Here is a 54,935-nt window from a genome sequence, read left to right on the forward strand (position 1 = left end):
TATCATTACGGTAAAGGCAGCTCATTATGAGCTGCCTTTTTTGTTTTTGAATAAAAACAAAACAAACACCGAAATACGGAAACGCCCATATACTAATTGCAAACTTCAAAAAGGTCCAAATTGTGTATACAATCAACAGCTTAAGGGAAGGCTATTCATACGGAGGTGGGCAAAATGAATGAAACGTCCAGCCATGAAGAAACATGTATTGTGTGTGAAACCAAAAAAAGCAGGGGAATCCATATTTATACGAAATTTATATGTTTAGAGTGTGAGAAGAAAGTAGTTTCCACTCCGACCTCTGATCCGAATTATGAATTTTTCGTTCGTAAACTGAAAAGCCTTCATACACCGACGTTATATTCTTAACCCTGAAAAGGGTCTTTTTTTTGCCTGAAATCAGAGGAGTTTTTACACTTTTTATAAAAGAACTGATACGATAAGAAGAGGAACTTGTTTAGACATGGAATGTAATAGATAATACTGATAAAAGTGAATAAATAGGAGTCGATCAAGTATGAAACCGTTTATTCAATATATGAAATGGACGCTTTGCGGCAGCACAGTTTTTGTATTAGCGGGGATAACCTTCTTTACGATAGGGCATCAGCCTTTTCTGTATTCGCTTTTATACGGGGCAGCCAGCGGAGCCGCAGTCAGTGCGGCCGGTCTGTGGAATGCGAAGCGTCTCTTTTTAAAAAAACACCGGCTGACAAGAAAAGAATATGCTTATATCAAGGAAAATCTTGAGGAAGCAAAGGGTAAAATCATCCGATTACGCAGGGCGCTTTTTCGCTCTAAAAGTATACAAATGCTGAAGCAGAATGCAGAGATACTGCGGATAACCCGACGAATATATCTGCTCACAAAGCAGGAGCCGAAGCGTTTTTATCAGGCAGAGCGTTTCTATTATCAAACGCTTGATTCTGTTGTGGAACTGACGGAAAAGTATGCTCTGCTCTCCTCACAGCCGCGAAAAAATAAAGATTTATCAATGTCCTTGAGTGAGACGAGGATGACTCTAGCAGAGCTTTCCAGAAGGCTGGAAGAGGATCTTCATGAACTGATGAAGGAGGACATCGACGACCTGCACTTTGAATTAGATATGGCAAAGCATTCACTGAGAAAATAAGAAAGGAAGAAGGAAATGGCCAAAGACCGTTCCGACGACAGCATGGGCGCCCAAAATGACCAGACTCATCTAAAGCTTGCAGATACGCTGCCGGAAGAAAAAAGAGAAGCGGCACTTCAGCTCGCTGAAAAACTGGACCCTGAGAACATGCAAAGCATTGTTCTGTTTGGTTCACAGGCGCAGGCGAACCTTCTGGAATTTTCCCACACGATGATAGAGCATGTGCAAAGAAAAGATGCAGGAGAGATGGGACAGATACTGGTTGATCTGATGCTGAAGCTTGACCAGGTAAACCCTGATGATCTGCAGATGAAGAACAAAGGGTTTTTCACCCGGCTGTTTAAAAGGGTGTCCGGTTCTGTGCAGGAAGTGCTTTCGAAATATCAAAAGACAAGTGTGCAGATTGACCGTATCAGCAGAAGGCTGGAACATTCTAAAAATGTGCTGTTGAGTGACAATAAATTGTTAGATCAGCTGTACGCCCAAAATAAACAATACTTTTCTGATTTAAATATGTATATAGCAGCGGGGGAATTAAAATTAGATGAGCTGAAAACAAAGCTGATACCCGAAGCGGCAAGAAAAGCCGAATTACAAGAACACAATCAAATGGCCGCGCAGGAAGTGAATGATCTTCGCCAGTTTGCCGACCGTCTGGATAAGAGGGTGCATGATCTGCTGCTGAGCAGGCAGATTACGCTTCAGAGTGCGCCGCAAATCCGCCTGATTCAAAACACAAATCAGGCACTGGCAGAGAAAATTCAGTCCTCCATTGTTACGGCTATTCCTTTATGGAAGAATCAAGTCGCTATCGCGCTGACGCTTATGAGGCAGCGGAGTGCGGCAGATGTGCAGCAGAAGGCGGCGGATACGACAAATCAATTGCTGCTGAAAAACGCCGAACTTCTGAAAACAAGTACAGTCGAGACCGCCAAAGCTAATGAGCGCGGGCTTGTTGAGGCAGAGACCCTCAAAAAAGTGCAGGAAAGCTTAGTCAGCACACTTGAAGAAATCATGTCTATTCAAGAAGAAGGCAGGATGAAACGCAGGCGTGCCGAGGAGGAGCTTGTTATCATGGAAGGCGATTTAAAAAAGAAGCTGCTTGATATGAGGCCCGGCCGGGATAACGGCTAGATGGCAAAAAGTCTTAGCTTTAAGTTGGCTCGCAGTCACGATATAATAAGAAAGACAGGCAAAGGATTTGTTTAAAAATGGACACACCTTTATATACAGCGCTGATGAAGCATGCGCACCGAAATACGTATTCTTTTCATGTTCCGGGACATCACAATGGAGATGTCTTTTTTGATGAAGCCAAATCTGTATATCAATCTCTTTTATCTATTGATATGACTGAGATCACGGGTCTTGATGACTTGCATCACCCGACGGGGGTCATTAAGGAAGCGCAGGATTTGGTGAGCAGATTTTACGGCTCTCAGGAAAGTTTCTTTCTCGTCAATGGAACGACCGCCGGCAATCTGGCGATGATTTTAGCTGTTTGTGAACCGGGAGAACCCATTCTGATCCAGCGTAATTGTCACAAGTCTGTTTTCCATGCGGCGGCATTGGCCGGAGCCAAGCCGGTTTATTTGTCGCCGGAAATCGATGAAAACATGCATGTGCCGGCACATGTATCCCTTTCAGTCATCGAAAAAGCGCTGGCGTCATATCCGAACGCGAAAGGACTTGTTCTGACCAATCCGACTTACTACGGACACGCCGCCGATTTGACTGCGGCAGTTAAAAAAGCCCATTCATACGGCGTTCCTGTACTGGTGGATGAGGCTCATGGGGCTCACTTTGTGTTAGGCCAGCCTTTCCCGCCTTCATCATTGGCTATGGGGGCGGATGCTGTTGTTCAATCGGCTCACAAAACGCTTCCGGCTATGACGATGGGGTCTTACTTTCATTTGAACAGCACCAGAATTGACAGAGACCGATTAACTTATTATATAAGCAGTCTGCAAAGCAGCAGCCCGTCATACCCGATTATGGCATCTTTAGATACGGCGCGCGCTTATGTGCAGGATATTGCTGAAAAAGGGACACTTCCCGTTCATATGGAGCACATTGAGAAAATCAAACGAAGGTTCGCATCAATTTCTTCTATTGAAATAATCGAGCCTTCCGGATATGGGCTGCGGGCGGACCCGTTAAAATTAATTCTTCGGTCAAAGCTCGGACATTCCGGCTATTCATTACAACGCATTTTGGAGAGTGAAGACATTGTTGCCGAGCTGGCTGACGAGTACCAAGTATTGCTCGTCCTGCCGATAGGCGGCCGGCGGATGATAGAACAGGAAACCGTAAGAAACATACAGCAGAAACTGGAGAATACACCGCCCGATAAATTGCCGGATGCCGTGAATTGGACATTTCCGTCCATTTCGACACTTGAATATCCGCAAAATGAGATGCGGAAGTTTACAAAAGAGCCTGCAGATATAAATAAGGCGGCCGGGCGCTTGCATGCGGGGAACATTATTCCTTATCCGCCGGGAATTCCGCTGATCATGGACGGAGAACGGATAACAGAAGAGATCGTACAAAAGCTTTCCCGTTTAATCGGCATGGACGCGCATATTCAAGGCTTATTAAACGGGGAACAATTACTTGTCTATATAGAAGAGGAGAAATCATGAGCGGTTTATTTATAACATTTGAAGGTCCTGAAGGTGCAGGGAAAACGACTGTGCTTCAGGAAATGAAAGAGATTCTGTCGGCAGAGGGGCTCCCGGTGACAGCGACAAGAGAACCGGGCGGCATCGATATTGCGGAACAGATCAGAGAAGTGATCTTAAATAAAAACAATACACTGATGGATGCAAAAACGGAGGCACTGCTTTACGCTGCGGCGAGAAGACAGCATTTAGCCGAAAAGGTGCAGCCTGCATTGAAAGAAGGGCGCATTGTGCTGTGCGATCGTTTCATCGACAGTTCGCTGGCTTATCAAGGCTATGCGAGAGGGCTAGGGATTGATGAAGTTCTTTCTATCAACCAGTTTGCAATCGGCGATACGATGCCTGATGTCACCATCTATTTTTCTATTGAGCCGGAAGAAGGGTTGAAACGGATTACGTCGAATGATTCAAGAGAAAAGAATCGTCTCGATCTTGAGGCCCTGCACTTTCACACGAAAGTACGGGAAGGATACCAAAAGGTAATGCAGCGTTTTCCGGAAAGATTCCATACAATAGACGCATCGAAAAAGAAGGAACTCGTCATTCAGGACGCACTTCAAGTGATAAATGAAGCATTGAAAAAAATTCAGTTGTGACCTGTTTCTCATAAGTTGCTATAATGAATGTAACGACAATGTTCTTTCCAACCTAAAGGGGGCCTAGAGAATGAAACTAATAGTGGCAGTGGTGCAGGATCAGGACAGCAACAGGCTTTTGAAAGTATTAACCGACCACAACTTCAGGGTGACGAAACTTGCGACAACAGGCGGATTCCTTAAATCAGGCAATACGACGTTTATGATCGGGGTGGAAGATATCCGTGTCGATAAAGCGCTCAGCCTCATTAAAGAGAATGGCTGTAAACGTGATCAGATGATTGCCCCGGTATCCCCGATGGGCGGGAATGCGGATTCCTACGTTCCATATCCCGTCGAAGTGGAAGTCGGCGGAGCGACGGTCTTTGTCCTCCCGGTCGATGAATTTCATCAATTTTAAGGATTTGACGACGTGAAAATAAATTCTGACTTACGTACATTTATTGAGAAAAAGCAGCAGCCTGCTTATAAAGCTTCAGAGCTTTCCGGAACGTTTAAAAGTTCAATGGACAGCCAAAGCAGCAAGCTGAAATTTGATCAGCTGAGCAGGTTCTTAACGGATATAGAAACGTTTGGGAAAAGGCTGACGAAGTCGAGAAACTTCAAAGACTTAGCGAAATTCAAAGGATTGGTAAAACGTTTTGTAAAAGAGGCCGTAGACAGCGGATTATCGCATGAGACGGAGAAAAGCTTTGACCTGTACGGCAGCAGCCGGACTCTGGGGCTTGTGAAAGAAATAGATGAAAAACTGCTTCAGCTTACGGAAGAAATGTTAGATCAGGAAAAACCGGCAATTGATTTGCTGGATCGAATCGGAGAAATAAAAGGTTTATTGATTAACCTTTACACATAGAGAGTGATACAATGGCAATATCATGGAAGGAAATGACCGGGCAGCAGCCCAGAGTGATGCGGCTTTTGCATAACAGCATTGAAAAGAAAAGGCTTTCTCACGCATATCTGTTTGAAGGCAAAAAAGGTACGGGCAAATTGGATGCCGCACTGCTTCTCGCAAAAAGCTTTTTTTGCCTTGAAGACGGGACTGAGCCTTGCGGGGAATGCCGGAACTGTAAGCGTATCGAATCCGGAAACCATCCCGACCTGCATGTGGTTCAGCCCGACGGATTATCCATTAAAAAGGCTCAGATCCAATCGCTTCAGGAAGAGTTTTCCAAAACAGGACTGGAATCGCATAAAAAGCTGTACATTATATCCCATGCGGATCAAATGACGACAAATGCGGCAAACAGTCTGCTGAAATTTTTAGAGGAGCCGAGTCAAGACACCATCGCAATTCTTATTACTGAGCAGCTCCACCGAATACTGGATACCATTGTTTCGAGATGTCAGGTTCTTCCGTTTCAGCCGCTTCAGCCGAAAGCCATAGAAGAAAGGCTGATTGAACAGGAAGTGAGCCCTCACATGGCCCGGCTCTTAGCAAATATGACAAATAATATTGCGGAAGCAGTCGAATTAAGTCGAAATGATGAGTTTGCAGAGTCCAGAGCGAAAGTGATAAAATTGTATGAAGTCTTACATCAGCGGAAAGGACATGCCTTTTTCTTCATTCAGGATCAGTGGGTGCCCTTTTTCAAAGAAAAAACCCATCAAGAAATGGGTCTTGATATGCTCTTATTGATATACCGTGATGTATTATCCATCCAAATTGGAAATGAAGATAAACTGATTTATCAAGACTTATTCCAATCAATAAAACAGCATGCGCTGCAATTTACACAACAAAGCGTTACGAACCAAATTCTCGCTGTTTTAGAAGCAAAAAAACGGCTTCATTCCAATGTGAATGTGCAGGGATTAATGGAGCACTTGGTGTTAACGTTGCAGGAGGGATAAGCTTGTACAACGTAATAGGCGTCCGCTTTAAAAAAGCGGGGAAAATTTATTATTTTGATCCGAACGGATTTGATATAGAACAAGACAGCTGCGTCATTGTTGAAACCGTAAGAGGTGTCGAATACGGGCAGGTTGTCATCGCAAATAAACAAGTGGACGAGCATGATGTTGTGCTTCCGCTTCGAAAGGTCATACGCGTTGCTGATGAACGCGATCTTCTCATTGTAGAAGAAAACAAACAGGAGGCCTTGTCCGCTTTTGAAGTCTGTCAGAAAAAAGTGGCTGACCACGGCTTAGATATGAAGCTGGTTGATGTTGAGTTTACATTTGACCGCAATAAAGTCATTTTTTACTTTACAGCAGACGGACGGGTAGATTTCAGGGAATTGGTCAAAGACTTGGCTTCTATCTTTAAAACGAGAATCGAATTGCGCCAAATCGGGGTGAGGGACGAGGCGAAAATGCTCGGCGGTATCGGGCCCTGCGGGAGAATGCTTTGCTGCTCCACGTTCCTCGGTGATTTTGAACCGGTGTCCATCAAAATGGCGAAGGATCAAAATTTATCGTTGAACCCAACGAAGATTTCCGGTCTGTGCGGCCGTTTGATGTGCTGTTTGAAGTACGAAAATGATGAGTATGAGACGGCAAAAGAACAGCTGCCGGATTTAGGCGAAATGATTACGACGGCAAACGGCCCCGCAAAGGTTGTCGGTCTTAATATTCTGGAACGGGTGCTTCAGGTGGAACTGAAGAATCGTGAAAAAGTGATAGAATATACTTGGGAAGAGCTCTTGGAAGAGGGCGTCGTATCCGCACAAACCACAGATTAACGAGGTGTGGAACCTTGGATAAAAAAGAGTTATTTGATACTGTCATAAACCTGGAGGAACAAATCGGTTCGCTGTACCGTCAGCTGGGTGACTTAAAGCAGCATATCGGCGAAATGATTGAAGAGAATCACCATCTTCAGCTTGAAAATAAGCATTTGCGTAAGCGGCTTGATGACACGACAGAGCAAATTGAGAAATTCAAAGCCGATCAGAAAGAAACAAAAACACAGAAGGCAGAGCAGAGTGATATAGGAGAAGGGTACGACAATCTGGCCCGGCTGTATCAAGAAGGCTTTCATATTTGCAACGTCCATTATGGGAGCGTCCGCAAGGGAGATTGCCTTTTTTGTCTGTCCTTCTTAAATAAAAAATAAGGAAAAGGCTTCCGCTGATGTCGGAAGCCTTTTTCAAAGAGTGCCGAAAGGAATAAGATTATGGTTTCATTACGTGATGATGAAAGATTGGATTACTTATTAGCAGAGGATATGAAAATAGTACAGAGTCCGACGGTTTTCGCTTTTTCATTAGATGCCGTGCTGCTGTCTAAGTTTGCATACGTTCCGATTCAAAAGGGGAACATCGTTGATTTATGCACGGGGAACGGCATTGTGCCGCTTTTGCTCAGCACAAGGTCAAAAGCCGATATCACCGGCGTTGAAATTCAGGAACGCTTGTATGATATGGCGCTCCGAAGCGTGGAATACAACGGGCTGGGCGGTCAGATCAGTCTCATTCATGATGATCTGAAAAATATGCCGGAAAGACTCGGACATAATAAATATGATGTTGTCACCTGCAATCCGCCTTATTTTAAAACACCGAAAGAAGCGGAGCAGAACCTGAACGAGCATCTCAGAATCGCAAGGCACGAAATCCTTTGCACGCTTGAAGATGTGATTTCCGTCAGCAGCAAACTGCTGAAGCAAGGCGGAAAAGCGGCTCTCGTTCATCGGCCGGGGAGGCTTTTGGAAATCTTTGAATTAATGAAAGCGTACCGAATAGAACCGAAACGGGTTCAGTTTATTTATCCGAAACAAGGTAAAGAAGCGAATACCATTTTGGTTGAAGGAATTAAAGGCGGCCGCCCTGATCTCAAAATTCTTCCCCCGCTGTTCGTATACAATGAACAAAATGAATATACGAAAGAGATCCGCACGATTTTATATGGAGACAAATAGTCATTTCTTTTATGTGCTGCTGTGCAATGACAACAGTCTGTATGCCGGTTATACAAATGATCTGCAAAAACGGCTGAAAACCCACAATGAGGGAAAGGGCGCGAAGTACACAAGAGCGCGGAGGCCGGTTTCGTTATGCCATGCGGAATCATTTGAAACAAAACGGGAAGCGATGCAGGCGGAATACCGTTTTAAACAGCTGACCCGAAAGAAAAAAGAGCAATATATAGAAGAAAAACGACGCAGCAAGGAGGCTGTATATGTTAAGACGCCAGATGAGTTTTAACGGAAAATCTGAAATGGGAACTCTGTACCTTGTTCCTACACCGATCGGCAATTTGGAGGACATGACCTTTCGTGCAGTAGAGACGCTGAAATCGGCCGATGTCATAGCTGCCGAAGATACGAGACAGACGAAAAAACTGTGCCATGTTTATGACATAGACACATCTCTCATCAGCTATCATGAACATAATAAAGAAAGCAGCGGCCATAAAATCATTGAATGGCTGAAAAGCGGAAAGAATGTGGCATTGGTCAGTGATGCCGGCATGCCGACAATTTCCGACCCGGGGGCTGAGATTGTGAGAGATTTCACCCAAATCGGCGGATATGTCGTTCCGCTTCCGGGTGCAAATGCGGCATTAACCGCGCTGACCGCATCAGGCATCACCCCGCAGCCGTTTTTCTTCTACGGATTTTTAAACAGACAGAAAAAAGAAAAGAAGAAAGAACTCGAACTCCTGAAAAAACGGCAGGAAACGATGATATTTTACGAAGCGCCGCACAGATTAAAAGAAACATTAACAGCAATGCATGACGTTTTGGGTAATCGAACCATCGCTGTCACGAGAGAATTAACGAAAAAGTACGAGGAATTCATCAGAGGAACCATCGCCGAGGTGATTGAATGGGCAAATGAAGATCAAATCCGCGGTGAGTTCTGTCTCGTTGTCGAAGGAAATCAAACCGCTGAACCGGATGAAGAGGAAAAGCCTTGGTGGACGGAGCTTTCTGAGAAAGAACATGTGGAGCATTACATAAATGAAGGATCTTCTTCCAAACAGGCCATAAAACAAACAGCGGTAGATCGGGACGTGCCGAAACGCGAGATTTATGACGCTTATCACATTCAATCATAAAAAAAACCGTTCTTGTGTCGTAACAAGAACGGTTTTTGTATGAAATAGCTTATTTTTGGTTTTGAAGCTGGTTTTGAATTTCAGAGATGATTTGCTCAGCGCCTTCTTTGCTGAGTACCAATTTGCCGCCGGCAAGTTTAAGGTTATCATCAGAAACTTCACCAGTTACTTGGCAAGTCATGTTTGGTTTATATTTTTTAAGGATGATTTTTTCATCATCAACATAAATTTCAAGAGCGTCTTTTTCTGCGATGCCCAGTGTACGGCGAAGTTCGATAGGGATAACTACGCGTCCAAGTTCATCAACTTTACGTACGATACCAGTAGATTTCATTAACAGTCTCCTCCCGAGAGATAATTATTTGTAGTTTATATTTTTCTTCGTCATTATTCGACAAAATTCCTTACATTCCTAGCATAACAAGGTTTCCAATAATCGTCAATCTTTTTGTTTGCTATTGTTTGTAAGAATTAGTTCTTATAGTAAGTAAAGCCTTGGAAATCCTGAAATAACAGGCTTTTTGACTGCTTTTTCGAACCTATTATCCTACTGAAAATCCTTTTAAATCAAGACTTTCGAACCAAGATGTTTTATATTAGTAGATTATATACGACAAATTTCGACATGTTAAGACTTTTTTTAATTTCAATAAAAATTTTTAATTTTATTTACTCTTTTACGCGCAGTACGTATATATCCTTGATCTTAAAGGCTAAGATGGTATCATAGATAGAGGACAAATATCAATATTGTATATCAAATAAAACCGCTCTCGTCCTTTGGGCGTGAGCTTTTCGACATTCTGAATGGGAGGTTGCAACATGCCGCAAGACAATAATACTTTTTATATTACAACCCCGATATATTATCCGAGCGGAAAATTACATATCGGCCATGCTTATACTACCGTGGCCGGCGATGCGATGGCGCGTTACAAAAGATTAAAAGGATTTGACGTACGCTACTTAACCGGAACGGATGAGCACGGACAGAAAATCCAGCAGAAAGCGGAGGAAGAGAATATCACGCCTCAAGCTTATGTGGATCGTGCAGTTGCTGAAATCCAAAAACTATGGAAGCAGCTCGACATTTCTCACGATGATTTCATCCGGACGACGGAAAGCCGGCACAAAGAAATTATCGAGAAAGTGTTTCAAAAACTTCTTGATAATGGTGACATTTACCTGGATGAGTATGAGGGCTGGTACAGCATCCCTGATGAAACATTCTATACGGAAACACAGCTGGTGGATGTGGAACGAAATGAGAAGGGTGAGGTTGTAGGCGGAAAAAGCCCTGACAGCGGACACCCGGTCGAATTAATCAAAGAGGAGTCATACTTCTTCCGCATGAGCAAATACGCAGACCGCCTGCTGAAGTTTTATGAGGAAAATCCTTCTTTCATTCAGCCTGAATCACGCAAAAATGAAATGATTAACAACTTCATTAAACCGGGGCTTGAAGATTTGGCCGTTTCCAGAACGACGTTCGACTGGGGCGTAAAAGTACCGGGAAATCCGAAGCATGTCGTGTATGTATGGATTGACGCACTGTTCAACTATATTACAGCGCTCGGTTACGATACGGAAAATGATGAGCTTTACAAAAAGTACTGGCCGGCTGACGTCCATCTTGTCGGTAAAGAAATTGTCCGTTTTCATACCATTTACTGGCCGATTATGCTGATGGCGCTTGATCTCCCGCTGCCTAAGCAAGTATTCGCGCATGGCTGGTTATTGATGAAAGACGGAAAAATGTCGAAATCAAAAGGAAATGTCGTTGATCCGGTAACGTTAATTGAACGCTACGGCTTGGATGAACTTCGCTATTACCTGCTTCGCGAAGTACCGTTCGGTTCAGACGGTGTCTTTACGCCGGAAGGTTTCGTAGAACGGATTAATTATGACTTGGCGAACGACTTAGGAAACCTTCTGAATCGTACAGTCGCAATGATCCAAAAATATTTTGACAGTGAGATTGGTTCATATGAAGGAAATGTGACAGATTTTGATTCGGAGCTTTCTTCTGTAGCCGGTGAAACGGTTAAAGCTTATGAAAAGGCAATGGAAAACATGGAGTTTTCAGTCGCTTTATCAACGCTATGGCAATTAATCAGCCGTACGAACAAATATATTGATGAAACTGCTCCGTGGGTGCTTGCTAAAGATCAGGAAAAAGAAAAAGAATTACGTTCTGTCATGTATCATTTAGCTGAATCATTACGTATCTCAGCCGTATTGCTCCAGCCTTTCTTGACACAAACGCCTGAAAAAATGTTTGCCCAGCTAGGAGTTGAGGATCAGTCTCTTAAAGCATGGGACAGCATTCAGACATTCGGCCAATTGAAGAACACGAAAGTGAAAAAAGGGGAACCGCTTTTCCCTCGTCTTGAAGCTGAAGAAGAAGTAGCTTACATCAAGCAAAAAATGCAAGGAACTGCTCCTGCTAAAGAAGAAAAGGCGGAAGAGCCGCAAGAGGCAGAGCGTCTTCCTGAAATTACGTTTGATCAATTTATGGATACAGAACTTCGCGTCGCAGAAGTCTTGTCCGCAGAGCCGGTGAAAAAAGCAGATCGGCTGTTGAAATTGCAAATTGATCTGGGCTTTGAACAGCGCCAAGTTGTATCAGGTATCGCGAAGCATTATACACCGGATCAGCTTGTGGGAATGAAGATCATTTGTGTAACGAATCTAAAACCGGTAAAACTGAGAGGCGAGCTTTCTCAAGGAATGATACTGGCAGGAGAATCGGACGGCGTTCTCAAAGTTGTAGCTGTCGACCAGTCATTACCGAAAGGCACTCGAATTAAATAAATAGATGCAAAAGGTGTTTCACGTGTAACATTCCGTCGAACACCTTTTGTTTTTCAACAAGAAAGGAGTTTTTATGATGCTTTTTGATACACATGCGCACTTAAATGCCGAGCAATTTGACACAGACTTAGAGGAAGTCATTGCGCGTGCAAAGGCTGAAAAAGTTGAACGAATCGTCGTTGTCGGATTCGACAAACCCACTATCACGCGTGCGATGGAGCTGATTGAGGAATATGACTTTATATACGCTGCGATCGGCTGGCATCCGGTAGATGCAATTGACATGACAGAGGAAGATTTATCATGGATTAAGGAATTGTCCTCTCACGAAAAAGTCGTGGCAATCGGAGAGATGGGCCTTGATTACCACTGGGATAAATCACCAAAAGACGTTCAGAAAGAAGTATTCCGGAAACAAATCGCTCTCGCCAAAGAAGTGAACCTTCCAATTATCATTCATAATCGTGATGCAACGGAAGATGTTGTCACGATTTTGAAAGAAGAGGGGGCGGAAGAAGTCGGCGGCATTATGCACTGCTTTACGGGGAGCGCGGAGGTTGCGCGGCAGTGTATGGATATGAATTTTTATATTTCATTCGGCGGACCGGTTACCTTCAAAAATGCGAAGAAACCAAAAGAAGTAGCAAAGGAAATTCCGAATGACCGTTTGCTGATTGAAACGGACTGTCCTTTCCTGACACCGCATCCTTTCCGCGGTAAACGAAATGAGCCAAGCTACGTAAAATATGTTGCTGAACAGCTCGCTGAATTAAAAGGGCTGACATATGAAGAAATTGCCTCAATTACAACCGAAAACGCAAAAAGACTTTTCCGCATGAACTGACAGAATGCGCTGTCGTAACGTGTAAAGGCTTGTCCGATTCAGTGGATATGTAAAACGGTTCTACAAGCTTCCTTCTCCTCATAAGATAGGTTGTCGATATGTCTCTCTTCCTTTTTTTGCTTTGTTTTTGCATAATGAGGGATACGCTGAAGGTTTTTCATCTTCGAGATGGGAGGGTTGACAGCATTTTAGATACTCTATATAATCTCTCCGAGGAGAAGGAGGCGTTTTTCATCACACAAAAAATGAAAAAACTGTTTTCCGTAAAGCTTGGTAAAAGCAAGGTTATTCTTATTGCAGCTATTATTCTGCTGGGCGGAACCGGGACTGCATACGGGGCACATGAGCTCTCAAAACAATCAGTTTCTGTTTCTATCAACGGCAAGAAAAAGCAAATACGCACTCATGCAAAAACGGTTGGGGAACTTCTGGAAGATTTACATATAGAGACGAGAAATGAAGACCGGATTACCCCGTCTAAGCAGACAGCATTGGCAGACAACATGAATGTCGTGTATGAAGCTGCAAAGCAGATCCGTGTGACAAGAGGCGGAGAAGAAAAGACTTTATGGTCAACGGCAAAAACAGTCGGCGCATTTCTGAACGAACAGCATACACCTGTGAATCAGCACGATAAAATAGATCCAGCAGCAGATACGAAAGTGACAAACGGCATGAAAGTCACGGTCGACCCGGCTTTTCAGGTCACTGTAAATGATGCGGGAAAGAAAAAGAAAATATGGACGACTTCGACTACGGTCGCTGACTTTTTAACGCAGCATAAGATGGACATGAAAGACGAAGATAAAGTAAAACCGGCATTACACGAAAAGCTCACAAAAAATCAGGCCGGCATACAAATCACTCGTATCGAAAAAGTCACCGATGTAGTTGAGGAAAAAATAGCGTATCAAGTGAAAGAAAAAGAAGATGCGTCTCTCGACAGCGGGAAAGAAAAGATCGTTCAAAAAGGAAAAGAAGGCAAACTTAAAAAGCATTTTCATGTTGTCAAAGAAAATGGAAAAGAAGTTTCAAGAAAGCTTGTTAAAGAAGAAACATCTGAAAAAAGCAAAGATCAAATCATTGCGGTCGGCACAAAGCGGCACAGTCCCAAGATTGAGCAGCTCAGTGCACCTGTGAAGGCATCTTCTGGCGAAACCGGATCTTCCGGTAAAGTGATTACCGTGTCTTCCACGGCTTATACCGCAAGCTGCAGCGGCTGTTCCGGCCATACGGCTACAGGCGTTAACCTGACAAGCAATCCGAATGCTAAAGTCATTGCGGTAGACCCAAGCGTCATTCCGCTCGGCACAAGAGTCCACGTAGACGGATACGGGGATGCCGTGGCCGCTGATACAGGCTCAGCCATTAAAGGAAGACGGATTGATGTCTTTTTCCCTGAAAAATCTTCGGCTTACCGCTGGGGAAAGAAACAGGTCAAAATAAAAATCTTAAATTAATTCCGATTCACTCAGAGGGTTTTGCGCCCTCTGTTTTTTTCGTTATAATAGGTAAAGTGTATTTTCAGTATATTAGACGTGACATGTAAGCAAAGGTTTCGTTTTGGATATAAAAAGTTTTTTTGGAGGAAGTAATGAAAATTAAAGAAATTATTGTAGTCGAGGGACGCGATGACACTGCGCGCATAAAACTTGCCGTTGATGCGGATACGATCGAGACAAACGGTTCCGCAATCGGAGACGAAGTCATCAGACAGATTCGGCTGGCGCAGGAAACGAGAGGGGTCATCGTGCTGACGGACCCGGATTTTCCGGGGGAAAAGATCCGGAAAACCATTTCTGAAGCAGTACCCGGCTGTAAACACGCATTTCTGCCCAAACATCTTGCCAAACCGAAAAACAAGCGCGGCATTGGCGTTGAGCACGCATCCATTGAAAGCATCAGAGCATGTCTGGAAAATGTGCATGAAGAGATGGAGGCAAAGCCGAGTGAGATTTCAGCTGAAGATGTCATACAGGCCGGTCTGATCGGCGGACCGGCTGCCAAAAGACGCCGCGAACGATTGGGCGACCTGCTGAAGATCGGCTATACAAACGGCAAGCAGCTTCAAAAACGGCTGCAAATGTTTCAAATCAAAAGAAGTGATTTTATTGATGCGCTCGATGCTATGAGGCAGGAGGAACAGGATGAACAATAAAGATATCGCGACACCTATCAGAACGAAGGAAATTCTGAAAAAGTACGGTTTCTCTTTTAAAAAGAGTCTGGGACAGAATTTCTTAATTGATACAAATATATTGGACAGAATTGTGGACCATGCGGAAATTACGGATCGGACCGGAGTCATTGAAATCGGGCCCGGAATCGGCGCGCTGACAGAGCAGCTTGCCAAACGGGCGAAAAAGGTCGTCGCGTTTGAAATTGATCAGCGCCTCCTGCCCATTCTCAATGATACGCTGTCTCCATATGACAATGTAACGATCATTCATCAAGATGTGCTGAAAGCAGACGTCAAATCCGTCATTGAAGAGCATTTTCAGGATTGTGATGAAATTATGGTGACGGCGAATCTCCCATATTATGTGACGACGCCGATCATCATGAAGCTCTTGGAAGAACATCTTCCGTTAAAAGGGATTGTCGTGATGCTGCAAAAAGAGGTCGCTGAGCGGATGGCCGCTGATCCTTCTTCTAAGGAGTACGGATCGCTTTCCATTGCGGTTCAATTCTATACGGAGGCCAAAACCGTCATGACCGTCCCGAAAACGGTGTTTGTGCCTCAGCCTAATGTTGATTCTGCCGTCATCCGTCTCTTGCTTCGTGACGGCCCGGCGGTTGACGTCGATAATGAACCGTTTTTCTTCCAGCTGATTAAAGCAAGCTTCGCACAGCGCCGGAAAACCTTGCTTAACAACCTTGTGAACAATCTTCCGGGCGGAAAAGAGAAAAAAGCTCAAATTGAAGAAGTTCTTCAAGAAACGAATATTGACGGAAAGCGGCGCGGTGAATCCCTGTCCATAGAAGAATTCGCGCTCCTGTCCAACGGATTGCATAAAGCCCTTTTCTAAGAGGGCTTTTTGTTTTGCGTCACCACTTGGACTGCCGCTACATAGGCTAGAGGAGAACCTTATTCATTCAACTGCAAGAAAAGCTTGAAACATCAAGCGCCGCAGCGGAAAGAGGTGTATTTGCCAAGACTTCTTTCATGATGAGGCTTAGTCTATTTGTGGAGTGGGTAACGTGCAATTTCAAATAGGAGATATGGTAGCCAGGAAATCCTATCAAATGGATGTTTTATTTCGCATTATCGGTATAGAGCAAACAAGCAACGGAAATTCAATTGCCATCCTGCATGGTGACGAAGTCAGATTGATTGCGGATGCTGATTTTTCTGATTTGGAGCCTGTCAGAAAAGACGAACAGGCCATGAGAAAGAAAAGAGATGAAAGCAGGATGAATGAATCTCTCGAGCTGCTCCGCCAGGATTATAAGCTGCTTCGGGAAAAACAGGAATATTATGCGACAAATCAATATCAGCATCAGGAGCACTACTTTCATATGCCCGGAAAGGTATTGCATCTGGACGGCGATGAGGCCTATTTGAAAAAGTGCCTGAACTTTTATGAAAAAATCGGTGTGCCGGTATACGGAATTCATTGCCATGAGAAAAAAATGCCGGCATCAATTGACGAGCTGCTTGATAAATACAGGCCGGATATTTTAGTCATCACCGGCCATGATGCATATTCCAAGCATAAGGGAGGCGTGAACGATTTAAGCGCCTACAGGCATTCCAAACACTTTGTCGAAACCGTTCAAAGAGCGAGGCGTAAAGTACCTCATTTGGATCAGCTGGTCATATTCGCGGGGGCGTGCCAATCTCATTTCGAGTCTTTAATCAGGGCAGGCGCGAATTTTGCAAGTTCGCCGTCACGCGTCAATATCCATGCGCTTGACCCGGTATATATTGTCGCGAAAATCAGCTTCACCCCGTTTATGGAGCGGATCAATGTATGGGATGTCCTGAGAAATACGCTGACGAGAGAGAAAGGGCTGGGAGGAATTGAAACGAAGGGTGTGCTGCGTGTCGGTATGCCGTATAAATCAAATGGATGAGTGATAAAACCCGCATATATTTCGCTATGCGGGTTAATTATTTTACATATTGATACATAAATTTCCGGAACTTGTGAAAAATAACGCAGAAATCAATAGAATTTTGTCAAAATAATTTTGTTGACAATGACTTATTAACGTTGATATAATTTAAATTTTATTTGACAAAATTGGGCTCTTGTTGTACAATAAATGTAGTGAGGTGGATGCAATGGCGAAGACGTTGTCCGATATAAAAAGATCGCTTGATGGGAATTTAGGTAAACGGCTTACGTTAAAAGCAAACGGCGGCCGCCGAAAAACGATTGAGCGTTCGGGCATTTTAGCTGAGACGTACCCTTCTGTTTTTGTGATACAACTAGATCAAGACGAGAATTCGTTTGAAAGAGTTTCATACAGTTATGCTGATATTCTGACTGAGACTGTTGAATTGACATTCAATGACGATGCGGCAAGCTCAGTAGCATTTTAATGGGCAGTGAACCTTTTGTTTACTGCTTTTTGTTTTGCCTTCTAAAGCTCTTCTAATTATTCCCTCGAAAGTTTCAGCCGATTAAACGGAAGCTATAAGTGTCACATGTTTTATCGTGGCGTGCACGAATGGTGATCAATTCTATAAAAGGGGTTGTTTCGTTTGGGCAGACGTCGTGGAGTTATGTCAGATGAGTTCAAATATGAGCTGGCGAAGGACCTTGGTTTTTACGATACGGTGAAAAACGAGGGCTGGGGAGGCATTCGGGCGCGTGACGCCGGGAATATGGTAAAGCGCGCGATTGAGATTGCCGAACAGCAGATGGCGGCTCAGAACCAAAATAACCGATAATGCAGTGGCCCGGGGGACAATCCGTTCCCCGGTTTTTTCTATCGGCTGTCAAAACCGGCGTCAATTTCGGATAAGTACCTCCGGGTCTCCAAATGTGATACAATGTTCATACTTATGTTTAGATGGAGAAGTAGGTGAAAGCTATGCGTATTTTAGAAAAAGCGCCGGCCAAAATCAATCTGTCCCTCGATGTGACGAGTAAACGCCCGGATGGTTATCACGAAGTGGAGATGATCATGACGACAATTGATTTGGCAGATCGGATTGAACTGACAGAACTGCCCGAAAACGTTATCAGAGTGGCGTCGCATAATCGCTTTGTTCCGGATGATCAAAGGAATCTGGCTTATCAGGCAGCCAAACTGCTTAAAGAACGGTTTCAAGTCAAAAAAGGCGTTTCCATTATGATTACAAAAGTGATCCCTGTTGCGGCAGGCCTTGCCGGCGGAAGCAGCGATGCGGCAGCCACGCTCAGAGGGCTGAACAGGCTTTGGGATTTAAAGCTTTCTGTCGAAGAGCTCGCGGAGCTTGGAGCTGAAATCGGTTCAGACGTGTCCTTCTGTGTATACGGAGGCACTGCCTTGGCAACCGGACGCGGTGAGAAGATCAGGCACATTAGTGCTCCGCCTCATTGCTGGGTCGTGCTCGCCAAACCGACGATCGGGGTATCGACTGCCGAAGTGTACCGCCGGCTGAACTTACAGCAGGTTCGGCATCCTGATGTGCAGGCGATGATTGACGCGATTGAAGAAAAAAGCTTCCAAAAGGTATGCGGACAATTAGGAAACGTATTGGAGTCGGTTACGCTCAGCCTCCATCCCGAGGTGGCGATGATTAAAAATCAAATGAAACGCTTCGGCGCTGATGCGGTGTTAATGAGCGGAAGCGGACCGACTGTATTCGGTTTGGTTCAATACGAATCGAAGGTGCAGCGGATTTATAACGGGTTAAGAGGTTTCTGTGATCAAGTGTACGCGGTGCGGATGATCGGCGAACAGAATGCTCTTGATTAAATCCGTATATTAAGTTATATTATTTTTAAATTATTCGGATTTTGGGGGTAAGTTCATGAAGTTTCGTCGCAGCGGCAGATTGGTGGACTTAACAAATTATTTGTTAACCCATCCGCATGAATTAATACCGTTAACATTTTTCTCAGAACGGTATCAATCAGCAAAGTCATCAATCAGTGAAGATTTAACGATTATTAAACAGACCTTTGAACAGCAAGGCATTGGGACGCTGCTTACAGTGCCGGGAGCTGCCGGAGGCGTCAAATACATTCCGAAAGTGAAACAGGCTGAAGCAGAAGCGTTTATACAGGAGCTGGGACAGTCTTTAGTAAATCCTGAGCGTATCCTTCCGGGCGGTTATGTATATTTAACGGATATCTTAGGAAAACCATCTGTCCTCTCTCATGTAGGCAGGCTTTTTGCTTCCGTTTTTGCGGAGCGGGAGATTGATGTGGTGATGACCGTTGCGACAAAAGGAATCCCTCTTGCTTACGCAGCGGCCAGTTATCTGAACGTTCCGGTTGTCATCGTGCGAAAGGACAACAAAGTGACGGAAGGCTCCACGGTGAGCATCAATTATGTATCAGGGTCATCTAACCGCATTCAAACGATGTCGCTTGCGAAAAGAAGTTTGGCTACGGGTTCGAACGTTTTGATTATTGACGACTTTATGAAAGCCGGCGGCACCATTAACGGCATGATCAGCCTACTTGATGAGTTTAATGCAAACGTCGCGGGAATAGGCGTCTTGGTTGAAGCCGAGGGAGTGAATGAACGGCTTGTCGATGAATACATGTCACTGCTCACGCTTTCAACCATCAATATGAAAGACAAAACGATTGAGATTCAAAACGGCAATTTTCTGCGATTTTTTAAAGAACAGCATTTAAAGAATGGGGAGACAGAAAAATGACAAAAGCAATCCATACAAAACACGCGCCGGCAGCGATCGGGCCATATTCACAGGGAATCATCGTAAACAACATGTTTTACAGCTCAGGCCAGATTCCTCTTACTGCTGAAGGAGAAATGGTAAACGGTGATATCACAGAACAAACGCATCAGGTGTTCAGCAATTTAAAAGCTGTGCTGAAAGAAGCGGGCGCTTCGCTCGAGACGGTTGTAAAAGCAACGGTGTTTATTGCTGATATGGAGCAGTTTGCGGAAGTGAATGAAGTGTACGGACAATACTTTGATGTACATAAGCCGGCAAGGTCTTGTGTGGAAGTGGCGAGACTGCCGAAAGACGCTCTCGTGGAAATTGAAGTCATTGCGCTGGTGAAATCTTAAATCTCAGAAAAGTGGTTCCGGTCTCCGGGATCACTTTTTTTATGCAGTATATGATCCCCAAATATGGTTTATCACCTAATTGTGTATGTATATCCTATATTTTCAAAAAAACTTTTTGAAACGTGCAGGAATTTAAAAAGAATCGTGGAATTGTTAGACTAATGCTTTTATATAGGGAAAAGGTGGTGAACTACTGTGGAAGTTACTGACGTAAGATTACGCCGCGTGAATACCGATGGTCGCATGAGAGCGATTGCATCCATCACGCTGGATCACGAATTTGTCGTACATGATATTCGTGTGATTGATGGAAACAATGGTCTTTTCGTTGCGATGCCGAGTAAACGCACCCCTGATGGAGAATTCCGCGATATTGCTCATCCTATTAATTCCAGCACGCGGGGCAAGATCCAGGATGCTGTTTTAAATGAGTATCATCGTTTGGGTGACTCTGAAGCATTAGAATATGAAGAAGCCGGGGCTTCTTAAACATAACAAAATGTAAGGACTGCTGATAAAGGCTGACACAAGGCCTTTTCCGGCAGTCCTTTTTTAAATCTGATTTTTCAGTAATAAAGCGATTACATAGAAAATTCTTGCACTTTTTGATGTCTTCTTGAAATCAACAGCTATTTAGGATATATTTTTCTATGGATAAAAGGGATATTGGAGGCCATTAAATGGATAAGCGGTTTGCAGTGATTTTAGCTGCCGGAAAAGGAACGAGAATGAAATCGAAGCTTTACAAGGTCCTTCATCCGGTATGCGGAAAGCCTATGGTAGAGCACGTCGCAGACGAAGCTCTGAAATTATCTTTAGCGAAGCTTGTCACCATCGTAGGACACGGCGCCGAAGATGTGAAGAAGCAGCTCGGACAGAAAAGCGATTACGCTCTCCAAGCAGAACAGCTCGGTACGGCTCATGCGGTCAAACAGGCGAAACCATTTCTTCACGGAGAAAAGGGTGTCACGATCGTTATTTGCGGCGATACACCGCTTCTGACGGCGGAGACGATGGAAGCCATGCTGAATGAACATACAGACAAAGGTGCAAAAGCCACGGTGTTAACGGCCGTTGCCGACGATCCCGCCGGATACGGAAGAATCATCCGCAGTGAAGACGGCGCCGTTCAAAAAATCGTGGAGCACAAGGATGCTTCGGAGCAAGAACGTCTTGTGAAAGAAATTAACACGGGAACGTACTGTTTTGATAACGAGGCTCTTTTTCGTGTCATCGAACAGGTTTCGAATGAAAATGCCCAAGGCGAGTATTATCTGCCGGATGTGATCGAAATCCTCAAAGACGAAGGCGAAACTGTTGCCGCTTACCAGACTGGTAACTTCCAAGAGACGCTCGGAGTGAATGATAGAGTCGCTCTTTCTCAGGCTGAAATGTATATGAAAGAGCGTATTAACAAACGGCATATGCAGAACGGAGTCACTTTAATCGATCCGATGAATACGTACATCTCACCTGACGCACGTATCGGACAAGATACAGTTATTTATCCCGGAACTGTGTTAAAGGGACAAGCTGAAATCGGCGATGAATGTGTCATCGGCCCTCACACTGAGATAGAGGACAGCTCAATCGGCAGCCGCACTGTGATTAAACAATCCGTTGTCAATCGCAGCAAAGTTGGGAATGATGTAAATATCGGTCCTTTTGCTCACATCAGACCCGATTCCGCAATCGGCAATGAAGTGAAGATCGGAAACTTTGTTGAAATCAAGAAAACACAATTCGGCGACCGAAGCAAAGCATCTCATTTAAGCTATATCGGTGATGCCGAAGTGGGCACGGATGTGAATCTGGGCTGCGGCTCCATCACGGTCAATTATGATGGGAAGAAAAAGTATTTAACCAAAATTGAAGACGGCGCCTTTATAGGCTGCAACTCCAATCTGGTCGCTCCTGTTACAGTGGGAGAAGGCGCGTACGTCGCTGCGGGTTCAACCGTAACTGAAGATGTGCCGGGCGAAGCGCTTGCCATTGCCAGAGCAAGACAAGTAAATAAAGAAGATTATGTGAAAAACATTCATAAAAAATAATCCTAAAATCGGAGGTTTACCATGTCTAACGAATACGGAGATAAGAATTTAAAGATTTTTTCTTTGAATTCAAATCCAGAACTTGCAAAAGAAATCGCGGATAATGTAGGGGTTCAATTAGGAAAGTGCTCTGTTACAAGATTCAGTGACGGAGAGGTCCAGATCAACATAGAAGAAAGTATTCGCGGCTGTGATTGCTATATCATTCAGTCTACAAGTGCGCCGGTTAATGAGCACATTATGGAATTGCTGATTATGGTTGACGCTTTAAAGCGCGCTTCCGCGAAAACAATCAACATTGTGATTCCGTACTACGGTTATGCGCGCCAGGACAGAAAAGCAAGATCACGTGAACCGATTACGGCAAAACTTTTTGCAAACCTGCTTGAAACAGCGGGTGCGACACGCGTGATCGCGCTTGATTTACACGCGCCGCAAATTCAAGGTTTCTTTGATATTCCGATTGACCACTTAATGGGTGTTCCGATTTTAGGCCATTACTTTGAAGGTAAAGACTTGAAAGATATCGTCATTGTTTCTCCTGACCACGGCGGTGTGACGCGCGCCCGCAAACTTGCGGACCGTCTGAAAGCGCCGATCGCGATTATCGACAAACGCCGTCCTAGACCGAATGAGGTAGAAGTGATGAACATCGTCGGTAACGTGGAAGGTAAAACAGCGATTCTGATCGATGATATTATTGATACGGCCGGCACAATCACACTTGCCGCTAACGCGCTGGTTGAAAACGGAGCTGCAGAAGTGTATGCATGCTGTACGCACCCTGTACTGTCAGGCCCTGCCGTTGAGCGGATCAATAACTCTAAAATCAAGGAGCTTGTCGTAACGAACAGCATTAAGCTTCCTGATGAGAAAAAAATCGACCGCTTTAAGCAGCTTTCTGTCGGACCGCTTCTGGCTGAAGCGATTATCCGCGTTCACGAGAAACAATCTGTCAGCTATTTATTCAGCTAAACCGAAACTTTAAGGTTTAAATCCCAGTTATTGTGGGTATTGTTCTAATAGGACGATAAAACGATAATTAGGATGGTGCTGAATATGGCAACTTTAAAAGCAAATGAAAGAACAGATTTTAAACGTTCGACGCTTCGGAAAATCCGTCATTCAGGACATGTTCCAGGGATTATATACGGTAAAGAAACAACGAATACGCCTGTCTCTTTAGACAGTGTCGAATTGCTTAAAACATTGCGGGACGAAGGAAAAAACACGATTATCACAATTGATGTCAACGGAAATCAGCAATCGGTTATGGTGACTGATCTTCAGACAGACCCGCTCAAAAACGAATTGACGCACGCCGATTTTCAAGTCGTGAATATGAGTGAGGAGCTGGAGGCCGAGGTGCCGATTCAGCTGACGGGAGAGGCGAAGGGAGTCAAAGACGGAGGCGTCATCCAGCAGCCGCTGCATGAGCTTTCGATTAAGGCCAGACCGAAGGACATCCCTCAGACAATCAATGTTGATATTTCAGGACTTGAGATGAATGATGTGCTGACCATCGCAGATCTGACTGCTGACGGCAATTATACATTTACAAACGACCCGGAAGAAGTCGTGGCTTCCATCCTTCCTCCTAAGCAGGAAGCATTCGAAGAAGATGCAGAACCGTCTCCTGGGGAAGAGCCCGAAGGAGAAAATCAATAAGCGCTTTAAGACGTAACCCGCCCGAGGTTACGTCTTTTGTGCTAGAATGAGAAGAATTACAGCGATGTTGAGGGAGGATTTACGATGCTTGTGATTGCCGGTCTCGGTAACCCCGGGAAAACCTACGAGAACACGAGACATAATGTCGGCTTTATGGCCATTGACGAGCTTTCTAAAGAATGGAATATTGAACTGAATAAAACGAAATTCAACGGACTTTACGGAATGGGGTTTGTTTCCGGAAAAAAAGTTCTACTTGTTAAACCGCTTACATATATGAATTTATCAGGGGAATGTTTGCGGCCGCTACTGGATTATTATGATGCCGATCATGAAGATCTGAAAGTCATATACGATGACCTTGATCTTCCGACGGGAAAAATCAGGCTCCGGACGAAGGGGAGCGCAGGCGGACATAACGGAATTAAATCGCTTATACAGCACCTCGGAACCCCCGAATTTGACCGGGTCAGAATCGGAATCGGCCGCCCCGCTGGCGGAATGAAAGTCGTTGACTATGTACTGGGAGCTTTTACGAAGGAAGAATTGCCGAATATCAATGATGCCGTCTCAAAAACCGTAAAAGCCTGCGAAGCTTCCTTAACGAAACCATTTTTAGAAGTCATGAACGAATTTAATGCAAATGTATAAGATAAATAATGGGAGACCATACTAGGGAAAAATGATTTTTTCACATCAGGAGGTCCAACGTATGGCTTTGCATTATTTCTGCCGCCACTGCGGCTTTAAGGTAGGGAGCCTGGAATATTCGACGGTGCCGACACAGTCACTTGGATTTCAGCACTTAACAAATGAGGAAAGAAACGATATGATTTCATATAAAGACAATGGAGATGTCCATGTTCTTACAATTTGTGAAGACTGCCAAGAGGCGCTGGAACGCAATCCGCACTACCATGAACACAACACATTTATTCAATAAGAAGCTTTGGTGTAGATTCTAGACCAAAGCGTTTTTCTGTTCTTGCAGAAAATAGAGAGGAGGGCCCATATGGACAACATTCAAACCTTTATTAAAGAAAGCGATGATTTTAAATCCATTGTCAACGGTTTACATGAGGGGCTGAAGGAACAGCTGCTTGCGGGTCTGTCAGGTTCCGCGCGTTCTGTTTTTACCTCTGCCCTTGCACAGGAAACGAAAAGGCCGATTTTCTTTATCACCCATAATTTATATCAGGCCCAAAAAGTGACGGAAGATCTGACGGCGCTTCTCGGGGATCAATCTGTTTTTTTATACCCCGTGAATGAATTGATTTCTTCAGAAATTGCGGTAGCGAGCCCTGAACTGCGCGCTCAGCGGCTTGATGTCATTAATAGATTAACAAACGGAGAAGCGCCGGTCGTTGTGGCGCCCGTTGCGGCAGTGAGAAGAATGCTTCCGCCGAAGGAGCTGTGGAAAAGCAGCCAGCTCGTCATTTCACTCGGAGACGAAATAGAACCGGATCAGCTGTCCGCGCGCCTTGTAGAGGTGGGGTATGAGCGTTCCGATATGGTTTCTGCACCCGGTGAATTCAGTATTCGCGGCGGAATTATCGACATTTATCCGCTGACGTCGGAGCATCCGGTGCGAATTGAACTGTTTGATACGGAGGTCGATTCCATCAGAAGCTTCAATTCTGATGACCAGAGATCAATTGAGACGCTCAAACATGTGGCGATCGGACCGGCGAAGGAATTGATCATCAGGGCGGAAGAAAAAGCCCGTGCGATGGAAAGGCTCGATAAAGGGCTTGCCGACAGTCTGAAAAAGCTGAAGCAGGACAAACAAAAGGAAATGCTTCATATCAATATCTCACATGATAAAGAACGGTTATCAACGGGACAGACTGATCAGGAACTTGTGAAGTATCTCTCGTACTTTTACGAAAAGCCTGCTAGTTTGCTAGATTATACACCGGCAGACACGTTGTTACTGTTAGACGAGGTCAGCCGCATTCATGAAATGGAGGATCAGCTGCAAAAAGAAGAGGCCGAATTTACGACAAGTCTGCTCGAGGAAGGGAAAATTCTGCACGACATTCATTTATCCTTCAGCTTTCAGGAGCTTATGAGCGAAAAGCGGCGCCCGGCTATTTATTATTCATTATTTTTGCGTCATGTCCAGCATACAAGCCCTCAGAATATCGTGAATGTGACAAGCAGGCAGATGCAGAGTTTTCACGGGCAGATGAATGTGCTCGCAGGTGAAATGGAGCGCTTTAAGAAATCAAACTTCACCGTCGTCTTTTTAGGCGCAAATAAGGACAGAACCGACAGATTGGCATCCGTGCTGGCTGATTACGAAATTGAAGCCGCAAAAACGGAAAGCTCCAAAGCGCTTGTGCAAGGACAGGTCTATGTCATGGAAGGCGAGCTGCAATCCGGTTTTGAACTGCCGCTGATGAAGCTGGCCGTCATTACGGAGGAAGAGCTGTTCAAAAACCGAATTAAGAAAAAGTCGAGAAAGCAGAAGCTGACAAATGCCGAACGGATCAAAAGCTATTCCGAGCTTCAGGTCGGTGACTATGTCGTCCACGTCAACCACGGGATCGGTAAGTATTTGGGGATCGAAACACTAGAAATCAAAGGCATTCATAAAGATTACCTCAACATTCATTATCAGGGCAGCGATAAGCTGTACGTCCCTGTAGAACAAATCGACCAGGTGCAGAAGTACGTCGGCTCTGAAGGTAAAGAACCGAAGCTTTATAAACTGGGCGGCAGTGAATGGAAACGGGTGAAGAAAAAAGTTGAAAACTCCGTTCAGGATATTGCCGATGATCTGATTAAGCTTTATGCGGAACGGGAAGCAAGCAAAGGCTATGCGTTCTCGCCGGATCATGAAATGCAGCGGCAGTTCGAATCTGCTTTCCCTTATCAGGAAACAGAGGACCAGCTCCGTTCCATTCAGGAGATTAAAAAGGACATGGAAAGAGAGCGTCCGATGGACCGTTTGCTTTGCGGTGATGTCGGTTACGGGAAGACGGAGGTAGCCATCCGAGCGGCCTTTAAAGCGATCGCCGACGGAAAGCAGGTCGCGCTTCTTGTGCCGACGACAATACTCGCGCAGCAGCATTATGAAACCATTATGGAGCGTTTTCAGGACTATCCGATTAACATCGGTCTTCTCAGCCGATTCAGAACGAGAAAAGAATCCAATGAAACGATTAAAGGCCTGAAAAACGGAACGGTAGACATCGTAATCGGAACCCACAGGCTCTTATCTAAAGACGTCGTCTATAAAGATCTCGGCTTGCTCATCATTGATGAAGAGCAGCGCTTTGGCGTAACGCATAAGGAAAAAATCAAACAGATCAAAGCCAATGTCGATGTGCTGACTCTTACAGCGACGCCGATACCGCGTACGCTTCATATGTCCATGCTCGGTGTGCGGGACTTATCTGTTATTGAAACGCCGCCGGAAAACCGTTTCCCTGTTCAGACATATGTCGTGGAATACAACGGCGCGCTTGTGCGGGAAGCCATCGAAAGAGAACTGGCGCGCGGAGGACAGGTATATTTCTTGTACAACCGCGTGGATGACATCGAGCGGAAGGCTGATGAAATTTCCATGCTTGTTCCCGATGCGAAAGTGGCATATGCCCACGGAAAAATGACTGAAAATGAATTGGAAAGCGTCATGCTTAATTTTCTGGAAGGGGAATCAGACGTCCTTGTCAGCACGACCATTATTGAGACAGGCGTAGATATACCAAATGTGAATACCTTGATTGTGTTCGACGGAGACAAAATGGGGCTGTCTCAGCTGTATCAGCTGAGAGGACGGGTCGGCCGTTCCAACCGCGTCGCTTACGCGTATTTTACGTACCGCAGAGACAAAGTGCTCACTGAGGTGGCGGAAAAACGGCTTCAGGCGATTAAAGAATTTACCGAGCTGGGGTCAGGCTTTAAAATCGCCATGCGTGACTTGACGATCAGGGGAGCGGGGAACCTTCTCGGCGCCCAGCAGCACGGCTTTATCGACTCAGTCGGTTTTGACCTGTACTCGCAAATGCTCAAGGAAGCGATTGAAGAGCGGAAAGGCGATATTCCGAAAAGCGAACAGTTTGAGACAGAAATCGATATCGAGCTTGACGCGTATATTCCTGAAAACTATATACAAGACGGTAAGCAAAAAATCGACATGTACAAACGGTTCAGGTCGATCGCCACAATTGAGGAGAAAAATGAGCTTCAAGATGAAATCATTGACAGGTTCGGCAGCTACCCTAAAGAGGTTGAATGGCTGTTTACGGTTACTGAGATGAAGGTATACGGAAAATATGAACGCGTCGAACTCATCAAGCAGGATAAAGACGCGATCAGATTTACCATTTCTGAAGAGGCCAGCGCACAGATTGACGGCCAGAAATTGTTCGAACTCGGCAATAAATACGGCCGGCAGATCGGACTGGGAATGGAAGGGAAAAAGCTGAAAATCTCAGTACAGACGAAAGGCCGCAAAACGGAAGAGTGGCTGGAGACCGTGCTCGGCATGCTGAAAGGCCTTCAGGATGTGAAGAAAGAAACAATCGCGTCCTCATAAAAATTGTTACTCTCTGGTGTATATTACATTTGATGTGACGGATACTAATTTCAAGCGAGTGGCGGAAGCTACATAAAGTAAAGAGCTTTAGTACTTTCCCTTAAATATCATCACATGAAAGAGAGGCACCAGAGAGATGAAAGCTACAGGTATCGTACGTCGTATTGATGATCTAGGACGGGTCGTCATTCCTAAAGAAATTCGGAGAACACTGCGAATCAGGGAAGGAGACCCGCTTGAAATATTCGTTGACCGCGACGGAGAAGTTATATTGAAAAAATATTCTCCTATCAGTGAGCTTGGCGATTTTGCGAAGGAATATGCAGATGCTTTGTATGACAGTCTCGGCCATTCCGTTTTGATTTGCGACCGTGACGCGTATATTGCCGTTTCAGGCAGTTCGAAAAAAGAATTTCTGAACAAAGCCATCAGCGATTTGCTCGAAAAAACGATGGATCAGCGCAGCTCAGTGGTAGAAAACGACGTGAAGTCCGCGCAGCTTGTTAATGACATTGATGAAGATATGAGCTCCTATACCATAGCTCCGATCGTGGCAAATGGCGATCCTATCGGCGCCGTGGTCATCTTTTCCAAGGAACAGGCGCTTGGTGAAGTAGAACATAAAGCGGTAGAAACGGCAGCCAGTTTTTTGGCGAGACAAATGGAGCAGTAGGTCTTATTACCATTATTGAAATAAGAAAACGGAGAAAGAGCAGCTCTTATACAAGTGCTGTTCTTTTTCATATTCATATGTGCTCTCTATCGGTTCGGCCGTTAGGATTGTGATATAATAAGCTCGTTTTATAGACGTAATTTTCTAGCGGCTGGAAGGAGCTTTTGGATGAACGATTCAGTTGGCGCTAAGCGGCAATCGGCATGGAAAGGTGCTTTTGTGCTCGTCGTTGCGGGCATCGTGACGAAGATATTAAGCGCCGTGTACAGGGTTCCTTTTCAGAATATTGTCGGTGACGTCGGATTTTACATTTATCAGCAGGTGTATCCGTTTTTAGGGATCGCGGTCATGCTGTCAACATCCGGTTTTCCGGTAATCATCTCAAAATTAATGAACGATTATAGCGATCATAAACAAAAAATAATGAAAATTTCCGCCCTTTATGTCACGGCGGCCGGACTTGTTCTGTTTGCGCTCATGTATGCCGGCGCGGCGCCGTTGGCCGGTTTTATGGGTGACGCCCGCCTTGTGATGCTGATAAGGGTCGCGGCGTTCGCTTTCATACTGTTTCCGTTTACGGCGGTTTTCAGGGGGTATTTCCAAGGCGTGCATGATATGATGCCGTCAGCCTTATCCCAGATTACGGAACAGCTTCTTCGCGTGGGGGTGCTTCTCGGTTTATCCTTCTGGCTTTTGAAAAGCGGCCGCTCATTATACGCGGCAGGTGCGGGGGCGGCCTCGGGATCAATTGCCGGAAGCTTGGCGGCCCTTTGTGTATTGGCTGTTTTCTGGTATAAGCGGGAAGAAACAAAGAAGGACGGCGGACATATCGAAACGGCCGTCATTATAAAAAAGCTGCTGCTTTATTCAGTCACCATCTGTATCAGCAGTGTACTCATGCTTTTGATTCAGCTTGTAGACGCCTTAAACTTATATTCACTGCTTTCAGACGGGACGGAGAGCCATGCCGCGAAACAGCTGAAAGGCATATATGACCGCGGACAGCCGCTCCTTCAGCTGGGAACCGTGTTTGCCGTCAGTATCGCCGCGTCATTGGTTCCTTCAATTTCAAAAGCGGTGCATGAGAATAAGCCGTTTATCATAAAAGAGAAAGCGACATCAGCCGTCAAGCTCTGCCTTGCGGTAGGGATCGGTGCATCAGCCGGGCTTTTTTGCATTTTAGAGCCGGTGAATATCATGCTTTTCCAAAACAGTGAGGGGACGCAGACCTTACAAATATTCAGCTTATCTATCTTTTTTGCCTCGATTGCGCTTACGGCAGCCGCGATTTTGCAAGGAGCGGGACATACCGTTTTCCCCGCCGTATCCGTTTTGGCGGGAGGGGCGCTGAAATGGGTGCTGAATGTTTGGCTGGTCCCCGGCTGGGGTATTACAGGAGCGGCACTGGCGACCGTCTTGGCATTTGCCGCAGTTGCGTGCCTGAATCTCCGGAGAATTTGGTCGAAGGGCTGGCTGACGAATATCGGCGGCGTGATTGCCCGTCTATGCTGGTGCAGCCTGCTGATGGTCTTCTTTCTGCTCGTATATATGAAGCTTTGGCAGTTATTTGTTCCTGTCAGCAGGGCCGGAGCTGTATGTGAGAGTCTGTCTGCGTCAGTCATCGGAGGACTATTGTTTATTTATTGTATGATAAGAATGAAGATTTTCACGGACGAAGAGCTGAGCGGCCTTCCTTTCGGCAGTGCTTTAAGCAAATTGAAAAAGAGGAGAGAAAAACATGGCAGGTAACATTACGGTCGTCGGCCTCGGCGCCGGAGACATGGATCAATTGACAGTGGGCGTACATAAGCTGCTGACTCAGGCGAAGCATTTATATATAAGAACGAAAGACCACCCTTTGATTTCGGAATTAGAGCAAGAGACGGAAGCGGACATCCGGTATTTTGATGATATTTATGAAAAACATGATCAGTTTGAAGCGGTCTATGAAGAGATCGCGGACATTCTGTTTGAAAAAGCGAAGCAAGAGGATGTCGTCTACGCTGTGCCCGGGCATCCGTTTGTCGCTGAGAAAACCGTTCAGCTGTTATTTGAACGCTGGGAAGAACAACAGATAGCTGTTCATACTGCCGGAGGGCAAAGCTTTCTGGATGCCACTTTTAATGCTTTGCGAATTGATCCGATTGAAGGGTTTCAATTTACGGATGCGCAAACAATGACGCCGGATGAGCTCGAACTCCGCCATCACCTGATCATTTGCCAGGTTTATGACCAGATGACGGCCTCTGAGGTAAAGCTGACGCTTATGGAGAAATTGCCTGACGACTATGAAGTGGTCATCGTCACGGCAGCCGGAAGCAAGGGAGAAAAGATGACCAAGGTGCCTTTGTTTGAACTTGACCGCAATGTAGAAATAAATAACTTAACAAGCGTGTATGTTCCGCCGATTAAAAAAGAAGAACTCCTTTACCAGGAATTTTCTGCATTCCGAAGTATTATTCGCGAGCTTCGCGGGCCGAACGGCTGTCCGTGGGATCAAAAGCAGACACACCAGTCATTAAAGAAATATATGATTGAGGAATGCTACGAACTGCTTGAGGCCATTGACGAAGAGGACACGGATCACATGATAGAAGAACTCGGGGACGTCATGCTTCAGGTTATGCTGCACGCCCAGATCGGAGAAGACGAGGGGTATTTCTCAATTGATGATGTCATCAGAGACATCAGTGCGAAGATGGTCAGACGGCACCCGCACGTGTTTAAGGATGTTAAGGTTCAGGATGAACATGATGTCGTCGCCAACTGGGAAGAAATCAAAAAGGCGGAAAAGCAAACAACATCCTCTTCATTGCTGGATGCCGTGCCGAAAACACTGCCTTCTCTTGCAAAAGCGGCCAAGCTTCAGAAAAAAGCCGCAAAAACCGGCTTTGACTGGGATGACGTTCAGGATATATGGGATAAAGTAAATGAAGAGCTAAAGGAATTTTCTGCAGAGGCTTCCGCCGAATCAGCAGATGAAATCAGCTTAAAAGCTGAATTCGGCGATGTTTTATTTGCATTGGTCAATATCGGCCGATACTATAAAATTGAGCCTGAGGAAGCGCTCGCCATGACAAATGACAAATTCCGCAGACGCTTTGCTTATATTGAGAAAGAAGCGGCAGCAAAGGGACTTGAATTGACCGCAATGTCACTTGAAGAAATGGACAAATTGTGGGATGAAGCAAAAGAAATGGAGAGGAGATTCTGATATGAGACTTGATAAGTTTTTAAAAGTATCCAGATTAATTAAACGCCGCACATTGGCGAAAGAGGTCGCCGATCAAGGGAGAATCACCGTTAACGGGAATCAGGCGAAAGCCAGCTCAGACGTAAAAGCCGGTGATGAACTGACGGTCCGCTTCGGCCAGAAGCTTGTCACCGTGAAGGTAAACGAATTGAAAGAAACAACGAAAAAAGAAGAAGCCGCGGGCATGTATACAATCGTCAAAGAAGAAAAACTCGGCGAATAGGCTTGTTCTAAACAAGGCTCCCGCCTCATACAATGCAGTAATAATGCTAAAAGTATCGAGGATATGGGGGCTGAATAGATGAATTCATATTATGAGCAAAAAGGTTCTTCTTCTGTTCCGGAACAGCATGATGTAACGATGAAAGGGAGAAAGCATTTAGACATTTCGGGCGTCAAGCATGTGGAAAGTTTTGACAACGAAGAGTTTTTGCTGGAAACAGTTATGGGAATGCTTTCCGTCAGAGGCGAGAACCTGCAGATGAAAAACCTTGATGTGGAAAAAGGGATTGTATCTATAAAAGGCAGGGTGTTTGACCTTGTATATTTAGACGAGCAGCAAGGGGATAAAGCTAAAGGGTTTTTTAGCAAGTTGTTTAAATGACACTGACGACCCAATTTTATACGATGCTGGCAATGACCGGTATGGGCGCCTGGCTCGGAGCGTCGCTTGATACATACAGGCTGTTTGTCAGCCGCGCCAAAACGGCCAGATGGCTGTTATTCATTCATGACATTCTCTTTTGGATTGTACAAGGTCTGATGTTTTTCTATGTGCTGCTCAACGTGAATGAAGGAGAACTCAGGGTATACATTTTCTTGGCTGTCTTACTGGGTATTGCGACGTACCAAAGCCTGTTTAAACGAATGTATATAAAAATACTGAAATTTGCCATTCATCTTGCGGTGTCTCTTTACCAATTCGCAAAAAAGCTCATTCAGCACGTGCTGTTCCGTCCGGTGCTTCTGCTCTTTAAGCTGCTCATCGGGCTGATCACGGTTATTTCTTTATACTCCTATCGGGTGAGTGTCTTTTTTGCGAAGTGTCTTTTTAAGATCGTAGCGTTTTTGCTGTATCCGCTGTTCTTCCTGTTGAAACAATTATTGAAACTTCTTCCTGAAAAATGGCGTCTTACTTTCAAACGATATTTTCAAAAAAGTGCAGGATTTTCACAAAAGAGCAAGAAACTAATCATAACAATCAGATCGACCATGATACGTATTTTGAAAAGGTGAAAGGAGGACCGTCTGGTTTGAATCTATCTAGAGAACGTACAATAACTGAAATTCAAAACGACTATAAAGAGCAGGTTGAACGGCAATCCCAGCTTATGAAAAGAAGGCGGAAAGGGCTTTTCAGACGGTTGATCGTATTCGGCGCCCTTGTGTTGTTGACGGCTATTGTCTTAGCGGGTTCTCTGTGGTCACAGACCTCTTCCCTTAGCGCAAACGAAGAAAAGAAAGCTCAGCTGGAAAAACAAGTGAAAAAATTGAACGCGAAACAGGCTGATTTAAAAGATGAAATTTCCAAATTAAAGGATGAGGATTACGTCACAGAGCTTGCCAGAAGAGACTTGTTTATGTCAGGAAATGGTGAGATTCTCTTTAATGTAGAGAAGAAGAGCAAGTAGCCTTGTTGACACTTAAATTTTTATTTAGGTATAATTAAACAAACGATCTTTTTATAAGCCTAAGGAGGAGCACTTTTTTTATGTCGATTGAAGTTGGCAGCAAGTTGCAAGGGAAAATAACAGGTATTACAAATTTCGGAGCATTTGTTGAATTGCCTGGAGGCTCAACCGGTCTCGTTCATATCAGTGAGGTAGCCGATAATTATGTAAAAGACATTAACGAGCATTTAAAAGTCGGCGATCAAGTTGAAGTGAAAGTCATCAACGTTGAAAAAGACGGGAAAATTGGTTTATCAATTAAAAAAGCTAAAGACCGTCCGCAAGCCAGACCTAGAAATGATTTCCGTCCGAAAGAATCTTTTGAACAGAAAATGAACAAGTTTCTTAAAGATAGCGAAGACCGCTTATCATCTTTAAAACGAAACACGGAATCAAAACGTGGAGGGCGCGGAGCAAGAAGAGGATAACTTGCTGCTTTCTATAAATACATGGAGCATCCGTCTATCCCAGCGGGTGCTTTTTTTGTATGTGTCCGTATAGTCAGAAAATTAAAACTTTAAAGTTTCTGTTGACGAGATGAAGAAACCTTTGTATTATATAACTTGTGCTTATAAGCACCTATATGGCGGTGTAGCTCAGCTGGCTAGAGCGTACGGTTCATACCCGTGAGGTCGGGGGTTCGATCCCCTCCGCCGCTACCATATATATCCGGCCCGTTGGTCAAGCGGTTAAGACACCGCCCTTTCACGGCGGTAACACGGGTTCGAATCCCGTACGGGTCATCAAGCGAATCGGCTTCTGTTGCAGAAGCCGATTTTTTCATATTTAGACAACTTTTTGAGAAATGTCGGAGGAAATACGAAAGGAAAGGGGAACAAGGGAGAAAGCGTCGAAGAGTTCTTTGGAATTGTTACCTTCTTTTGACAAAATCCTATCTGGGCTTTCATTTATAATGACAAGCAACGAATAAAACAGGTGGGGGATGAGAGCAATGGAAAAAGCGGAAAGAAGAGTGAACGGGCCGATGGCGGGACAAGCTCTGGAAAAACTGCAATCGTTTTTTGAAAAGGCGGCAAAGCTTACAGTCCATCAAGCGCATTCACTTTTTTTCTATAAGGGGTTCATTTATGTCGTGATCGGTTTTTTACTTGGACGGGCTTTCATATTATCAGAGGTTCTTCCGTTTGCGCTGCCGTTTTTCGGAGCGATGCTGTTGATCAGAAGAGATAAAGCCTTCTATGCTTGTCTGTCTTTACTTGCGGGCGCTTTAACCATTTCGCCGAAACACTCTTTATTGATTCTCACAGCTTTGGCCGTCTTCACTCTATTTTCAAAAATCGGTACATATATCGTGCAGGACCGGGTGAAGATGCTGCCGATCGTGGTGTTTTTCTCTATGGCTGCCGCGAGAATCGGATTTGTTTATTTTGAAAGCGGCGCTTTTACCACCTATGATTATGTGATGGCTGTTGTCGAGGCGGGCCTGGCCTTTATTTTGACGCTGATCTTTTTACAAAGCCTGCCGATCTTCACGATCAAAAAAGTGAAGCAATCGTTAAAAATAGAAGAAATCATCTGTTTTATGATCTTGATCGCATCCGTTTTAACCGGGCTTGCCGGTGTTTCATTTCAGGGAATGCAGGCTGAACATATCCTGGCCCGCTATGTCGTGCTGAGTTTTTCCTTTGTCGGCGGGGCAAGCATCGGCTGTACGGTCGGTGTTGTGACCGGACTGATCCTCGGGCTTGCGAATATCGGGAATCTCTATCAAATGAGTCTGCTTGCGTTTTCCGGGCTTCTTGGCGGGCTGCTGAAAGAAGGAAAGAAAGCCGGCGCCGCAGTCGGATTAGTGATCGGCTCACTGCTGATTTCATTATATGGAGAAGGATCTGCCGGATTAATGACCACTCTTTATGAATCTTTGATTGCCGTTGTTTTGTTTTTGATTACGCCCCAATCGATTACGAAAAAGGTGGCGAGATACATACCGGGCACTGCTGAGCACAGTCAGGAACAGCAGCAGTACGCAAGGAAAATCAGAGATGTCACCGCCCAGAAAGTAGACCAGTTCTCCAATGTGTTTCATGCCTTGTCGGAGAGCTTCGCCACCTTTCATCAGACATCTTCTGATGAGCAGGCGGAAGAAGGGGAAGTGGATCTCTTTTTAAGCAAAATCACCGAGCATTCCTGCCAATCCTGCTATAAGAAAAGCAAATGCTGGGTTCAAAACTTTGATAAAACATATGACTTAATGAAACAAGTTATGCATGAAACAGAAGAAAAACAGTATGCCTCAAACCGCAGATTAAAAAAGGAGTTTCAACAGCACTGTTCCAAATCCAGACAGGTGGAAGAGCTGATTGAGGACGAACTTGCCCACCATCACGCCCATCTGACACTGAAGAGAAAAGTTCAGGACAGCAGAAGGCTTGTTGCCGAGCAGCTGTTGGGGGTTTCTGAGGTCATGGCGGACTTTTCTCGGGAAATAAAACGGGAGAGGGAGCAGCATTTTATTCAGGAAGAACAAATGATAGAGGCGCTTCAGCATTTCGGAATCGAGATTCAGCATGTCGAGATATACAGCTTGGAGCAGGGCAATATTGATATCGAAATGACAATCCCGTTCAGCGGAGGACACGGCGAGAGTGAGAAAATTATCGCCCCGATGCTGTCTGACATTCTTGAGGAGCAGATACTTGTCAAAAGCGAACAGCACTCGACTCATCCGAATGGCTACAGCCATGTCGCGTTCGGTTCGACCAAGTCGTACCGGGTATCGACAGGCGCGGCTCATGCGGCAAAAGGCGGCGGCCTTGTCTCCGGCGACAGCTACAGCATGATGGAACTGGGGGCGAGAAAGTATGCGGCCGCGATCAGTGACGGCATGGGCAATGGGGCGAGGGCCCATTATGAGAGCAATGAAACGATTAAGCTGCTCGAAAAAATTCTCGAATCAGGTATTGATGAAAAAATAGCGATCAAAACGATCAACAGTATTCTGTCTTTACGGACGACAGACGAAATCTACTCAACTCTCGATCTTTCTATCATTGATCTTCAGGATGCAAGCTGCAAATTCTTGAAGGTCGGTTCAACGCCAAGTTTTATCAAGCGGGGAGATCAAGTTATGAAAGTACAGGCCAGCAATCTGCCGATCGGCATCATCAATGAATTTGATGTAGAGGTTGTAAGTGAACAGTTAAAAGCGGGAGATCTGCTCGTCATGATGAGTGACGGTATTTTTGAAGGGCCGAAGCACGTTGAAAACCACGACCTGTGGATGAAACGGAAAATGAAAGGGCTGAAAACCGAAGATCCGCAGGAAATCGCTGATATATTAATGGAAGAGGTCATCAGAACGCGTTCCGGCCAAATCGAAGACGATATGACGGTGGTTGTTGTCCGGATTGATCACAACACGCCGAAATGGGCTTCCATCCCGGTGCCGGCGGTTTTCCAAAATAAAAAGGAGATTTCTTAATCCTTTCGTATAAATCACTTTCCTTCTGGCGAAGATGGGACTAATCGTATCACCGGGAGGAATGTATGTGAATAAGGGACATTTAAATCAAGTTCTGCTGATTACAGATGGCTGCTCCAATCATGGTGAAGACCCGATCGCAATGGCGGCTTTCGCCAAGGAGCAGGGGATTACGGTGAATGTTATAGGAATTATGGAAGAAAACGCGATTGACCAAGAGGCAATGAAGGAAGTTGAAGGCATCGCCATGGCCGGAGGCGGCGTCCATCAAGTTGTGTACGCGTCACAATTGTCTCAGACGGTTCAAATGGTGACGAAAAAAGCAATGACCCAGACGCTGCAAGGCGTCGTCAATCAAGAGCTTAAACAAATTTTAGGAAAAAACGTTGAAATGGAAGAGCTTTCTCCTGAAAAACGCGGCGAAGTGATGGAAGTGGTTGATGAACTCGGCGAAACGGTTCATCTGCAAGTGCTTGTGCTGGTTGATACGAGTGCGAGTATGGCGCCGAAACTGCCGACGGTGAAAGAAGCGCTGATCGATCTTTCCATCAGTTTAAATTCCCGGGCCGGACAAAATGAATTTGCAATGTGTATATTTCCCGGGAAAAGCCAGGAAGTTGAGCTTGTACTGAATTGGACGCCGAAGCTTGAATCCCTTTCTGCACTCTTTGCGAAGCTGTCGACCGGCGGTATCACCCCTACGGGCCCCGCTATCCGGGAAGCGACGCAGCAGTTTGAGAGAATCCGCTCAAGAAGGAGCATGTTGGCAGATGATGAACGACGCTTTAACGAGTTTGGCATGTAGTCTGGCACCGGGGACGGCAATTCAGGGCAAATGGAACGGCAAATCCTACAGATTGCTCAAACAGCTTGGAAAAGGGGCTAACGGTATTGTATATTTGGCAGAAGCATCAGGCGGACAGGTCGCTTTGAAAATAAGCAGCGACAGCATGTCTGTTACCTCTGAAGTGAATGTCTTAAAATCCTTTTCAAAGGCCCGGTCGCAAACGATGGGGCCTTCTTTTTTTGATGCGGACGACGCGTTTATACCGCAGCTGAATAAAAATGTCTCTTTTTACGTGATGGAGTACATAGAAGGGCCGCTTCTTCCGCAATATATCAGCAGTAAGGGAGCGGAGTGGATTCCGGTGCTGATGGTGCAGCTTCTTTCCAGCCTGTCAGTCCTTCATCAGCAAGGGTGGGTTTTTGGCGACCTCAAACCGGACAATCTCATTGTAACCGGGCCACCGGCTGCCATTCGCTGCATTGATGTAGGGGGAACGACAAAACAGGGCCGCGCGATTAAAGAGTATACGGAGTTTTACGACAGGGGCTATTGGGGGTATGGAACAAGAAAAGCAGAACCATCCTATGACCTGTTTGCTGTCGCAATGATCATGATCCACTGTGTCCAGAAGAAAGAGTGCAAAAAGTCAGGACAGCCGAAAGAACAGCTTCGTTCTATCATTGAAGGCCACCCGTTTCTGAATAAGTATAAGAAGGTTCTGTTTTCTGCTTTAAACGGTCAATATCCGTCTGCGGAAGCCATGAAGCATGACATCCTGACGGCGGGCCAGAGCGCCGGGAGCAAAAGGAAAGCCGCCGCCAAGCCTAAGCCGCCGCATTCAAAACCGCGGCAGGGCACTGTATCTCAGACGCGGTATAAACCTAAACAAAAACCCGCAAAGCACAATGGTTTGTTTGAAACAACACTTATTTTAATCAGCGTTCTCGCCCTTTATTTCGCTTACATCGTCTTTTTTCTCATCTAGTGCCGGCCGGACGCCTGCGCTCATGCTTCTTCTTTGCTTGGAGGGAATGAAAGTGATAGGATATGTATATCTTTAAAAAACCTGCTCATTGTGAGGGGGACATTGTGAAAAGCGTGGAAGATTTTTTCAAAACATATCATCTTCAGGCGGAGGGAGAAACGATTATTGCCGGGGTCTCCGGAGGCCCTGATTCAATGGCGCTTCTCAGTATGCTGAATAAGCACTTCGGGCATTCCTCCGTTATCATAGCGGCGCATGTCGACCATCAGTTCAGGGGTCCTGAATCTGAAGAAGATATGAAGTTTGTGCAGTCATATTGCGAGGCTGAACACATCCTCTGTGAAACGGTACAGATTGATGTTTCTGCATACGCAAAGAAGAATAAGCTGAACAAGCAGGCTGCCGCGCGTGATTGCAGATATCAGTTTTTCGAAGATCTGATGACAAAACACCAAGCGAAGTTTTTGGCGCTGGCTCATCACGGCGATGACCAGGTTGAGACAATGCTCATGAGGCTTGCGAAAGGTACGCTCGGGGCAGGGCTTGCGGGAATGCAGCCCGTTCGCGAATTTGCATCCGGCTGGCTGATCAGGCCTTTCCTCTATACGGCAAAGGATGAAATCCTTGAATACTGCCGTCAAGAAGGGCTCAGCTACAGAACGGATGAGAGCAATGCAAAAGACGATTATACAAGAAACAGATTCAGAAAGACCGTGCTTCCTTTTTTAAAACAAGAATCACCTGACGTTCATAAAATGTTTCAAAAGGTGAGTGAAGCACTGACAGAAGACGAACAATACCTGCAGTCATTAACGAAAGAACGAATGAATAAGGTTATTACAAGCAAGTCTGACACATCGGTTGAAGTCAATTCCTCTCAATTGCTTGCCCTTCCGATACCTTTACAAAGAAGAGGAGTTCAACTAATATTAAACTATCTTTATGAAAACGTTCCATCGTCGTTTTCCGCCCGCCACATACAGCAGTTTCTCGAATGGGCGGAAAATGGAAGCGCCTCGGGAGTGCTTGATTTTCCGAAAGGGCTGAAGGTGGTCAAATCATATCAGACATGTTTGTTTACATTTGAACAATGGCAATGTGAAAAGGTTCCCTTTGAGCTGCAGCTGCAAGGAGCGGAAGGCGAGACTGCTGTTCTCCCCAACGGCTTTATGATAGAGGTGGCCGATCAGGCTGACCCTCATATCAAAAATGGGAATGCTGTTTTTATGACAAGCAGAAATAAGGTGCAATTTCCTTTAACAATCCGGACGAGAAAAATCGGCGATCGGATCAAACTTAAAGGGATGAATGGCTCGAAAAAGGTGAAAGATATATTTATTGATCATAAACTGCCTCTGCGGGATCGGGACGAATGGCCGATTGTAACGGATGCGAGCGGTGAAATTATCTGGCTGCCTGGCTTGAAAAAATCCATCTTTGACGATCTTGTGATTTCAAACAGTGACCGCATTGTATTACAATATAGACAGCATGAAAAGTGTAGGGGGCAAGCATTAACATGAAACAGGATATCGAAAAAGTGCTGATCTCAGAAGATGAGATCCAGCAGAAAGTAAAACAGCTTGGAGAACAATTAACAAGCGAGTACAGCGACACGTTTCCGTTGGCAATCGGTGTGTTAAAGGGAGCGCTTCCTTTTATGGCTGATCTTATAAAGCATATTGATACATATTTGGAAATGGACTTCATGGATGTATCAAGCTACGGAAATTCCACGGTTTCTTCCGGAGAAGTCAAAATCATCAAAGATTTGGATACATCTGTAGAAGGCCGGGACATCTTAATCATTGAAGATATTATCGACAGTGGGTTAACCTTGAGCTATCTCGTAGAACTCTTCCGATATCGTAAAGCGAAATCAATTAAGATTGTTACCCTGTTGGATAAACCAAGCGGAAGAAAAGCGGACATTAAAGCAGACTTCGTAGGCTTTGAAGTTCCTGACGCGTTTGTTGTGGGTTACGGACTTGATTATGCCGAACGCTATCGCAATCTGCCTTACATCGGAGTATTAAAACCGGCGATTTATGAAAGCTGATCGGCTGCCTGCTTCCGAGATGGTTATCGGTTGTATTGGAATGATTTTCTATGGTACTATTGAACATAGTTGTGCTTACTGTGGGAGGAGGTAAGGAATGAATCGGGTCTTCCGTAATACCATTTTTTATTTACTTATTTTATTAGTAGTAATCGGGGTTGTGAGTTACTTCCAGACTTCAAACCCGAAAACAGAAAATATGTCGTACAGTACGTTTATCAAGAACCTCGATGAGGGGAAAGTTGATAGCGTATCGGTTCAGCCTGTCAGAGGTGTTTATGAGGTAAAAGGACAGCTGAAAAAATACGACAAAGACCAGTACTTTTTAACACATGTTCCTGAAGGAAAAGGAGCAGACCAGATATTTGATGCAATTAAAAAGACGGACGTAAAAGTTGATCCCGCACAGGAAACAAGCGGGTGGGTGACGTTCTTAACGACGATCATTCCGTTTGTCATCATCTTTATTCTGTTTTTCTTCCTGCTCAATCAGGCTCAGGGCGGCGGCAGCCGTGTCATGAACTTCGGAAAGAGCAAAGCGAAGCTGTATACGGAAGAAAAGAAACGCGTGAAGTTTAAAGATGTAGCCGGCGCGGATGAGGAGAAGCAGGAGCTTGTTGAGGTTGTTGAGTTTCTGAAAGATCCTCGCAAATTCGCCGAGCTTGGCGCCAGAATCCCTAAAGGCGTGCTGTTGGTCGGACCTCCGGGAACCGGTAAGACGCTGCTTGCGAGAGCCTCAGCCGGTGAAGCGGGCGTTCCTTTCTTCAGCATCAGCGGATCTGACTTCGTTGAAATGTTTGTCGGTGTCGGTGCTTCCCGTGTGCGTGATTTATTCGAAAATGCGAAAAAGAATGCGCCTTGTCTGATCTTCATTGATGAGATCGACGCGGTGGGACGTCAGCGCGGCGCAGGTCTTGGCGGCGGGCATGATGAACGCGAACAGACGCTGAACCAGCTGCTTGTAGAGATGGACGGTTTCAGTGCGAATGAAGGAATCATTATTATCGCTGCGACAAACCGTGCGGACATTCTCGACCCTGCATTGCTTCGTCCGGGACGTTTTGACCGTCAGATTACGGTAGACCGTCCGGATGTCATCGGCCGTGAAGCCGTATTACAGGTCCATGCGAGAAACAAACCGCTTGATGAAACGGTGAACTTAAAAGCGATCGCTTCAAGAACACCCGGTTTCTCAGGCGCCGATTTAGAAAACCTTCTTAACGAAGCGGCACTCGTTGCTGCCCGTCAAAACAAGAAGAAAATTGATATGCGCGACATTGATGAAGCGACGGACCGTGTGATTGCGGGCCCTGCGAAGAAGAGCCGCGTCATATCGAAAAAAGAACGCAATATCGTGGCGTACCACGAGGGCGGTCACACCGTTATCGGACTTGTGCTGGATGAAGCCGATATGGTTCATAAAGTAACGATCGTTCCGAGGGGGCAGGCGGGCGGATACGCGGTCATGCTTCCGAGAGAAGACCGTTACTTCCAGACAAAACCTGAACTTCTCGATAAAATTGTCGGTCTTCTGGGCGGACGCGTTGCCGAGGAAATTATCTTCGGCGAAGTCAGCACGGGCGCTCACAATGACTTCCAGCGGGCAACGAACATTGCCAGAAGAATGGTGACAGAGTTCGGTATGTCAGAAAAACTCGGACCGCTTCAGTTCGGTCAATCTCAAGGCGGTCAAGTATTCCTGGGCCGGGATTTCAACAACGAGCAAAACTACAGTGATCAGATCGCTTACGAAATCGATCAGGAAATTCAGCGCATCATTAAAGAATGTTATGAGCGTGCGAAAACCATTCTGACTGAAAATCGCGATAAGCTTGAATTGATTGCTCAGACATTGCTTGATGTGGAAACATTAGATGCGGAACAAATCAAGCATCTCGTGGATCACGGAAAACTCCCTGAGCGCAATTTCTCAGATGACCATCTTCAAAAAGACGATGTGAAAGTAAACATCCTTTCTAAAACAGAAGACGAAAAGAAAGACGAGCCGAAAGAATAGTTCGCTTTCTGATATGAAAACCGCCGGCGTATACCGGCGGTTTTTTTACTGGTTCCGTTTTGTTTACAAAAGAGCCGCAGATCGTGTATGGTATTGTAGAATGTTGAAAATGTTATGATTAGAAACTATTCAAAAGTGGTGATAGAGGTTGTTACTGGTTATAGATGTGGGGAACACCAACACCGTGATTGGTGTATATCATGATGGGGAATTAGAATATCATTGGCGCATAGAAACGAGCAGGCACAAAACAGAAGACGAATTCGGCATGCTGCTCCGTTCCTTATTTGAACATTCCGGACTCATGTTTGAACAGATTGAAGGGATTATCATCTCATCCGTGGTGCCGCCGATTATGTTCTCTTTAGAAAGAATGTGCACAAAATACTTTCACATCGAGCCGCAAGTTGTCGGCCCGGGAATGAAAACAGGTTTAAATATAAAGTATGACAATCCGAAAGAAGTGGGAGCTGACAGGATCGTCAATGCCGTTGCGGCGATCCAGCAGTATGGCGGCCCCTTAATTGTTGTTGATTTCGGAACGGCGACGACGTATTGCTACATTGATGAAAACAAACAATACATGGGCGGCGCGATTGCTCCCGGCATTACGATTTCGACGGAAGCGCTGTACTCACGTGCGGCGAAGCTTCCGAGAATTGAAATTGCCCGTCCGGACAATATCATCGGCAAAAACACGGTAAGCGCCATGCAGTCCGGCATCCTTTTCGGCTATGTCGGACAAGTTGAAGGTATAGTGAAGCGGATGAAATGGCAGGCAACACAGGAACCGAAAGTCATTGCGACAGGCGGGCTTGCGTCATTAATCGCAAACGAATCAGACTGTATTGATATTGTTGACCCGTTTCTCACTCTGAAAGGGCTGGAAATCATTTATGAGCGAAATCGTGTGGGTCACGTATAGGAGGTAAACGATGGATTATTTAATTAAAGCAATTGCATATGACGGTAAAGTGCGGGCTTATGCAGCCAGAACGACAGATATGGTTAATGAAGCGCAAAGAAGGCATGACACGTGGCCGACGGCATCAGCCGCAATCGGCCGGACGATGACAGCTTCTCTGATGCTCGGAGCGATGCTTAAGGGTGAAGATAAGCTGACAGTCAAAATAGAAGGCGGCGGCCCGATCGGAGCCATTGTCGCAGATGCGAACGCAAAGGGTGAGGTAAGAGCATACGTATCAAACCCGCACGTTCATTTTGACCTCAATGAACAAGGGAAACTGGATGTCAGACGGGCGGTCGGAACTGACGGAACACTCAGTGTCGTAAAAGATTTGGGCTTGCGTGATTATTTTACGGGACAAGTAGAGATTGTCTCGGGTGAACTCGGTGACGACTTCACGTATTACCTTGTTTCTTCTGAACAAGTCCCTTCATCTGTCGGCGTAGGTGTTCTAGTAAATCCTGATAACACGATTCTCGCTGCGGGCGGGTTCATCATTCAGCTTCTTCCGGGGACTGATGAAGAAACCATTTCAACAATTGAAAAGCAATTATCTCAAATCGAACCGATTTCAAAATTGATTCAAAAAGGCCTGACACCGGAAGAAATCTTAGAAGAAGTTCTGGGTCAAAAACCGGACGTTCTCGAAACAATGCCGGTCAAATTTCACTGTTCTTGTTCAAAAGATCGATTCGAAACGGCCATTTTAGGACTAGGCAAAAAAGAAATACAAGATATGATAGAAGAAGACGGAAAAGCCGAAGCGGTTTGCCATTTTTGTAATGAGAAATATTTATTTACAAAAGAAGAACTGGAAGAGCTTCGTGACGAAACAACCCGCTAGCTCTTTAGCGGGTTGTTCTATTTTATAAAAGGGATGGGGTAGATTTTGAAATCGAGAACACTTTTGACGGTTATTGTAGCGGCGCTGTTAGTATGCAGTGTGACAGTGGCGTATAAGTTAACAAAATCCCAAGCCGCGGGGTCATCTGAAGAATCCATCGCGACAATCGGTGATAAACATATCACACGGCAAGACTGGATGAAAAAGATGGAAGACCAGTACGGAAAATCAACTCTGGAAGACATGATTAATGCACAAGTAGTGGAAGAGCTTGCGAAAAAGAATAAACTCACAGTTTCAAACAGCGAATTGGAGCGGGAGTTTCTTTTAATCAAAGCGGTGAATAATTCATTTTATGAAGACAGCCATATTACCGAAAAAGAATGGAGAGACCAGATCCGCTACAACATTCTTCTTGAAGAACTGCTGACGAAGGACATCGATATATCGGATAAGGAAATGCAATCATTTTATAATAAAAATAAAGAATTGTACCATTTCGATGATTCCTACAGAATCCGGCACATCGTCGTCAAAAACAAAGAAGAGGCGGACAGGGTGCTTGCTGATTTGAAAGGCGGTTCCAGCTTTGAAGCCGTCGCCGCTGAGCGTTCCACGGACAGATACACGTCACAGTATGGCGGAGACCTCGGCTTTGTGACAGAAAACCAGGAAAATATCCCGCAGGCATATATCACAGAAGCTAAAAATCTTAAAGAAGATGAATGGTCCGCTGAACCGATTAAAGTTTCCTCAGGATACGCCGTCATTCAGCTGAAAGAAAAGCTTAAAGCGAGAACTTTCTCATACAATGAAGTGAAGAGCCAAATCAGACGCCAGATCGCGATGGATCAATTAGGTGACAAGGCGACAGTCAAAACGCTGTGGAAAGAGGCGGGGGTCTCTTGGTTCTACGGGGAAAAAAGAACTAAATGATTGACAAAAAATTTTGAAATTGATAACTTATATTTATAATACCAATAAATTTAGTCGGAAATTGAGGTGTCCAACATGGTGCGTATTGCAAATTCTATTACTGAACTAATCGGAAATACTCCTATTGTGAAATTGAATCGCCTGACGGATGAAAACAGTGCAGATGTATATCTGAAGCTTGAATACATGAATCCGGGCAGCAGCGTAAAAGACCGGATCGGAGTGGCGATGATTGAAGCGGCTGAAAAAGAAGGAAAATTAAAAGCCGGCGACACAATCATTGAACCGACAAGCGGAAATACAGGGATCGGTCTTGCGATGGTGGCAGCTGCTAAAGGTCTCAGAGCCATTCTCGTTATGCCTGATACAATGAGTATGGAACGACGCAATCTGCTGCGCGCATACGGAGCGGAGCTTGTGCTGACTCCCGGTGCAGAAGGAATGAAGGGCGCCATTAAAAAGGCGGAGGAACTTGCCGAGGAACACGGATACTTTGTGCCTCAGCAATTCAACAATGCGGCAAACCCGGAAATTCACCGCCAAACGACGGGGAAAGAAATCGTAGAACAGTTTGGTGACGACCAGCTTGATGCGTTCGTGGCCGGAATCGGTACCGGCGGAACCATCACGGGAGCGGGCGAAGTGCTGAAAGAAGCATATCCATCCATCAAAATCTATGCGGTAGAGCCGGCGGATTCTCCAGTTCTTTCCGGCGGAAAACCGGGCCCGCATAAAATTCAGGGTATCGGAGCGGGATTTGTCCCTGAAACATTGAATACGGACATCTATGATCAGATCATTCCCGTCAAAAACGAGGATGCATTTGAATATGCCCGTAAAACGGCAAAAGAAGAAGGGATTCTCGGCGGCATTTCTTCCGGAGCGGCCATTTACGCGGCACTGGAAATCGCGAAAAAACTGGGGAAAGGCAAGAAAGTGCTTGCGATCATCCCTAGTAACGGAGAACGTTACTTAAGCACACCGCTTTATCAGTTTGAATAGAGACATATACACGGCTCCCGGCTGTATCCGGGAGTTTTTTTGTGCTGAAGCATCGAAAATCCAAAAAACGTTTCGAATTTTATGGTTGGAAGTGAAATTCACTTTTTTCACCAGTGTGATTGCTTTAAAATAAAACTACAGTAAAACGAAGCAGAGGATTGATATGATGGCACAACGCAGACCGGCAGGAAGAAAAATACCTTTTACGAAACAAGCATTTTTACAGCGATATGAAAACCTTTCGAAATCGAGAAAACGGCATGTTCTGCTCGAAAGCGCGAGAGGGGGAAGATTCAGTATAGCCGGTCTAGATCCGATTGCGTCCGTCAGAGGGAAAGACGGAATTACAACGATCAAGCATGAGGGGGAAACACTGTTTAAAGAAGGTGACCCACTGCGGGCCTTTCATGAATGGTTTGGAACGCTCGGAACGGAAACAAACGTTGAGTTTCCGGACTTTCAGGGCGGTGCGATTGGTTTTATCAGTTACGACTACGCCCGATATATTGAGAATTTTAAGATGCTGTCGTTAGATGATCTGGAAACACCTGATATTTACTTTCTTGTTTTTGATGATGTGGCCGTTTATGACCATGAGGAAGAGGCGTTATGGCTCATTACCCATACTGAAGCGGAAGAAGCGGATCTTGCGGAAGAAAAGCTGTCCGGCTTAGAGGACATGTGGTGTTCCCTCCAAACGGCGGACGAGCCTTTTTCACCGCTGGATCGGAATGGGGACGGATCGTACGCCGCTCCGTTCACTGAAGAAGGATTTTCGCAGGCTGTAGAACAAATTAAACAATATATCGCGAGCGGCGATGTGTTCCAGGTTAATTTGTCCATCAGGCAGTCTCAGTCCTTATCCGTTCATCCGTATGAGGTGTATAAACACTTGAGAAACGTCAATCCGTCTCCTTACATGGCCTATCTCGAGACACCGGGGTTTCAAGTGATATGCGGGTCGCCGGAGCTATTGGTGACAAAGAAGGGGAAGAAGCTTGAAACGAGACCGATCGCGGGTACGCGTTCAAGAGGAAAAGACGATGCTGAAGACAAGGCTTTGGCTGACGAATTAATTCACAATGAAAAAGAACGTGCGGAACACGTCATGCTTGTTGATCTTGAGCGCAATGACCTCGGGCGCGTATCGCGCTACGGCTCCGTGCGCGTTAACGAATTTATGGCGATCGAAAAGTATTCCCACGTCATGCATATCGTGTCAAACGTACAGGGAGAGCTGCAGGACGGATATGACGCGACAGACATTATTCATGCGGTGTTCCCGGGGGGCACCATCACGGGAGCGCCCAAAGTGAGAACGATGGAAATTATAGAAGAGCTTGAGCCGACAAGACGGGGGCTTTATACTGGATCTATAGGCTGGTTCGGATTCAACGGAGATTTGCAGTTTAACATTGTGATCCGGACGATCTATGCAGCCGGCGGACATGCTTTTATGCAGTCCGGAGCAGGAGTGGTCATTGATTCGGTTCCGAAGCATGAATACAAGGAATCGTTCAAAAAAGCTTTTGCGATGAAAAAGGCGTTAGAGCTGAGCGAAGAAGAGACAAAAAATCAGACGAGGTGAGCAGAGATGATTTTAATGATTGACAATTATGATTCATTTACGTACAACTTGGTTCAATATTTGGGTGAGCTCGGGGAGGAACTGATCGTCAGACGGAATGACGAGATTACGATTGAGCAGATTGAAGAGCTGGGTCCGGACTTCTTAATGATTTCACCCGGGCCGTGCAGTCCTGATGAAGCGGGGATCAGCCTCGAAGCCATCAAACATTTTGCCGGCAGTATTCCTATTTTCGGCGTATGTCTCGGGCATCAGTCGATTGCGCAAGTATTCGGCGGCGATGTCGTCAGAGCAGAGCGGCTCATGCACGGCAAAACGTCAGAAGTTATGCATGACGGACAGACGATTTTTAAAGGCCTGCAAAATCCGCTGCTCGCCACCCGGTACCATTCACTTATTGTCAAAGCGGACACGCTGCCGGATTGTTTTACGGTATCCGCTCAAACCAAAGAAGGAGAAATTATGGCAATCCGCCATAATGAGCTGCCTGTTGAAGGTGTTCAGTTCCATCCGGAATCCATCATGACCTCCTTCGGCAAAGAGATGCTCAGAAACTTTATAGAGACACACCGCAAAAAGGAAGTGACGGTGTGATTATATATTTGAATGGTCAATATATAGAGGAGAAAGAAGCGGCGCTTTCTCCTTTTGACCATGGTTATCTGTACGGGATCGGCGCGTTCGAGACGTTCAGGCTTTACAGCGGCCGGCCGTTTCTGCCGGATGCGCATGTCGCCAGGCTCAACAGGGCGCTTCGGGATCTGCAGATTGCATATGAGGTGAACAAACAGGAGCTGCTTGATATGCTTCGGAGACTGTTGCTCCTCAATGAGATCAAGGACGGCAGCGCGCGTGTCCGGCTTAACATCTCGGCAGGCGTCAGCGATAAAGGGTTTGCCGCGCAGACTTATGAAAAGCCGACCGTCCTTTGTTTCGTCAACCGGCTCAATCCGGAAACTCTGCCTGTTCAAAAAGAAGGCAGGCTTCTCTCTATCAGGAGAAATACGCCTGAAGGATATTTCCGGTTAAAATCCCATCACTATTTAAACAACATGTATGCTAAACGGGAGATCGGGAATGATCCCAATCTTGAAGGCATTTTCCTGACCGGAGAAGAAGATGTCGCGGAAGGCATCGTCTCCAACGTGTTTTGGAAAAAAGGAGACAAGGTCTTTACACCATCCTTGGATACGGGAATTCTCGACGGCGTAACGAGACAGTTTGTTATTGATGAATTGAAACGGCAGGGGACAGAAGTCACCGAAGGCCGATTCCGTTTTCAATCAATGCTTGAAGCGGATGAAGCATGGTTGACAAACTCCGTGCTTGAAATCATCCCGTTTTCTAAAATAGAGGAAGTGCCGCTGCCCGGAGTGAGCGGAAAAACGGTGCAATTGCTCCGTAAGCAGTATCAGCAGGAAATAAACAAAATGAATGTACAGGAGGAGGAACAAAATGGCGCAGCAAACAATTGAACAGCCTAAACTGATTCATACAAAAAAAGGCGCTCTGTCCTATAAAGAGAAGACGCTCGTTATGGGGATATTAAATGTAACGCCAGACTCCTTCTCTGACGGCGGTAAATACGACAGTACGGAAAGGGCGCTTCTGCATGCGGCGAAGATGGCTGAAGAAGGGGCGCATATCATAGATATCGGCGGCGAATCGACAAGACCCGGCGCATCACTCGTGTCGGCTGATGAGGAAATGTCACGAGTCATCCCCGTCATAGAGCGGATCACAAGCGAGCTGGACATTCCGCTTTCAATCGATACGTACAAAGCGTCCGTGGCAGACGAAGCGGTCAAAGCGGGAGCCTCTATCCTTAATGACATCTGGGGGGCGAAAGGTGATCCTGACATGGCGTCAGTAGCCGCCGCACACGGGGTTCCGATTATCTTAATGCATAATCGCATGGAAAGAAACTACAACGATCTTATTCCTGATATGCTTGCAGACTTGATGGAAAGCGTAAAAATTGCCGCAGAAGCCGGCGTCACAGATGAAAACATGATTCTGGATCCGGGGATCGGCTTTGCGAAAAACTATGAGGACAATCTGGCTGTCATGAACAAGCTGGAGGTGTTCAGCGGGTTAGGTTATCCGCTGCTCCTGGCGACATCGAGAAAAAGGTTCATCGGCCGTGTGCTTGACCTTCCCCCTGAAGAACGTGCCGAGGGAACGGGAGCGACAGTATGCCTTGGCGTCCAAAAAGGCTGCGACATTGTGAGGGTGCACGATGTCAAAGAGATCGCAAGAATGACGAAGATGATGGATGCTATGTTGAACAAAGGAGGCGTACATTATGGATAAAGTATATGTGGAAGGTATGGAGTTTTACGGATATCACGGCGTGTTCGAAGAAGAAAACAAACTCGGCCAGCGCTTCAAAGTAGACCTGACTGCCGAACTGGATTTGAGCAAAGCGGGAAAAACGGATGACCTCTCTTATACCATTAACTATGCGGAATTGTACAGTGTCTGCCGCGGCATCGTTGAGGGCGAGCCCGTTAATTTGGTCGAGACCCTTGCGGAACGGATCGCAGACACCGTCCTTGAGAAATTTGAACCGGTGCAGCAATGTACGGTAAAGGTTGTTAAGCCTGACCCGCCGATTCCCGGCCATTATAAATCAGTGGCCATAGAAATGACGAGAAAGAAATCATGAACAATACGGCATATATCGGCCTCGGCTCCAATATGGGCGACCGTGAACATTATTTGCGTCAGGCAGTGGCCATGCTCAGCCGGCATCATGGCGTGACGGTGTCAAAGGTGTCCTCCATATATGAAACAGATCCCGTCGGCTATGAGGATCAAGATCAGTTTCTCAATATGGCGGTTGAAGTGAAAACGTCGTTATCTCCTTTTGAACTTCTTGATGTAACGCAGAGCATTGAAGCTGAATTAGGCAGAACGAGAGAGATTCGCTGGGGACCGCGGACGGCAGACCTTGACATTTTGCTGTATAATCGTGAAAATATTGAAACAGAGCGGCTGATTGTTCCGCATCCGAGAATGTATGAGCGCTTATTTGTCCTTGCGCCGTTAAAAGAAATATGTTCGCAGGCGGATCATATCACGATAAGCGCTGAAACAAACCAAGAAGGTGTAAGAGTATGGAAGCAGAAATCTGGGGTAGGCGAATTCGTGCATTCAGAAAGCTGAAAGGTTATACTCAAGAAGGATTTGCAAAAGCATTAGGTATATCAGTTTCTATTGTCGGTGAAATTGAACGCGGAAACCGATTGCCGTCAGATGCCATCATTCAAGATGCGGCAGATGTTTTAAATATAAGTGCGGACGAATTGGCCCCGCCTGAAAAATAGACAAATGAAAGGAGGGGAAAAATGTTTAAAATCGGTGATATTCAATTGAAAAACCGGGTTGTGCTTGCCCCTATGGCCGGTGTCTGCAACTCAGCGTTCAGATTGACTGTAAAGGAATTCGGAGCCGGGTTGGTATGCGCTGAAATGGTCAGTGACAAAGCGATTCTTTACAACAACGCCAGAACAATGGGGATGCTTTACATTGATGAACGTGAAAAACCGCTCAGCCTTCAGATTTTTGGAGGGAAAAAGGAAACCCTTGTGGAAGCGGCGAAGTTTGTAGATCAAAACACGACTGCTGATATTATTGATATTAACATGGGATGTCCCGTACCCAAGATTACAAAATGTGATGCGGGCGCCAAATGGCTTCTCGATCCTGATAAGATTTATGAAATGGTATCCGCAGTAGTAGATGCTGTTGATAAGCCGGTTACAGTGAAGATGAGAATGGGTTGGGATGAAGAGCACATCTATGCGGTGAAAAATGCCCAAGCCGTTGAACGTGCCGGCGGAAAAGCCGTTGCCCTGCACGGCCGCACAAGAGTGCAAATGTATGAAGGCACTGCGAACTGGGATATCATTAAAGAAGTGAAGCAATCCGTCTCCATTCCCGTCATCGGAAACGGTGATGTCAAAACGCCTCAGGACGCGAAACGTATGCTTGAGGAAACAGGAGTTGACGGCGTCATGATCGGCCGGGCCGCACTCGGCAACCCGTGGATGATTTACCGTACGGTGCACTACCTTGAAACCGGTGAGTTAAAAGACGAACCGAAAGTCCGTGAAAAAATGTCGGTATGCAAACTGCACTTAGACCGCCTGATTAAGTTAAAAGGCGAAAATGTGGCAGTCAGAGAAATGAGAAAACACGCTGCCTGGTACCTGAAAGGTGTCAGAGGCAATGCGAATGTACGCAACGAAATCAACCAATGTGAGACGCGTGAAGAAGTTGTGCAGCTTTTAGATGCATTTACCGCCGAAGCAGAGGCAAAAGAGCTTCAAGATGCAAAAGTAGGTTAATATACACCCTCTATTGCTGCTCACTGCCAGCTTACCGCTGGCAGTTTTTCTGCTTTTTCGTGAAATCAAAATGTAACGGAGTGATACCAATGAGTCAAGAAGAGCAAAATCATGAGGAATTGAACGACCAGCTGCAAGTCAGACGAGATAAAATGAACCAGCTGAGAGAAAACGGCATTGACCCTTTCGGCGAACGTTTCGAGAGAACGCATCAATCTCAACAGATCATTGACGCCTACCAGGAGCTTTCTAAAGAAGAATTGGAAGAAAAAGCGATCGAAGTGACCATTGCAGGCCGTATGATGACAAAGCGCGGAAAAGGGAAAGCCGGCTTTGCGCATCTGCAGGACTTAGAAGGTCAAATTCAAATTTACGTAAGAAAAGACAGTGTCGGCGAAGAACAATATGAAATCTTTAAATCTTCAGACCTCGGAGACGTTATCGGCATCACGGGGAAAGTTTTCAAAACAAACGTAGGCGAGCTTTCTGTCAAAGCGACATCTTTTGAACTGCTGACAAAAGCACTGCGTCCTCTTCCTGATAAATATCATGGGTTAAAAGATGTTGAACAGCGTTACCGCCAGCGCTATCTCGATCTCATCGTAAACCCTGACAGCAAACAAACGTTTATCACACGCAGCAAAATCATCCAAGCGATGAGAAGATACTTAGATGACCATGGATACTTAGAAGTTGAAACACCTACGATGCACAGCATACCGGGAGGAGCGTCTGCACGCCCGTTCATCACGCACCATAACGCGCTCGATATGCCTCTTTATATGCGTATTGCGATTGAACTGCACCTGAAACGCCTGATTGTCGGCGGATTGGAAAAAGTCTACGAAATCGGCCGTGTGTTCCGTAATGAAGGTGTTTCTACACGCCATAACCCTGAATTCACGATGATCGAGCTGTATGAAGCGTACGCCGATTATAAAGATATTATGAGTCTTACGGAAAACCTCGTAGCACATATTGCGCAGGAAGTGCTTGGAAGCACCACAATCCAGTACGGAGAAGAGCAGATTGATCTGAAACCTGAATGGAAACGACTCCACATGGTAGATGCGGTCAAAGAAGCGACAGGCGTAGATTTCTGGAATGAGATGACTGTTGAAGAAGCGCGCGGTCATGCAAAAGAGCATGGTATCGAGATCACAAACTCAATGACGGTGGGTCATATCATCAATGAATTCTTCGAACAAAAAATTGAAGAAACACTCATTCAGCCTACATTTATTTACGGCCACCCTGTAGAGATTTCTCCTCTTGCTAAGAAAAATCCTGAGGACCCTCGCTTTACAGACCGTTTTGAGCTGTTTATCGTCGGCCGTGAGCACGCTAATGCGTTTACGGAGCTGAATGACCCTATTGACCAGAGGGAACGCTTTAAAGCGCAATTAAAAGAAAGAGAAGAAGGTAACGATGAAGCGCATATGATGGATGAAGACTTCGTTGAAGCTCTTGAATACGGCATGCCGCCGACCGGGGGATTGGGTATCGGTATCGACCGCCTTGTCATGCTGTTAACAAATGCTCCGTCTATCAGAGACGTTTTATTATTCCCTCAAATGAGACAACGCTAATAAAAGGGCAGGCGCCGTTTCTGCTTATCGCAGTACGGCGCTTTTTTAGAAACAAGCCGCTCGTAAAACTTTTTGATTTTCTTTTAAAAAACTATTGCACTATTATTTGTGAGGTGGTATATTATTATTCGTTGCCGCTAAACAAGGCGCTGACGAAAAAAAGAAATTTAAAAAGTTGTTGACTTCAAGAGATTGATAAGATATAATAATAAAGTCGCTTGAACGAAAG

59 protein-coding genes and 2 tRNA genes are annotated in these 54,935 nt (G+C 45.5%); 60 read left to right on the forward strand and 1 reads right to left on the reverse strand.

What is annotated here, in order from left to right; translation table 11 throughout:
• Positions 1 to 174 precede the first annotated feature (174 nt).
• From ACNFN4_RS20710 to rsmI, 13 genes are all read left to right on the forward strand, one after another.
• Positions 175 to 369 (forward strand): sigma factor G inhibitor Gin, encoded by a 195-nt coding sequence (locus tag ACNFN4_RS20710; protein WP_007409914.1) that lies wholly within the window; start codon positions 175 to 177, stop codon positions 367 to 369.
• A gap of 148 nt (positions 370 to 517) precedes the next feature.
• Positions 518 to 1,132: a 5-bromo-4-chloroindolyl phosphate hydrolysis family protein gene (locus tag ACNFN4_RS20715; RefSeq protein ID WP_014416714.1), complete on the forward strand. Its 615-nt coding sequence runs from the start codon at positions 518 to 520 to the stop codon at positions 1,130 to 1,132.
• A 15-nt stretch (positions 1,133 to 1,147) separates the two neighbouring features.
• On the forward strand, positions 1,148 to 2,266 hold the full coding sequence (locus ACNFN4_RS20720) for a toxic anion resistance protein (protein WP_448200452.1): 1,119 nt from the start codon (positions 1,148 to 1,150) through the stop codon (positions 2,264 to 2,266).
• A gap of 77 nt (positions 2,267 to 2,343) precedes the next feature.
• Entirely contained in the window at positions 2,344 to 3,777 is a 1,434-nt protein-coding gene (locus tag ACNFN4_RS20725; protein WP_448200453.1) for an aminotransferase class I/II-fold pyridoxal phosphate-dependent enzyme, read from the forward strand.
• Positions 3,774 to 4,412, forward strand: a complete 639-nt coding sequence (gene tmk / locus ACNFN4_RS20730) for a dTMP kinase (protein WP_007615155.1) — start codon at positions 3,774 to 3,776, stop codon at positions 4,410 to 4,412. The genes ACNFN4_RS20725 and tmk overlap by 4 nt, the downstream gene beginning before the upstream one ends.
• A gap of 70 nt (positions 4,413 to 4,482) precedes the next feature.
• Positions 4,483 to 4,812: a cyclic di-AMP receptor DarA gene (darA, locus tag ACNFN4_RS20735; RefSeq protein ID WP_004264734.1), complete on the forward strand. Its 330-nt coding sequence runs from the start codon at positions 4,483 to 4,485 to the stop codon at positions 4,810 to 4,812.
• 12 nt (positions 4,813 to 4,824) lie between these two features.
• Entirely contained in the window at positions 4,825 to 5,265 is a 441-nt protein-coding gene (locus tag ACNFN4_RS20740; protein ID WP_448200454.1) for a YaaR family protein, read from the forward strand.
• A gap of 11 nt (positions 5,266 to 5,276) precedes the next feature.
• Positions 5,277 to 6,266 (forward strand): DNA polymerase III subunit delta', encoded by a 990-nt coding sequence (gene holB, locus ACNFN4_RS20745; RefSeq protein ID WP_007409919.1) that lies wholly within the window; start codon positions 5,277 to 5,279, stop codon positions 6,264 to 6,266.
• 2 nt (positions 6,267 to 6,268) lie between these two features.
• The gene (gene ricT, locus ACNFN4_RS20750; protein WP_004264723.1) at positions 6,269 to 7,096 is read left to right on the forward strand and encodes a competence/sporulation regulator complex protein RicT; all 828 of its coding nucleotides are present in this window, start codon (positions 6,269 to 6,271) and stop codon (positions 7,094 to 7,096) included.
• A gap of 14 nt (positions 7,097 to 7,110) precedes the next feature.
• On the forward strand, positions 7,111 to 7,470 hold the full coding sequence (gene yabA / locus ACNFN4_RS20755) for a replication initiation-control protein YabA (protein ID WP_004264720.1): 360 nt from the start codon (positions 7,111 to 7,113) through the stop codon (positions 7,468 to 7,470).
• Between the two features lie 60 nt (positions 7,471 to 7,530).
• A complete protein-coding gene (locus ACNFN4_RS20760) occupies positions 7,531 to 8,274 on the forward strand; it encodes a tRNA1(Val) (adenine(37)-N6)-methyltransferase (RefSeq protein ID WP_004264717.1) in 744 nt (247 codons plus the stop codon).
• Positions 8,261 to 8,560: a GIY-YIG nuclease family protein gene (locus ACNFN4_RS20765; RefSeq protein ID WP_007409921.1), complete on the forward strand. Its 300-nt coding sequence runs from the start codon at positions 8,261 to 8,263 to the stop codon at positions 8,558 to 8,560. The genes ACNFN4_RS20760 and ACNFN4_RS20765 overlap by 14 nt, the downstream gene beginning before the upstream one ends.
• Complete coding sequence (rsmI, locus tag ACNFN4_RS20770; RefSeq protein ID WP_014416718.1) at positions 8,535 to 9,416, forward strand: 16S rRNA (cytidine(1402)-2'-O)-methyltransferase; 882 nt, start codon at positions 8,535 to 8,537, stop codon at positions 9,414 to 9,416. The genes ACNFN4_RS20765 and rsmI overlap by 26 nt, the downstream gene beginning before the upstream one ends.
• A gap of 49 nt (positions 9,417 to 9,465) precedes the next feature.
• Here rsmI and abrB read toward each other — a convergent pair whose 3' ends face one another.
• Complete coding sequence (gene abrB / locus ACNFN4_RS20775; protein WP_169510469.1) at positions 9,466 to 9,756, reverse strand: transition state genes transcriptional regulator AbrB; 291 nt, start codon at positions 9,754 to 9,756, stop codon at positions 9,466 to 9,468.
• A 482-nt stretch (positions 9,757 to 10,238) separates the two neighbouring features.
• On the opposite strand from abrB, the gene metG reads away from it, so the two are divergent.
• The 47 genes from metG (at position 10,239) to lysS (ending at position 54,706) form a co-directional block, all read left to right on the forward strand.
• On the forward strand, positions 10,239 to 12,230 hold the full coding sequence (gene metG / locus ACNFN4_RS20780) for a methionine--tRNA ligase (protein ID WP_014416719.1): 1,992 nt from the start codon (positions 10,239 to 10,241) through the stop codon (positions 12,228 to 12,230).
• A gap of 76 nt (positions 12,231 to 12,306) precedes the next feature.
• Positions 12,307 to 13,074 (forward strand): TatD family hydrolase, encoded by a 768-nt coding sequence (locus tag ACNFN4_RS20785; protein ID WP_017419495.1) that lies wholly within the window; start codon positions 12,307 to 12,309, stop codon positions 13,072 to 13,074.
• A gap of 134 nt (positions 13,075 to 13,208) precedes the next feature.
• Positions 13,209 to 14,534, forward strand: coding sequence for a G5 and 3D domain-containing protein (locus ACNFN4_RS20790; RefSeq protein WP_023356663.1), 1,326 nt, complete (start codon positions 13,209 to 13,211; stop codon positions 14,532 to 14,534).
• A gap of 134 nt (positions 14,535 to 14,668) precedes the next feature.
• The gene (gene rnmV / locus ACNFN4_RS20795) at positions 14,669 to 15,232 is read left to right on the forward strand and encodes a ribonuclease M5 (RefSeq protein ID WP_004264696.1); all 564 of its coding nucleotides are present in this window, start codon (positions 14,669 to 14,671) and stop codon (positions 15,230 to 15,232) included.
• Positions 15,222 to 16,103 carry a 16S rRNA (adenine(1518)-N(6)/adenine(1519)-N(6))-dimethyltransferase RsmA gene (gene rsmA / locus ACNFN4_RS20800; RefSeq protein WP_015239023.1) on the forward strand — a complete coding sequence of 294 codons (882 nt, stop codon included), beginning with the start codon at positions 15,222 to 15,224 and terminating at the stop codon, positions 16,101 to 16,103. The genes rnmV and rsmA overlap by 11 nt, the downstream gene beginning before the upstream one ends.
• 172 nt (positions 16,104 to 16,275) lie before the next feature.
• Positions 16,276 to 17,151 (forward strand): sporulation peptidase YabG, encoded by an 876-nt coding sequence (yabG, locus tag ACNFN4_RS20805; RefSeq protein WP_004264691.1) that lies wholly within the window; start codon positions 16,276 to 16,278, stop codon positions 17,149 to 17,151.
• Positions 17,152 to 17,362: 211 nt separating this feature from the next.
• Positions 17,363 to 17,623, forward strand: a complete 261-nt coding sequence (gene veg / locus ACNFN4_RS20810) for a biofilm formation stimulator Veg (protein ID WP_003218330.1) — start codon at positions 17,363 to 17,365, stop codon at positions 17,621 to 17,623.
• Positions 17,624 to 17,785: 162 nt separating this feature from the next.
• Positions 17,786 to 17,974: a small, acid-soluble spore protein, alpha/beta type gene (locus ACNFN4_RS20815; RefSeq protein ID WP_011996172.1), complete on the forward strand. Its 189-nt coding sequence runs from the start codon at positions 17,786 to 17,788 to the stop codon at positions 17,972 to 17,974.
• A 143-nt stretch (positions 17,975 to 18,117) separates the two neighbouring features.
• The gene (gene ispE, locus ACNFN4_RS20820) at positions 18,118 to 18,987 is read left to right on the forward strand and encodes a 4-(cytidine 5'-diphospho)-2-C-methyl-D-erythritol kinase (protein WP_007409927.1); all 870 of its coding nucleotides are present in this window, start codon (positions 18,118 to 18,120) and stop codon (positions 18,985 to 18,987) included.
• Between the two features lie 55 nt (positions 18,988 to 19,042).
• Positions 19,043 to 19,900, forward strand: coding sequence for a pur operon repressor (gene purR / locus ACNFN4_RS20825; RefSeq protein WP_004264666.1), 858 nt, complete (start codon positions 19,043 to 19,045; stop codon positions 19,898 to 19,900).
• Positions 19,897 to 20,277 carry a 2-iminobutanoate/2-iminopropanoate deaminase gene (gene ridA / locus ACNFN4_RS20830; RefSeq protein ID WP_004264663.1) on the forward strand — a complete coding sequence of 127 codons (381 nt, stop codon included), beginning with the start codon at positions 19,897 to 19,899 and terminating at the stop codon, positions 20,275 to 20,277. Before purR ends, ridA begins: the two co-directional genes overlap by 4 nt.
• Positions 20,278 to 20,472: 195 nt before the next feature.
• Entirely contained in the window at positions 20,473 to 20,766 is a 294-nt protein-coding gene (gene spoVG / locus ACNFN4_RS20835) for a septation regulator SpoVG (RefSeq protein ID WP_004264660.1), read from the forward strand.
• A gap of 191 nt (positions 20,767 to 20,957) precedes the next feature.
• Positions 20,958 to 22,328: a bifunctional UDP-N-acetylglucosamine diphosphorylase/glucosamine-1-phosphate N-acetyltransferase GlmU gene (gene glmU, locus ACNFN4_RS20840; protein WP_004264658.1), complete on the forward strand. Its 1,371-nt coding sequence runs from the start codon at positions 20,958 to 20,960 to the stop codon at positions 22,326 to 22,328.
• 21 nt (positions 22,329 to 22,349) lie between these two features.
• Positions 22,350 to 23,303, forward strand: a complete 954-nt coding sequence (locus tag ACNFN4_RS20845; protein ID WP_004264656.1) for a ribose-phosphate diphosphokinase — start codon at positions 22,350 to 22,352, stop codon at positions 23,301 to 23,303.
• Between the two features lie 84 nt (positions 23,304 to 23,387).
• On the forward strand, positions 23,388 to 23,996 hold the full coding sequence (locus tag ACNFN4_RS20850) for a 50S ribosomal protein L25/general stress protein Ctc (protein ID WP_014416724.1): 609 nt from the start codon (positions 23,388 to 23,390) through the stop codon (positions 23,994 to 23,996).
• An 84-nt stretch (positions 23,997 to 24,080) separates the two neighbouring features.
• Positions 24,081 to 24,647: an aminoacyl-tRNA hydrolase gene (gene pth, locus ACNFN4_RS20855; RefSeq protein WP_014416725.1), complete on the forward strand. Its 567-nt coding sequence runs from the start codon at positions 24,081 to 24,083 to the stop codon at positions 24,645 to 24,647.
• Positions 24,648 to 24,708: 61 nt separating this feature from the next.
• Positions 24,709 to 24,939, forward strand: coding sequence for an anti-sigma-F factor Fin family protein (locus ACNFN4_RS20860; protein ID WP_004264650.1), 231 nt, complete (start codon positions 24,709 to 24,711; stop codon positions 24,937 to 24,939).
• A 69-nt stretch (positions 24,940 to 25,008) separates the two neighbouring features.
• A complete protein-coding gene (gene mfd, locus ACNFN4_RS20865) occupies positions 25,009 to 28,542 on the forward strand; it encodes a transcription-repair coupling factor (RefSeq protein WP_448200455.1) in 3,534 nt (1,177 codons plus the stop codon).
• Positions 28,543 to 28,678: 136 nt separating this feature from the next.
• Positions 28,679 to 29,215: a stage V sporulation protein T gene (gene spoVT, locus ACNFN4_RS20870; RefSeq protein WP_004264646.1), complete on the forward strand. Its 537-nt coding sequence runs from the start codon at positions 28,679 to 28,681 to the stop codon at positions 29,213 to 29,215.
• A 168-nt stretch (positions 29,216 to 29,383) separates the two neighbouring features.
• Positions 29,384 to 30,964, forward strand: a complete 1,581-nt coding sequence (locus ACNFN4_RS20875; protein WP_448200456.1) for a putative polysaccharide biosynthesis protein — start codon at positions 29,384 to 29,386, stop codon at positions 30,962 to 30,964.
• Positions 30,954 to 32,429, forward strand: a complete 1,476-nt coding sequence (yabN, locus tag ACNFN4_RS20880) for a bifunctional methyltransferase/pyrophosphohydrolase YabN (protein WP_448200457.1) — start codon at positions 30,954 to 30,956, stop codon at positions 32,427 to 32,429. Before ACNFN4_RS20875 ends, yabN begins: the two co-directional genes overlap by 11 nt.
• Position 32,430: 1 nt before the next feature.
• Positions 32,431 to 32,691: an RNA-binding S4 domain-containing protein gene (locus ACNFN4_RS20885; RefSeq protein ID WP_007409934.1), complete on the forward strand. Its 261-nt coding sequence runs from the start codon at positions 32,431 to 32,433 to the stop codon at positions 32,689 to 32,691.
• 78 nt (positions 32,692 to 32,769) lie between these two features.
• The gene (yabP, locus tag ACNFN4_RS20890) at positions 32,770 to 33,072 is read left to right on the forward strand and encodes a sporulation protein YabP (RefSeq protein ID WP_004264638.1); all 303 of its coding nucleotides are present in this window, start codon (positions 32,770 to 32,772) and stop codon (positions 33,070 to 33,072) included.
• Entirely contained in the window at positions 33,069 to 33,704 is a 636-nt protein-coding gene (gene yabQ, locus ACNFN4_RS20895) for a spore cortex biosynthesis protein YabQ (protein WP_215797381.1), read from the forward strand. Before yabP ends, yabQ begins: the two co-directional genes overlap by 4 nt.
• A gap of 17 nt (positions 33,705 to 33,721) precedes the next feature.
• Entirely contained in the window at positions 33,722 to 34,099 is a 378-nt protein-coding gene (gene divIC, locus ACNFN4_RS20900; RefSeq protein ID WP_014416730.1) for a cell division protein DivIC, read from the forward strand.
• A gap of 80 nt (positions 34,100 to 34,179) precedes the next feature.
• Positions 34,180 to 34,566, forward strand: a complete 387-nt coding sequence (locus ACNFN4_RS20905) for a S1 domain-containing RNA-binding protein (RefSeq protein ID WP_004264630.1) — start codon at positions 34,180 to 34,182, stop codon at positions 34,564 to 34,566.
• 157 nt (positions 34,567 to 34,723) lie between these two features.
• Positions 34,724 to 34,800 (forward strand) — tRNA-Met (locus ACNFN4_RS20910).
• Positions 34,801 to 34,809: 9 nt separating this feature from the next.
• Positions 34,810 to 34,881 (forward strand) — tRNA-Glu (locus ACNFN4_RS20915).
• Positions 34,882 to 35,090: 209 nt separating this feature from the next.
• Positions 35,091 to 37,580 (forward strand): stage II sporulation protein E, encoded by a 2,490-nt coding sequence (spoIIE, locus tag ACNFN4_RS20920; RefSeq protein WP_007409936.1) that lies wholly within the window; start codon positions 35,091 to 35,093, stop codon positions 37,578 to 37,580.
• A gap of 67 nt (positions 37,581 to 37,647) precedes the next feature.
• The gene (locus ACNFN4_RS20925; protein ID WP_004264624.1) at positions 37,648 to 38,385 is read left to right on the forward strand and encodes a VWA domain-containing protein; all 738 of its coding nucleotides are present in this window, start codon (positions 37,648 to 37,650) and stop codon (positions 38,383 to 38,385) included.
• Complete coding sequence (locus ACNFN4_RS20930) at positions 38,351 to 39,352, forward strand: protein kinase domain-containing protein (RefSeq protein ID WP_014416732.1); 1,002 nt, start codon at positions 38,351 to 38,353, stop codon at positions 39,350 to 39,352. The genes ACNFN4_RS20925 and ACNFN4_RS20930 overlap by 35 nt, the downstream gene beginning before the upstream one ends.
• Positions 39,353 to 39,456: 104 nt before the next feature.
• The gene (tilS, locus tag ACNFN4_RS20935; protein WP_032864032.1) at positions 39,457 to 40,875 is read left to right on the forward strand and encodes a tRNA lysidine(34) synthetase TilS; all 1,419 of its coding nucleotides are present in this window, start codon (positions 39,457 to 39,459) and stop codon (positions 40,873 to 40,875) included.
• Positions 40,872 to 41,411: a hypoxanthine phosphoribosyltransferase gene (hpt, locus tag ACNFN4_RS20940; protein WP_004264611.1), complete on the forward strand. Its 540-nt coding sequence runs from the start codon at positions 40,872 to 40,874 to the stop codon at positions 41,409 to 41,411. Before tilS ends, hpt begins: the two co-directional genes overlap by 4 nt.
• Positions 41,412 to 41,508: 97 nt before the next feature.
• A complete protein-coding gene (ftsH, locus tag ACNFN4_RS20945) occupies positions 41,509 to 43,428 on the forward strand; it encodes an ATP-dependent zinc metalloprotease FtsH (RefSeq protein ID WP_004264608.1) in 1,920 nt (639 codons plus the stop codon).
• Between the two features lie 148 nt (positions 43,429 to 43,576).
• Positions 43,577 to 44,353: a type III pantothenate kinase gene (locus ACNFN4_RS20950; RefSeq protein ID WP_007409940.1), complete on the forward strand. Its 777-nt coding sequence runs from the start codon at positions 43,577 to 43,579 to the stop codon at positions 44,351 to 44,353.
• Positions 44,354 to 44,363: 10 nt separating this feature from the next.
• Positions 44,364 to 45,239: an Hsp33 family molecular chaperone HslO gene (gene hslO, locus ACNFN4_RS20955; protein WP_004264606.1), complete on the forward strand. Its 876-nt coding sequence runs from the start codon at positions 44,364 to 44,366 to the stop codon at positions 45,237 to 45,239.
• A gap of 45 nt (positions 45,240 to 45,284) precedes the next feature.
• Positions 45,285 to 46,175 carry a peptidyl-prolyl cis-trans isomerase gene (locus ACNFN4_RS20960; protein ID WP_448200458.1) on the forward strand — a complete coding sequence of 297 codons (891 nt, stop codon included), beginning with the start codon at positions 45,285 to 45,287 and terminating at the stop codon, positions 46,173 to 46,175.
• A gap of 75 nt (positions 46,176 to 46,250) precedes the next feature.
• Positions 46,251 to 47,177: a cysteine synthase A gene (gene cysK, locus ACNFN4_RS20965; RefSeq protein ID WP_007615206.1), complete on the forward strand. Its 927-nt coding sequence runs from the start codon at positions 46,251 to 46,253 to the stop codon at positions 47,175 to 47,177.
• 166 nt (positions 47,178 to 47,343) lie between these two features.
• The gene (gene pabB / locus ACNFN4_RS20970; RefSeq protein ID WP_025650395.1) at positions 47,344 to 48,765 is read left to right on the forward strand and encodes an aminodeoxychorismate synthase, component I; all 1,422 of its coding nucleotides are present in this window, start codon (positions 47,344 to 47,346) and stop codon (positions 48,763 to 48,765) included.
• Between the two features lie 6 nt (positions 48,766 to 48,771).
• Entirely contained in the window at positions 48,772 to 49,359 is a 588-nt protein-coding gene (gene pabA, locus ACNFN4_RS20975) for an aminodeoxychorismate/anthranilate synthase component II (protein ID WP_448200459.1), read from the forward strand.
• Positions 49,356 to 50,240, forward strand: a complete 885-nt coding sequence (gene pabC / locus ACNFN4_RS20980) for an aminodeoxychorismate lyase (RefSeq protein WP_020955215.1) — start codon at positions 49,356 to 49,358, stop codon at positions 50,238 to 50,240. The genes pabA and pabC overlap by 4 nt, the downstream gene beginning before the upstream one ends.
• The gene (gene folP / locus ACNFN4_RS20985) at positions 50,221 to 51,078 is read left to right on the forward strand and encodes a dihydropteroate synthase (RefSeq protein WP_007409946.1); all 858 of its coding nucleotides are present in this window, start codon (positions 50,221 to 50,223) and stop codon (positions 51,076 to 51,078) included. The genes pabC and folP overlap by 20 nt, the downstream gene beginning before the upstream one ends.
• Positions 51,071 to 51,433 (forward strand): dihydroneopterin aldolase, encoded by a 363-nt coding sequence (gene folB, locus ACNFN4_RS20990; RefSeq protein ID WP_003150671.1) that lies wholly within the window; start codon positions 51,071 to 51,073, stop codon positions 51,431 to 51,433. The genes folP and folB overlap by 8 nt, the downstream gene beginning before the upstream one ends.
• Entirely contained in the window at positions 51,430 to 51,933 is a 504-nt protein-coding gene (gene folK, locus ACNFN4_RS20995; RefSeq protein ID WP_020955216.1) for a 2-amino-4-hydroxy-6-hydroxymethyldihydropteridine diphosphokinase, read from the forward strand. The genes folB and folK overlap by 4 nt, the downstream gene beginning before the upstream one ends.
• Complete coding sequence (locus ACNFN4_RS21000; protein WP_003150668.1) at positions 51,885 to 52,094, forward strand: helix-turn-helix domain-containing protein; 210 nt, start codon at positions 51,885 to 51,887, stop codon at positions 52,092 to 52,094. The genes folK and ACNFN4_RS21000 overlap by 49 nt, the downstream gene beginning before the upstream one ends.
• A gap of 21 nt (positions 52,095 to 52,115) precedes the next feature.
• On the forward strand, positions 52,116 to 53,117 hold the full coding sequence (dusB, locus tag ACNFN4_RS21005; RefSeq protein ID WP_007409948.1) for a tRNA dihydrouridine synthase DusB: 1,002 nt from the start codon (positions 52,116 to 52,118) through the stop codon (positions 53,115 to 53,117).
• Positions 53,118 to 53,206: 89 nt separating this feature from the next.
• A complete protein-coding gene (gene lysS / locus ACNFN4_RS21010) occupies positions 53,207 to 54,706 on the forward strand; it encodes a lysine--tRNA ligase (protein ID WP_448200460.1) in 1,500 nt (499 codons plus the stop codon).
• Positions 54,707 to 54,935 lie beyond the last annotated feature (229 nt).

It is taken from the genome of Bacillus sp. N1(2025) (assembly GCF_053470005.1).

Bases quoted from the DNA above. Each gene is read 5' to 3' on its own strand.
- yabN (WP_448200457.1), top strand. From the start codon at position 30,954: ATGGCAGGTAACATTACGGTCGTCGGCCTCGGCGCCGGAGACATGGAT.
- ACNFN4_RS20845 (WP_004264656.1), top strand. From the start codon at position 22,350: ATGTCTAACGAATACGGAGATAAGAATTTAAAGATTTTTTCTTTGAAT.
- glmU (WP_004264658.1), top strand. From the start codon at position 20,958: ATGGATAAGCGGTTTGCAGTGATTTTAGCTGCCGGAAAAGGAACGAGA.
- folP (WP_007409946.1), top strand. From the start codon at position 50,221: ATGGCGCAGCAAACAATTGAACAGCCTAAACTGATTCATACAAAAAAA.
- lysS (WP_448200460.1), top strand. From the start codon at position 53,207: ATGAGTCAAGAAGAGCAAAATCATGAGGAATTGAACGACCAGCTGCAA.
- ACNFN4_RS20785 (WP_017419495.1), top strand. From the start codon at position 12,307: ATGCTTTTTGATACACATGCGCACTTAAATGCCGAGCAATTTGACACA.
- pabA (WP_448200459.1), top strand. From the start codon at position 48,772: ATGATTTTAATGATTGACAATTATGATTCATTTACGTACAACTTGGTT.
- ftsH (WP_004264608.1), top strand. From the start codon at position 41,509: ATGAATCGGGTCTTCCGTAATACCATTTTTTATTTACTTATTTTATTA.
- ispE (WP_007409927.1), top strand. From the start codon at position 18,118: ATGCGTATTTTAGAAAAAGCGCCGGCCAAAATCAATCTGTCCCTCGAT.
- ACNFN4_RS20715 (WP_014416714.1), top strand. From the start codon at position 518: ATGAAACCGTTTATTCAATATATGAAATGGACGCTTTGCGGCAGCACA.
- holB (WP_007409919.1), top strand. From the start codon at position 5,277: ATGGCAATATCATGGAAGGAAATGACCGGGCAGCAGCCCAGAGTGATG.
- ACNFN4_RS20850 (WP_014416724.1), top strand. From the start codon at position 23,388: ATGGCAACTTTAAAAGCAAATGAAAGAACAGATTTTAAACGTTCGACG.
- ACNFN4_RS20765 (WP_007409921.1), top strand. From the start codon at position 8,261: ATGGAGACAAATAGTCATTTCTTTTATGTGCTGCTGTGCAATGACAAC.
- rnmV (WP_004264696.1), top strand. From the start codon at position 14,669: ATGAAAATTAAAGAAATTATTGTAGTCGAGGGACGCGATGACACTGCG.
- ACNFN4_RS20930 (WP_014416732.1), top strand. From the start codon at position 38,351: ATGATGAACGACGCTTTAACGAGTTTGGCATGTAGTCTGGCACCGGGG.
- purR (WP_004264666.1), top strand. From the start codon at position 19,043: ATGAAGTTTCGTCGCAGCGGCAGATTGGTGGACTTAACAAATTATTTG.
- ACNFN4_RS20885 (WP_007409934.1), top strand. From the start codon at position 32,431: ATGAGACTTGATAAGTTTTTAAAAGTATCCAGATTAATTAAACGCCGC.
- mfd (WP_448200455.1), top strand. From the start codon at position 25,009: ATGGACAACATTCAAACCTTTATTAAAGAAAGCGATGATTTTAAATCC.
- ACNFN4_RS20710 (WP_007409914.1), top strand. From the start codon at position 175: ATGAATGAAACGTCCAGCCATGAAGAAACATGTATTGTGTGTGAAACC.
- yabP (WP_004264638.1), top strand. From the start codon at position 32,770: ATGAATTCATATTATGAGCAAAAAGGTTCTTCTTCTGTTCCGGAACAG.
- ACNFN4_RS20860 (WP_004264650.1), top strand. From the start codon at position 24,709: ATGGCTTTGCATTATTTCTGCCGCCACTGCGGCTTTAAGGTAGGGAGC.
- ACNFN4_RS20905 (WP_004264630.1), top strand. From the start codon at position 34,180: ATGTCGATTGAAGTTGGCAGCAAGTTGCAAGGGAAAATAACAGGTATT.
- veg (WP_003218330.1), top strand. From the start codon at position 17,363: ATGGCGAAGACGTTGTCCGATATAAAAAGATCGCTTGATGGGAATTTA.
- ACNFN4_RS20725 (WP_448200453.1), top strand. From the start codon at position 2,344: ATGGACACACCTTTATATACAGCGCTGATGAAGCATGCGCACCGAAAT.
- spoIIE (WP_007409936.1), top strand. From the start codon at position 35,091: ATGGAAAAAGCGGAAAGAAGAGTGAACGGGCCGATGGCGGGACAAGCT.
- dusB (WP_007409948.1), top strand. From the start codon at position 52,116: ATGTTTAAAATCGGTGATATTCAATTGAAAAACCGGGTTGTGCTTGCC.
- hpt (WP_004264611.1), top strand. From the start codon at position 40,872: ATGAAACAGGATATCGAAAAAGTGCTGATCTCAGAAGATGAGATCCAG.
- ACNFN4_RS20875 (WP_448200456.1), top strand. From the start codon at position 29,384: ATGAACGATTCAGTTGGCGCTAAGCGGCAATCGGCATGGAAAGGTGCT.
- folB (WP_003150671.1), top strand. From the start codon at position 51,071: ATGGATAAAGTATATGTGGAAGGTATGGAGTTTTACGGATATCACGGC.
- folK (WP_020955216.1), top strand. From the start codon at position 51,430: ATGAACAATACGGCATATATCGGCCTCGGCTCCAATATGGGCGACCGT.
- cysK (WP_007615206.1), top strand. From the start codon at position 46,251: ATGGTGCGTATTGCAAATTCTATTACTGAACTAATCGGAAATACTCCT.
- spoVT (WP_004264646.1), top strand. From the start codon at position 28,679: ATGAAAGCTACAGGTATCGTACGTCGTATTGATGATCTAGGACGGGTC.
- ridA (WP_004264663.1), top strand. From the start codon at position 19,897: ATGACAAAAGCAATCCATACAAAACACGCGCCGGCAGCGATCGGGCCA.
- ACNFN4_RS21000 (WP_003150668.1), top strand. From the start codon at position 51,885: ATGGAAGCAGAAATCTGGGGTAGGCGAATTCGTGCATTCAGAAAGCTG.
- rsmA (WP_015239023.1), top strand. From the start codon at position 15,222: ATGAACAATAAAGATATCGCGACACCTATCAGAACGAAGGAAATTCTG.
- tmk (WP_007615155.1), top strand. From the start codon at position 3,774: ATGAGCGGTTTATTTATAACATTTGAAGGTCCTGAAGGTGCAGGGAAA.
- hslO (WP_004264606.1), top strand. From the start codon at position 44,364: ATGGATTATTTAATTAAAGCAATTGCATATGACGGTAAAGTGCGGGCT.
- pth (WP_014416725.1), top strand. From the start codon at position 24,081: ATGCTTGTGATTGCCGGTCTCGGTAACCCCGGGAAAACCTACGAGAAC.
- darA (WP_004264734.1), top strand. From the start codon at position 4,483: ATGAAACTAATAGTGGCAGTGGTGCAGGATCAGGACAGCAACAGGCTT.
- yabQ (WP_215797381.1), top strand. From the start codon at position 33,069: ATGACACTGACGACCCAATTTTATACGATGCTGGCAATGACCGGTATG.
- rsmI (WP_014416718.1), top strand. From the start codon at position 8,535: ATGTTAAGACGCCAGATGAGTTTTAACGGAAAATCTGAAATGGGAACT.
- ACNFN4_RS20760 (WP_004264717.1), top strand. From the start codon at position 7,531: ATGGTTTCATTACGTGATGATGAAAGATTGGATTACTTATTAGCAGAG.
- metG (WP_014416719.1), top strand. From the start codon at position 10,239: ATGCCGCAAGACAATAATACTTTTTATATTACAACCCCGATATATTAT.
- ACNFN4_RS20790 (WP_023356663.1), top strand. From the start codon at position 13,209: ATGAGGGATACGCTGAAGGTTTTTCATCTTCGAGATGGGAGGGTTGAC.
- pabB (WP_025650395.1), top strand. From the start codon at position 47,344: ATGGCACAACGCAGACCGGCAGGAAGAAAAATACCTTTTACGAAACAA.
- ACNFN4_RS20720 (WP_448200452.1), top strand. From the start codon at position 1,148: ATGGCCAAAGACCGTTCCGACGACAGCATGGGCGCCCAAAATGACCAG.